Annotated in this window: 54 protein-coding genes and 1 tRNA gene (1 of these 55 running past the window's edge); 41 read left to right on the top strand and 14 right to left on the bottom strand. The window is 31.2% G+C overall.

Annotated features, from left to right (window positions below):
- On the bottom strand, window positions 1-157 hold the 5' end (the start) of the coding sequence (locus CKA54_RS03005) for a 5-formyltetrahydrofolate cyclo-ligase (RefSeq protein ID WP_120759875.1). Its footprint begins 464 nt before the window's first position; only the first 157 of its 621 coding nucleotides appear in the window; its start codon is at window positions 155-157; its stop codon lies beyond the left edge, outside the window.
- 67 nt (window positions 158-224) lie between these two features.
- On the opposite strand from CKA54_RS03005, the gene CKA54_RS03000 reads away from it, so the two are divergent.
- The 11 genes from CKA54_RS03000 to CKA54_RS02950 all read left to right on the top strand — a co-directional run bounded on the left by CKA54_RS03000 (window position 225) and on the right by CKA54_RS02950 (window position 10,739).
- Window positions 225-770 carry a TlpA disulfide reductase family protein gene (locus CKA54_RS03000; protein WP_120759873.1) on the top strand — a complete coding sequence of 182 codons (546 nt, stop codon included), beginning with the start codon at window positions 225-227 and terminating at the stop codon, window positions 768-770.
- On the top strand, window positions 770-1,636 hold the full coding sequence (ftsY, locus tag CKA54_RS02995) for a signal recognition particle-docking protein FtsY (protein ID WP_120759871.1): 867 nt from the start codon (window positions 770-772) through the stop codon (window positions 1,634-1,636). Before CKA54_RS03000 ends, ftsY begins: the two co-directional genes overlap by 1 nt.
- On the top strand, window positions 1,633-2,028 hold the full coding sequence (locus CKA54_RS02990) for a motility associated factor glycosyltransferase family protein (RefSeq protein ID WP_120759869.1): 396 nt from the start codon (window positions 1,633-1,635) through the stop codon (window positions 2,026-2,028). The genes ftsY and CKA54_RS02990 overlap by 4 nt, the downstream gene beginning before the upstream one ends.
- Before the next feature lie 22 nt (window positions 2,029-2,050).
- Window positions 2,051-2,965, top strand: a complete 915-nt coding sequence (locus CKA54_RS02985; protein ID WP_120759867.1) for a motility associated factor glycosyltransferase family protein — start codon at window positions 2,051-2,053, stop codon at window positions 2,963-2,965.
- Between the two features lie 116 nt (window positions 2,966-3,081).
- Window positions 3,082-3,393, top strand: a complete 312-nt coding sequence (locus CKA54_RS02980) for a motility associated factor glycosyltransferase family protein (protein ID WP_120759865.1) — start codon at window positions 3,082-3,084, stop codon at window positions 3,391-3,393.
- 161 nt (window positions 3,394-3,554) lie between these two features.
- On the top strand, window positions 3,555-4,895 hold the full coding sequence (radA, locus tag CKA54_RS02975; protein ID WP_120759864.1) for a DNA repair protein RadA: 1,341 nt from the start codon (window positions 3,555-3,557) through the stop codon (window positions 4,893-4,895).
- Entirely contained in the window at window positions 4,886-6,394 is a 1,509-nt protein-coding gene (locus CKA54_RS02970) for an NAD(P)/FAD-dependent oxidoreductase (RefSeq protein ID WP_120759862.1), read from the top strand. The genes radA and CKA54_RS02970 overlap by 10 nt, the downstream gene beginning before the upstream one ends.
- A gap of 62 nt (window positions 6,395-6,456) precedes the next feature.
- The gene (locus CKA54_RS02965; protein ID WP_120759860.1) at window positions 6,457-7,137 is read left to right on the top strand and encodes a F0F1 ATP synthase subunit A; all 681 of its coding nucleotides are present in this window, start codon (window positions 6,457-6,459) and stop codon (window positions 7,135-7,137) included.
- 119 nt (window positions 7,138-7,256) lie between these two features.
- Window positions 7,257-8,675, top strand: coding sequence for an Asp-tRNA(Asn)/Glu-tRNA(Gln) amidotransferase subunit GatB (gene gatB / locus CKA54_RS02960; protein ID WP_120759859.1), 1,419 nt, complete (start codon window positions 7,257-7,259; stop codon window positions 8,673-8,675).
- A gap of 1 nt (window position 8,676) precedes the next feature.
- Window positions 8,677-9,579: an NAD(P)H-dependent glycerol-3-phosphate dehydrogenase gene (locus CKA54_RS02955; protein ID WP_120759999.1), complete on the top strand. Its 903-nt coding sequence runs from the start codon at window positions 8,677-8,679 to the stop codon at window positions 9,577-9,579.
- Window positions 9,576-10,739 (top strand): metal-dependent hydrolase, encoded by a 1,164-nt coding sequence (locus tag CKA54_RS02950; RefSeq protein ID WP_120759857.1) that lies wholly within the window; start codon window positions 9,576-9,578, stop codon window positions 10,737-10,739. The genes CKA54_RS02955 and CKA54_RS02950 overlap by 4 nt, the downstream gene beginning before the upstream one ends.
- 11 nt (window positions 10,740-10,750) lie before the next feature.
- Here CKA54_RS02950 and CKA54_RS02945 read toward each other — a convergent pair whose 3' ends face one another.
- From CKA54_RS02945 to CKA54_RS02930, 4 genes are all read right to left on the bottom strand, one after another.
- Window positions 10,751-11,950, bottom strand: coding sequence for a PAS domain-containing methyl-accepting chemotaxis protein (locus CKA54_RS02945; protein WP_253254849.1), 1,200 nt, complete (start codon window positions 11,948-11,950; stop codon window positions 10,751-10,753).
- Between the two features lie 171 nt (window positions 11,951-12,121).
- A complete protein-coding gene (locus tag CKA54_RS02940) occupies window positions 12,122-12,556 on the bottom strand; it encodes a hypothetical protein (protein WP_120759853.1) in 435 nt (144 codons plus the stop codon).
- Window positions 12,557-12,583: 27 nt separating this feature from the next.
- Window positions 12,584-12,669 (bottom strand) — tRNA-Leu (locus CKA54_RS02935).
- Window positions 12,670-12,697: 28 nt separating this feature from the next.
- Window positions 12,698-13,021: a F0F1 ATP synthase subunit C gene (locus CKA54_RS02930; RefSeq protein WP_012661906.1), complete on the bottom strand. Its 324-nt coding sequence runs from the start codon at window positions 13,019-13,021 to the stop codon at window positions 12,698-12,700.
- Window positions 13,022-13,216: 195 nt separating this feature from the next.
- On the opposite strand from CKA54_RS02930, the gene CKA54_RS02925 reads away from it, so the two are divergent.
- The 5 genes from CKA54_RS02925 to pckA are packed head-to-tail and all read left to right on the top strand — an operon-like array spanning window position 13,217 to window position 20,686.
- Entirely contained in the window at window positions 13,217-14,569 is a 1,353-nt protein-coding gene (locus CKA54_RS02925; protein WP_120759851.1) for a sodium-dependent transporter, read from the top strand.
- 9 nt (window positions 14,570-14,578) lie between these two features.
- Window positions 14,579-15,916: a sodium-dependent transporter gene (locus CKA54_RS02920; RefSeq protein WP_120759849.1), complete on the top strand. Its 1,338-nt coding sequence runs from the start codon at window positions 14,579-14,581 to the stop codon at window positions 15,914-15,916.
- 9 nt (window positions 15,917-15,925) lie between these two features.
- Window positions 15,926-17,260 (top strand): sodium-dependent transporter, encoded by a 1,335-nt coding sequence (locus tag CKA54_RS02915; protein WP_120759847.1) that lies wholly within the window; start codon window positions 15,926-15,928, stop codon window positions 17,258-17,260.
- Window positions 17,261-17,317: 57 nt separating this feature from the next.
- Entirely contained in the window at window positions 17,318-19,102 is a 1,785-nt protein-coding gene (locus CKA54_RS02910; RefSeq protein WP_120759846.1) for a biotin/lipoyl-containing protein, read from the top strand.
- A 9-nt stretch (window positions 19,103-19,111) separates the two neighbouring features.
- Complete coding sequence (pckA, locus tag CKA54_RS02905) at window positions 19,112-20,686, top strand: phosphoenolpyruvate carboxykinase (ATP) (protein WP_120759844.1); 1,575 nt, start codon at window positions 19,112-19,114, stop codon at window positions 20,684-20,686.
- Between the two features lie 17 nt (window positions 20,687-20,703).
- On the opposite strand, the gene CKA54_RS02900 is transcribed toward pckA, so the two are convergent.
- Complete coding sequence (locus tag CKA54_RS02900) at window positions 20,704-21,069, bottom strand: histidine triad nucleotide-binding protein (RefSeq protein ID WP_120759842.1); 366 nt, start codon at window positions 21,067-21,069, stop codon at window positions 20,704-20,706.
- A gap of 93 nt (window positions 21,070-21,162) precedes the next feature.
- Between CKA54_RS02900 and pheS the strand changes: the two genes are divergently transcribed.
- From pheS to efp, 8 genes are read left to right on the top strand one after another with little or no spacing between them, the layout of a single operon-like run.
- Window positions 21,163-22,146, top strand: coding sequence for a phenylalanine--tRNA ligase subunit alpha (gene pheS, locus CKA54_RS02895; protein ID WP_120759997.1), 984 nt, complete (start codon window positions 21,163-21,165; stop codon window positions 22,144-22,146).
- Window positions 22,143-24,473: a phenylalanine--tRNA ligase subunit beta gene (gene pheT / locus CKA54_RS02890; RefSeq protein ID WP_120759840.1), complete on the top strand. Its 2,331-nt coding sequence runs from the start codon at window positions 22,143-22,145 to the stop codon at window positions 24,471-24,473. Before pheS ends, pheT begins: the two co-directional genes overlap by 4 nt.
- Complete coding sequence (gene aroA, locus CKA54_RS02885; protein WP_120759838.1) at window positions 24,470-25,756, top strand: 3-phosphoshikimate 1-carboxyvinyltransferase; 1,287 nt, start codon at window positions 24,470-24,472, stop codon at window positions 25,754-25,756. The genes pheT and aroA overlap by 4 nt, the downstream gene beginning before the upstream one ends.
- A complete protein-coding gene (locus CKA54_RS02880; protein ID WP_120759836.1) occupies window positions 25,746-26,582 on the top strand; it encodes a 4-hydroxy-3-methylbut-2-enyl diphosphate reductase in 837 nt (278 codons plus the stop codon). The genes aroA and CKA54_RS02880 overlap by 11 nt, the downstream gene beginning before the upstream one ends.
- A gap of 55 nt (window positions 26,583-26,637) precedes the next feature.
- Complete coding sequence (locus CKA54_RS02875) at window positions 26,638-28,305, top strand: 30S ribosomal protein S1 (RefSeq protein ID WP_120759835.1); 1,668 nt, start codon at window positions 26,638-26,640, stop codon at window positions 28,303-28,305.
- Window positions 28,306-28,311: 6 nt separating this feature from the next.
- Window positions 28,312-28,791, top strand: coding sequence for a hypothetical protein (locus CKA54_RS02870; RefSeq protein ID WP_120759833.1), 480 nt, complete (start codon window positions 28,312-28,314; stop codon window positions 28,789-28,791).
- A complete protein-coding gene (serA, locus tag CKA54_RS02865) occupies window positions 28,788-30,368 on the top strand; it encodes a phosphoglycerate dehydrogenase (protein WP_120759831.1) in 1,581 nt (526 codons plus the stop codon). Before CKA54_RS02870 ends, serA begins: the two co-directional genes overlap by 4 nt.
- Window positions 30,369-30,428: 60 nt before the next feature.
- Window positions 30,429-30,998 carry an elongation factor P gene (gene efp, locus CKA54_RS02860; RefSeq protein WP_120759829.1) on the top strand — a complete coding sequence of 190 codons (570 nt, stop codon included), beginning with the start codon at window positions 30,429-30,431 and terminating at the stop codon, window positions 30,996-30,998.
- Window positions 30,999-31,019: 21 nt separating this feature from the next.
- Here efp and uvrB read toward each other — a convergent pair whose 3' ends face one another.
- Window positions 31,020-32,993 (bottom strand): excinuclease ABC subunit UvrB, encoded by a 1,974-nt coding sequence (gene uvrB, locus CKA54_RS02855; protein ID WP_120759827.1) that lies wholly within the window; start codon window positions 32,991-32,993, stop codon window positions 31,020-31,022.
- Window positions 32,994-33,148: 155 nt separating this feature from the next.
- Here uvrB and CKA54_RS02850 point away from each other — a divergent pair, with 155 nt between their 5' ends.
- Genes CKA54_RS02850 through ispG form a run of 5 tightly spaced genes read left to right on the top strand, consistent with a single transcriptional unit; the run spans window position 33,149 to window position 37,047 of the window.
- Window positions 33,149-33,382, top strand: a complete 234-nt coding sequence (locus tag CKA54_RS02850; protein WP_012661890.1) for a hypothetical protein — start codon at window positions 33,149-33,151, stop codon at window positions 33,380-33,382.
- Window positions 33,369-33,608: a hypothetical protein gene (locus tag CKA54_RS02845; protein WP_012661889.1), complete on the top strand. Its 240-nt coding sequence runs from the start codon at window positions 33,369-33,371 to the stop codon at window positions 33,606-33,608. Before CKA54_RS02850 ends, CKA54_RS02845 begins: the two co-directional genes overlap by 14 nt.
- A complete protein-coding gene (locus CKA54_RS02840; RefSeq protein WP_120759825.1) occupies window positions 33,609-34,079 on the top strand; it encodes a type II secretion system protein in 471 nt (156 codons plus the stop codon).
- Window positions 34,076-35,920, top strand: coding sequence for a primosomal protein N' (locus CKA54_RS02835; RefSeq protein WP_120759823.1), 1,845 nt, complete (start codon window positions 34,076-34,078; stop codon window positions 35,918-35,920). Before CKA54_RS02840 ends, CKA54_RS02835 begins: the two co-directional genes overlap by 4 nt.
- 56 nt (window positions 35,921-35,976) lie before the next feature.
- Window positions 35,977-37,047, top strand: coding sequence for a flavodoxin-dependent (E)-4-hydroxy-3-methylbut-2-enyl-diphosphate synthase (ispG, locus tag CKA54_RS02830; RefSeq protein ID WP_120759821.1), 1,071 nt, complete (start codon window positions 35,977-35,979; stop codon window positions 37,045-37,047).
- Here the strand turns inward: ispG and CKA54_RS02825 are convergent.
- The 5 genes from CKA54_RS02825 to CKA54_RS02805 form a co-directional block, all read right to left on the bottom strand.
- A complete protein-coding gene (locus CKA54_RS02825; RefSeq protein ID WP_120759819.1) occupies window positions 37,044-38,408 on the bottom strand; it encodes a nicotinate phosphoribosyltransferase in 1,365 nt (454 codons plus the stop codon). The genes ispG and CKA54_RS02825 overlap by 4 nt on opposite strands.
- 20 nt (window positions 38,409-38,428) lie before the next feature.
- On the bottom strand, window positions 38,429-39,535 hold the full coding sequence (gene ftsZ / locus CKA54_RS02820) for a cell division protein FtsZ (protein ID WP_120759818.1): 1,107 nt from the start codon (window positions 39,533-39,535) through the stop codon (window positions 38,429-38,431).
- Window positions 39,536-39,546: 11 nt separating this feature from the next.
- The gene (gene ftsA, locus CKA54_RS02815) at window positions 39,547-40,923 is read right to left on the bottom strand and encodes a cell division protein FtsA (RefSeq protein WP_120759816.1); all 1,377 of its coding nucleotides are present in this window, start codon (window positions 40,921-40,923) and stop codon (window positions 39,547-39,549) included.
- Window positions 40,920-42,398 (bottom strand): peptidylprolyl isomerase, encoded by a 1,479-nt coding sequence (locus CKA54_RS02810; protein ID WP_120759814.1) that lies wholly within the window; start codon window positions 42,396-42,398, stop codon window positions 40,920-40,922. Before CKA54_RS02810 ends, ftsA begins: the two co-directional genes overlap by 4 nt.
- Before the next feature lie 80 nt (window positions 42,399-42,478).
- On the bottom strand, window positions 42,479-43,057 hold the full coding sequence (locus CKA54_RS02805) for a class II aldolase and adducin N-terminal domain-containing protein (protein WP_120759812.1): 579 nt from the start codon (window positions 43,055-43,057) through the stop codon (window positions 42,479-42,481).
- Between the two features lie 60 nt (window positions 43,058-43,117).
- Here CKA54_RS02805 and rsmH point away from each other — a divergent pair, with 60 nt between their 5' ends.
- Together rsmH and CKA54_RS07740 are read left to right on the top strand one after the other, a co-directional pair.
- Window positions 43,118-44,035 carry a 16S rRNA (cytosine(1402)-N(4))-methyltransferase RsmH gene (gene rsmH, locus CKA54_RS02800; protein WP_120759810.1) on the top strand — a complete coding sequence of 306 codons (918 nt, stop codon included), beginning with the start codon at window positions 43,118-43,120 and terminating at the stop codon, window positions 44,033-44,035.
- A 3-nt stretch (window positions 44,036-44,038) separates the two neighbouring features.
- The gene (locus CKA54_RS07740) at window positions 44,039-44,971 is read left to right on the top strand and encodes a hypothetical protein (RefSeq protein ID WP_253254848.1); all 933 of its coding nucleotides are present in this window, start codon (window positions 44,039-44,041) and stop codon (window positions 44,969-44,971) included.
- Here the strand turns inward: CKA54_RS07740 and CKA54_RS02785 are convergent.
- Complete coding sequence (locus CKA54_RS02785; protein ID WP_120759808.1) at window positions 44,968-45,459, bottom strand: hypothetical protein; 492 nt, start codon at window positions 45,457-45,459, stop codon at window positions 44,968-44,970. The genes CKA54_RS07740 and CKA54_RS02785 overlap by 4 nt on opposite strands.
- Window positions 45,460-45,582: 123 nt before the next feature.
- Between CKA54_RS02785 and CKA54_RS02780 the strand changes: the two genes are divergently transcribed.
- The 10 genes from CKA54_RS02780 to CKA54_RS02735 all read left to right on the top strand — a co-directional run bounded on the left by CKA54_RS02780 (window position 45,583) and on the right by CKA54_RS02735 (window position 55,881).
- Window positions 45,583-46,560, top strand: a complete 978-nt coding sequence (locus tag CKA54_RS02780) for a glycosyl transferase family 90 (RefSeq protein ID WP_120759807.1) — start codon at window positions 45,583-45,585, stop codon at window positions 46,558-46,560.
- Window positions 46,561-46,571: 11 nt separating this feature from the next.
- Window positions 46,572-47,432: a D-amino acid aminotransferase gene (locus CKA54_RS02775; protein ID WP_120759805.1), complete on the top strand. Its 861-nt coding sequence runs from the start codon at window positions 46,572-46,574 to the stop codon at window positions 47,430-47,432.
- Between the two features lie 399 nt (window positions 47,433-47,831).
- Window positions 47,832-49,883, top strand: a complete 2,052-nt coding sequence (locus tag CKA54_RS02770; protein ID WP_120759803.1) for an FTR1 family protein — start codon at window positions 47,832-47,834, stop codon at window positions 49,881-49,883.
- The gene (locus CKA54_RS02765) at window positions 49,880-50,401 is read left to right on the top strand and encodes a ferrirhodotorulic acid transporter, periplasmic binding protein (RefSeq protein WP_039664358.1); all 522 of its coding nucleotides are present in this window, start codon (window positions 49,880-49,882) and stop codon (window positions 50,399-50,401) included. Before CKA54_RS02770 ends, CKA54_RS02765 begins: the two co-directional genes overlap by 4 nt.
- 76 nt (window positions 50,402-50,477) lie before the next feature.
- Window positions 50,478-51,899, top strand: coding sequence for a Fe-S-containing protein (locus CKA54_RS02760; protein ID WP_120759801.1), 1,422 nt, complete (start codon window positions 50,478-50,480; stop codon window positions 51,897-51,899).
- On the top strand, window positions 51,889-53,181 hold the full coding sequence (locus tag CKA54_RS02755; RefSeq protein WP_120759800.1) for an ABC transporter permease: 1,293 nt from the start codon (window positions 51,889-51,891) through the stop codon (window positions 53,179-53,181). Before CKA54_RS02760 ends, CKA54_RS02755 begins: the two co-directional genes overlap by 11 nt.
- On the top strand, window positions 53,171-54,286 hold the full coding sequence (locus CKA54_RS02750) for an ABC transporter permease (RefSeq protein ID WP_120759798.1): 1,116 nt from the start codon (window positions 53,171-53,173) through the stop codon (window positions 54,284-54,286). Before CKA54_RS02755 ends, CKA54_RS02750 begins: the two co-directional genes overlap by 11 nt.
- Window positions 54,286-54,942 carry an ABC transporter ATP-binding protein gene (locus CKA54_RS02745; RefSeq protein ID WP_120759796.1) on the top strand — a complete coding sequence of 219 codons (657 nt, stop codon included), beginning with the start codon at window positions 54,286-54,288 and terminating at the stop codon, window positions 54,940-54,942. The genes CKA54_RS02750 and CKA54_RS02745 overlap by 1 nt, the downstream gene beginning before the upstream one ends.
- Complete coding sequence (locus CKA54_RS02740; protein ID WP_120759794.1) at window positions 54,932-55,423, top strand: TlpA disulfide reductase family protein; 492 nt, start codon at window positions 54,932-54,934, stop codon at window positions 55,421-55,423. The genes CKA54_RS02745 and CKA54_RS02740 overlap by 11 nt, the downstream gene beginning before the upstream one ends.
- Window positions 55,414-55,881 (top strand): TlpA disulfide reductase family protein, encoded by a 468-nt coding sequence (locus CKA54_RS02735; RefSeq protein ID WP_172586662.1) that lies wholly within the window; start codon window positions 55,414-55,416, stop codon window positions 55,879-55,881. The genes CKA54_RS02740 and CKA54_RS02735 overlap by 10 nt, the downstream gene beginning before the upstream one ends.
- 230 nt (window positions 55,882-56,111) lie before the next feature.
- Here the strand turns inward: CKA54_RS02735 and CKA54_RS07655 are convergent.
- Window positions 56,112-57,671, bottom strand: a 1,560-nt coding sequence (locus tag CKA54_RS07655; RefSeq protein WP_172586661.1) for an autotransporter outer membrane beta-barrel domain-containing protein, incomplete at its 5' end; no start/stop codon positions are given.

The raw sequence follows: 57,671 nt of genomic DNA, 5'->3' as shown, positions 1-57,671 counted from the left end.
ATTTTAAAGGGATGTAAAGAAGTATATTTTTGCAGGTTTTATGCTTTTGTAGAATTTTTTTCACTTCTAAAAATACAGAAAAATCTCTTTTGTATTGGTATTTTAGTCTTAATTTCATTCTAGATTTTTGTTTTATCCTAAAATTATTTTTTATCAAGGCTATCCTTAAGTTTTTTAACTTTTTATGTTATACTTTTAAGCTTAAAAAATCATAAGGATAGGACTTGAAGATTAAAATTTTACTAGCAATTTTTGCTATGATTTTTTTTACATCATGCTCTAAAGAGAATGAAAACTCAAGTAGTGAAAACACTGAAATAGCAAGTTTGAATCAAAGCGAAAATACGGACTTTACTTTAAAATTTTTAGATGGTAGAAAAATGTATATTAAATACCACGAACAAGACTTTAAATTTGATGATACTGCCAAAGCTAAGTTGTTTTTGTTTTTTACAACATGGTGTGCACCTTGTAAGGCAGAAATTCCACATTTAAACAAGTTGCATCAAAAATACCAAGATCGCTTCGAAGTTATAGCGCTTTCTTTGGAAGAAAATAAAGAAAAAGAATTGTTAGAATTTATACAAGCAGAGAAAATGATTTTTCCTGTAGCCATAGGAGAGAGCAATTTTGCTTTTTCTAAGATACTAAGTGTTAGTGCTGTGCCAACAATGGTTTTGTTTAATGCAAAAGGCGAGAAGATTAAAGAGTATTTAGGGTTAATTCCTGAAGAAATGTTAGATATAGATATACAAAAAGCGATAATGTAATGTTGGGATTTTTAAAAAATGGTTTAAAAAAAACCTTAGAAAGTATTCATTTAGTTAAGGCCTCTAATAAGCTTGTTACTAAAGACTTGTTAGAAGAAATGCTTTTAGAAGCTGATGTGGCATATGAGATAGTTGAAGAAATTATTTACTACCTTCCTCCAAGCGATGAGGTTAAAAAAGCCGACTTAGAACGCGTTATGGGGACTTATTTTATCTATGATAAGCCAGAGCTTGCTAATGCTAAGCCTTTTGTGGATTTAATTTTAGGCGTAAATGGTGTAGGTAAAACTACAAGTATTGCCAAAATGGCACATTTGCATAAGGAAAATGGCGAAAAAGTTATATTAGGAGCTTGCGATACTTTTAGAGCAGGGGCAATCGAACAGCTGAAATTATGGGCGCAAAAGTTAGATATGGATATCATAGCTACTTCGCAAGGACATGATCCTTCAGCAGTTGCATATGATGCTATTTCTAAAGGCTTATCTAAAAATTATGATAGAGTTATTTTAGATACTGCAGGACGCTTGCAAAATCAAAAAAATCTTGCTAATGAACTTGAAAAAATTGTTCGAATTAGCGACAAAGCTATGCAAGGGGCGCCTCATAGAAAAATTCTTGTGCTTGATGGTACTCAAGGTGTAGCTGGAATTTTGCAAGCAAAAGCTTTTAATGATTTAGTTAAGCTTGATGGAGTGGTGATTACCAAGCTTGATGGAACGGCTAAAGGTGGGGCTTTGTTTAGTATAGCAAGAGAGCTTGAACTTCCTATTTTGTATGTAGGAGTAGGGGAGAAAATGCAAGATTTGTGTGAGTTTAGTGTTAAAGATTATTTGGACGCTATATTGGAGCCAATTTTTAAATGAACGTGTTATTGAAAAATTTGTCCGCATTAAATAATCCTTATTTGTTTAATAAATTAAAAGATGTAAAAATAAACAAATTTCAAAAAATAGAAAATGGGGGGGGGTGTATAGAGTTAAATTTTTTAAATATGCAAATCAATACTCCAATTTATCAAAATCCAAATTTACATTTGCAAGAAAAAATTTCTTTTTATAATGATAAATATCTTTTATATCCTATTTTATACTTTTATGGTTTTGGTAATGGAATTTTATATAAAAGTTTATTACAAAATCATCATTTAAAACATGTTGTTGTTTTTGAAGATGAACTTGAAATTTTATATTTAGCCTTTAAATTTATAGATTTTTCACAAGAATTAAAAGAACAAAGACTTATAATTTTAAAATAGTGATATTTCTGAGCTAGATTTAATGAATTTTTTTCAAACTCCCCCATTTTTTAATTTTTTAAGACTTTATGATTTGCATTTGCATAGTGAATATTATGAAATATACCATGAAAAGATATTAAATTTAAATGAAAAAATTATCAATATTATAAGAAATGTGATTTTTTATCAGGGTAATGATATAAAAGATGCTTTACAGGGTTTGGGGCAATATATTTATAACTTTTCAAATATGGTAGAAAATCCTCCTCTGAAAAATTTATGGCTTATGCGAAATAAAAAAGTAAAATCAGCTATTATAGTTTCTACTGGACCATCTTTGAGTAAGCAACTTCCACTGCTTAAGCAATATCAAGATAGGTTTAGTATTTTTTGCGTAGATAGCGCATATTCCATTTTGGCAAAAAATAATATCAAGCCTGATTATGTTTTAATGAGCGAAAGAACAGAAATAACTTCAAAATTAATAGAAAAAAATTACGAAAATATAGATAAAGATACTGTGTTTATTTTGTTGTCTTTAGTCCATCCTTTATCGATTGAATATTTAGAAAACACCAATAGGAAATTTTTGTTAATCCCATATCCTACTACATTTTTTGATAAATTAAATTTGCTTGATTTTGGAAAATCTCCATCAGGTGGAACTGTTGCTTACAATGCTTTACAGTTGGCGTGTGATTTTGGTCATAAAAATATCATTTTTATAGGACAAGATTTAGCATATGATAAAGAAGGAAATTCGCATCCAGAAGATTATGTTTACGGCGCGCGTTATGAAAGTAATGTAGAAAGAAAACTATGTGTAGCTTATAATGGAAAAGGTGAGGTTTACACCCACAGTATTTGGAATGTATTTAGACTTACTATACAAAATTATATAGCTCAAAAAAAGGTTTTAATTTTTATAATGCTACAGAAGGTGGTGCTAGAATAGAAGGAACTATAGAAAAACCATTTAAAGAATGCTGCGAAGAGTTTTTAGATGAAAATTTAACAAAGCCTTTTGAAAAACCATCGGCATTAGAAGAAAATATTCAAGATGATTTGCTATTGCAAAGTTATAAGATAATTAATGATAACTTAGAGTTTTGCAATCGATTTATTAAAGAATTTGAGTGCTATTTTGAAAATTTGATTCAAGCAGAAAGTAAAATTCAAAATTTAACAGCATTTAAAGATAAAAAAGAATTAATAATTAAAAGTATAAATGATTTAGATATTTATAAAACAAAGCTTGATGAATATTGTAAAACTTTTTTATATGAATTCGTTAGACCTTTTTTGCAGCAATTTGAGTTTAATTTGGCAAGAATTTATGTTTTAAATCCTAAAAACGAAGAAGAATGGCTTAGTAAAATATAACATGGATTAAAGATCATACGTTTTTATTTGAAGTTTTAATAGCAAATATTAAATTATTAAAAGTAGAGATTGAAAATAATATTAATCCTTTAAAAGAAGAGCTTACAAAAAGAAATTTAAAAGCTAATTAATATATAATTTTTTAAAAATTAGGTGATTAAATGGCTAAAAAACATATTTTATTTGAATGTCAAGCTTGTGGAAATCAACAGAGTAAATGGCTTGGAAAATGTCCTGAATGTGGGTCATGGGATAGTTTTGTTGAGTTAAAGCAAGAACAAATTAAAGTTTTAAAAGAACTAAACTCACTTTCAAATACTCCAAGTTCTGCTGTATGTATTAACGATGTTGTGGCAGAAAATTTTACGCGTATAAGTACTGATGATAATGAGCTTGATTTGGTTTTAGGCGGTGGGCTTGTTGTGGGCTCTTTGGTATTGATAGGAGGTTCCCCAGGAGTTGGAAAATCTACGCTTTTGCTAAAGATTGCTTCAAATCTAGCCAAAGGTGGCAAAAAAGTACTTTATGTAAGTGGTGAAGAGAGTAAGTCGCAAATTAAATTACGTGCAGATCGCTTGAATGCAAATTGTGAAAATTTATTTTTGCTCACAGAGCTTTGTTTGGAAGATATTTTGAGTGAGCTTTCTAAAAAAGACTATGAAATTTTGATTATTGATTCTATACAAACTTTATATTCTAACAAAATCACTTCAGCTGCGGGTAGCATTACCCAGGTGAGAGAGATTACTTTTGAGTTGATGCGTTATTCTAAGGCAAATAATATTAGTACTTTTATCATAGGGCATATTACCAAAGATGGGGCGATAGCAGGACCTAGAATTTTAGAACACATGGTAGATGTAGTGCTTTATTTTGAAGGTGATGCTAATAAAGAAATAAGAATTTTAAGAGGTTTTAAAAATCGTTTTGGGAATATTGCTGAAGTTGGTATTTTTGAAATGACCTCAAAGGGTTTAATTAGCGCCAAAGATATAGCTAATCGATTTTTTACTCGTGGCAAGGCAGTAAGTGGTAGTGCTTTAAGTGTGGTAATGGAGGGCAGTAGAGCTTTGGTGTTAGAAATTCAGGCCTTAGTTTGTGAAAGTGCTTACCCAAAACGTAGTGCAACAGGCTATGAAAAAAATCGTTTGGATATGCTTATAGCTTTGCTTGAGAGAAAGCTTGAAATTCCTTTAGGACATTATGATGTTTTTATTAATGTAAGTGGTGGGGTAAAAATCAGCGAAACTGCAGCTGATCTAGCGGTAGTTGCAGCGATTATTTCTAGTTTTAAAAACCGTCCTTTAAGTAAAGATAGTGTTTTTATAGGAGAGCTTAGCTTAAATGGCGAAATCAAAGAAGTATTTTCACTTGATGTGCGTTTAAAAGAAGCAAAAATGCAAAAATTTAAAAATGCCATAGTACCAGTTAAGCCTATGGAGGAACCAGGTTTAAAATGTTTTATAGCCAAAGAATTACGTGAGGTTTTAGAATGGATGTAAAATTTGATGTGATTGTTATAGGCTCAGGGCTTGGTGGTTTAAGTGCGGGTGCTTTTTTGGCTAAAAATGGCAAAAAAGTTTTGGTTTTAGAGCAGCATTCTTTAATCGGTGGTTGTGCTACTTGCTTTAAAAGAAAAGGTGCTTTGATAGATGCGGGATTACATGAAATGGATCTAGGTGAAGCTGCAACCGATATGAAGCATTTGGTTTTTGAGAAGCTTGGCATAAAGGATAAAATTGAAATTTTGTCTTTGCCAAATGCATGGAGTATCAAAAGTAAAAACTATAATCTAACCTTACCACATGGCATAGAAAAGGTAAAAGAGACTTTAAAACAAGAATTTCCACAAGAACACAAAGGTATTGATAAGTATTTTAAAGCTATAAAGATGCAAGCTTATGCCATTCGAAGATTTCCTTGGGATTTAAAGCTAAATGAGTTGTTATTATTTCCTTTTACAACTTCTTGGATATTTTTAAAAAACCAAATTTTAAATAAAAAAGTATATGATGTTTTAAATGCATATATTAAAAATGATAAGTTAAAAAAGATCCTGAATGCAAATTTGAGTTATTATCATCATGATAGTAAAGAATTTATCTTTTCTTATCATGCTATTGCGCAAAAGCACTATTATGATAGTGGGGTTTATATTAAAGGCGGTTCACAGGCTTTAAGTGATGCTTTAGCTGAAGTTATCAAAGAAAACCAAGGGCAGGTTTTAGCCAAGGCTGAAGTGGTAAAAATACTCACGCAAGATCATAAGGCATGCGGAGTAGAATATACTCATAAAAATGAAACTCACACGGTTTATGCGCAAAAAATTATTGCAAATTGCGATCCTTTGATTGTTTATAAAGATTTATTGAAAGATTTAAACTTAGATCATGAAATCAAAGCAATTGAATCTAAAAAACGCGCTAGCTCTTTGGTAAGCGCTTATTTTATTTATGATAAGAATATTTCTGAAATTTATAAAAACATGGATTATTGTAATTTTGTTTTTGATGAGGAATTTTTAAATAGCTCTTATGAAAATACCAATATCCTAGCACTTCACTTTAAGCAAAGACCAATGGCATTTATTAATTATTCTAAAATAGATAGTGGTTTATCAGAAAAATACTATATAGGTGTTGTGGCTTTTAGTTCAAATTATGATGAATGGGATCTTGATAAAGAAACTTATAAAAATAAAAAAGAAGAGGTGTTGAATTCTATTATTCAAAGATTAGATGAAATTTTTCCAAATTTAAGTTCGCATCTAATCCACAAAGAATTAGCTACTCCAAAAACTATACAAAGATATACTAAAGCTTATAAAGGCACGATTTATGGTTTTTCACAAGATCAAGAAGGTGCTAAAAATAGACTGCATTATAAAAGTAAAAGCATAGAAAATTTGTATTTTGCAAATTCTTTTATTTTTCCTGGAGGCGGTTTTACGGGTGCGATTTTGGGTGGATATTTTTGTGCGAATAAAATGAATTTTCATTAAAATATAAGCAATTTTTTTTTATAATATTAGCTTTGAAATAATTATTCTGCTAAGGATTTTTAATGAAGGATTTATTTTTATTTAGTTCTTTTATAGATTCTAGTCACACTTTTGCTTACTTTTTTCATTTGGCTATAGTAGTTGTGATTTCTTTGGTTTTAGCAAAACTTGCTACAAGATCTATGCAAATTGTTCCAAGAGGAAGTCAAAATTTAGCTGAAGCCTATATGGAAGGTATTTTAAGTATGGGTAGAGACACCATGGGTAGCGATGAAGCTGCAAGAAAGTATTTGCCATTAGTTGCAACCATAGGTTTTATCGTATTTTTTAGCAATATCATCGGGATTATACCAGGTTTTGAAGCTCCAAGTGCTAGTTTGAATTTTAGTGCTTCTTTGGCGATTATTGTATTTGTGTATTATCACTTTGAAGGAATTAGAGTGCAAGGATTTTTTAAATATTTTGCTCACTTTATGGGGCCTGTAAAAATTTTAGCACCTTTAATGTTTCCTATTGAGGTTGTTTCCCACTTTTCAAGAGTTATTTCATTATCATTCCGTTTGTTTGGTAATATCAAAGGAGATGATTTATTCTTAGCAGTTATTTTAGCTCTTGTACCTTGGGTTGCGCCATTGCCAGCTTACATGTTGCTTACTTTTATGGCATTTTTGCAATCATTTATTTTTATGATTTTAACTTACGTTTATCTTGCGGGCGCCACTGTAGTTGATGAACATCATTAATATATGAAAAAGCAAAATAATTTTGCTTTTTCATTTTTTGTATACTTCTTTTATTCTTTTTTAAACTCTTTTTGAAATAAAAAACGCTAAAATAAATAAAAAAATTAAGGAAAAATTTAATGTTTGAAGTTGTTATAGGACTTGAAGTTCATGCACAATTAAATACAAAAACAAAAATCTTTTGCTCATGTGCAACTTCTTTTGGAGAAAAATCAAATACAAATGTATGTCCGACATGTTTAGCTTTACCAGGTGCTTTGCCTGTGTTAAATCAAGAAGCAGTAAAAAAGGCTATTGCATTTGGCAAAGCAGTTAATGCAACAATCAACAAAAAAAGTATTTTTAATAGAAAAAATTATTTTTATCCCGACTTGCCAAAAGCTTATCAAATTTCACAATTTGACATACCTATAGTGGAAAATGGTGAGTTATTGATCAATGTAAATGGAGAAAATAAGCGCATAGGTATCACAAGAGCGCATTTAGAAGAAGATGCGGGAAAAAATATACACGAGAATAATTTTTCAAAAGTTGATTTAAATAGAGCGGGAACACCTTTGCTTGAAATTGTTAGTGAACCTGAACTTAGAAGTTCTGATGAGGCAGTGACTTACTTAAAAAAACTACATTCTATTATAAGATTTTTAGATATTTCAGATGCAAATATGCAAGAGGGTAGTTTTCGATGTGATGCAAATGTAAGTATTCGTCCAAAGGGAGATGATAAACTTTACACTAGAGTTGAAATTAAAAATTTAAATTCCTTCCGTTTTATCCAAAAAGCAATTGAATATGAAGTAAAACGCCAAAGTGAAGCGTGGGAGGATGGAAAATATGAACAAGAGGTTGTACAGGAAACAAGATTATTTGATACGGTTAATTTAGTAACTAGAAGCATGAGAGGTAAAGAAGATTCAGCAGAATATAGATATTTCCCTGATCCTGATCTTTTGCCAGTTATCTTAGAAGATGACATGCTAAATCAAGATATACCAGAACTTCCTGATGAAAAAAAAGCTAGATTTACAAGTGAATTAGGTATCAAAGAAAGTGATAGTGAAGTGATTGTATCTTCGTTGGAGCTTTGTAGATATTTTGAGTATTTAATTGATCAAAAATTAAATCCAAAATTATGTGTTACTTGGCTTACAACTGAACTAATGGGGCTTTTAAAAGGCGAATTGACTATAGAAAACTCGCCTATAAAACAAGAAAAATTAGCTATTTTGATCAAGCGTATAGAAGAGGGTGTAATCAGCGCTAAAGCGGGTAAAGATATCTTAGCTTATGTGTTTGAAAATACAGAAGTTGAAATCGATGAAGCTATTGACAAGCTTGGTTTAAAACAAGTGAGTGATGATGGTGCGATTGAAAAGATCATTGATGAAATTTTAGCAAGTAATGAAGATAAGGTCGCTGAGTATAAAAGTGGTAAAGATAAACTTTTTGGCTTCTTTGTTGGTCAGGCGATGAAAGCAGGTAAGGGTGCATTTAATCCTGCTAAAGTGAATGAAATCTTAAAAGCAAAACTTGGTTAAAATGAAAATAGCAGTTGTTGGCGCAGGAAAATGGGGAAGTGCTTTATATGATGCATTGAGTGTTAAAAATGAATGCGTGATTACTTCATTTCATGAGAAGAATCTTCCTTATTTTGTCAACACGCAAAAGGCCATGGAGAGTGAGTATTTGGTTTTTGCTTTATATGCACAAGGAATACACGAGTGGCTAAAAAATCATTTTCAGGATTTAGGTCAAAAAATTCTAGTTGCTTCTAAGGGTATTGACTGTAAAAGCTTGAAATTTATGGATGAGGTTTTTTCTGAATTTGTGGGTAGCGATAGGCTTTGTTTTTTAAGTGGCCCATCATTTGCGAGTGAAGTTTTAGAAAAAAAACCTTGTGCTTTAGTGCTTAGTGGTAAAAATCAAGAGCTTTGTAATCAGTTTGCAAGCTTTTTTCCAGCTTATATTAAAACCTATACAAGTTTTGATGTCAAAGGTGCTGAAATTTGTGGAGCTTATAAAAATGTTTTAGCAATTGCAAGCGGAGTTTGTGATGGCTTAAATTTGGGCAATAACGCAAGAGCTTCTTTGGTGTCAAGAGGTTTGGTAGAAATGCACCGTTTTGGACAGTTTTTTAATGCTAAAGAAGAAACATTTTTAGGGCTTAGTGGTGCAGGAGATTTGTTTTTAACTGCTTCAAGTAATTTATCAAGAAATTACAGAGTAGGGTTTAATTTAGCTAAAAACAAAACAATTGATTTGATTTTAAAAGAACTTGGTGAGGTAGCTGAAGGAGTACAAACTGCTTATGCAATTCATTCTTTAGCTAAGCAACACCAAATTTATACTCCAATTGTCAATGAGGTGGTTTTAATGCTAGAAGGTAAAAATGCTTGGGAGTCTTTAAAAGACCTAATGGCATCTAAGGAGGAAGCACAATGATTATCAAAAATGCAAAAATATACGGCGAACAAGAATTGGATCTTAAAATAGAAAATGGCAAAATCACTCAAATTGAACAAAATTTGAATGGCGATGAGCAAATGATCGATGCTGAAGGTAAAACACTTTTGCCTTCTTTGATTGATTTAAATGTTGCCTTGCTTGATAATGAATTTAGTATTACAAAACTATATGAATTAGAAAAAGCATGTTTAAAAGGCGGAGTTGGGACTATTGTTTTAAAAGATAGTATGGAAGCAAATCTTCAAGGATATGCACTTTATTTTGACAAATTGCAATCACTCGATGTAAATATCTTACCTAGTGTTAATGTGTTAGATAAAGAAGCTAAAATGAAAAATATTGCTACCTTGGTTGATATGGGCGCAAAGGCTTTGGAGGTTTCAAGTACATTAGGAGCAAATTTTTTAAGACAAAGCATGCAGTATGCGCATATGAAAGAAGTGCCGGTTTTTTTAAAATGCTTTGACGAAAATTTTGATGATCATGGTGTAATGAATGATAGCCAAATGAGTTTTGAGCTTGGATTAATAGGGATTAGTGATATAGCCGAAACAAGTGAAGTTGCAAAAATGAAAGAATTGGTAGATTTTTATCAAAATAATGCTTGTTTTAGTGCATTAGGTGTTGTGAAATCTTTTGAGCTTTTGAAAGATCATCAAAGTGAAATTTCCATTCATCATTTAGCTAAAGATGAAAACGCATGCGAGTGTTTTAATACCCAAGCAAAAATTTTACCACCTTTAAGATCGAAAAATGAACTTTCATGTCTTATAAAAATGCTTCAAGATGGAAAAATTACCTTTTTAACTTCATTGCATACTCCTAGAACTAAAAAAGATTTGGCGTTTGATGAAGCAGATTTTGGAGTGGACGCTATAGCTGTATATATGAGTTTGTGTTATAGTTATTTGGTAAGGACAAATATTTTATCATGGAAAGAGCTTTGTGATCTAGCAAGCTATCATCAAGCACGATTTTTAGGTTTAAATAAAGGTAAGATAGCAGTAGGATATGATGCAGATTTAGTTATATTTGATGAAAGTGTTTCCTTTAAGGGTGAAGGTTTGTATCAAAATGATATTTTGCAAGGTAGAGTAGAAAAAAGTTTTATCGGCGGAAAAGTTTTTAGCGTTTAAGCTAAAAACTTTTATTTATTTTGCATAGCTTGGGCTACTTGAGCAGAGCTATTTCTAATTTTTTCCATGCATTCTCTAGCTTCTTTAGCTAAATCTACGCTTTGATTTACTCCGCTTAATCCATCTTTAATGCTTTGTACTACTTCAGCGGTTACATTTCTGATTGAATTAATTGTAGTGGTGATTTCACTAACTGAATGTCCAGTTCTTTCAGCTAGATTTCTAACTTCATCTGCAACCACAGCAAAGCCCCTGCCATGTTCTCCTGCTCTAGCAGCTTCTATAGCAGCATTTAATGCAAGCAAATTGGTTTGATCTGCAATATCACTAATAGTTTGAATGATATTTTTAATTTCTTCTGATTGCTCATTTAAAGATGAAACCAAATTGCTGCTATTATTCATCATGTCAGCAATATTTTGAATATTTTGAACAGTGTTTTCTATTACACTATCACCTTCTTGAGTTAGGTTATCATTTTGATCAGCAAGTTCACTGATAAGTTTGAGTTTTTCTTCATCTCTTACTACTTGCTCGGTGATATCTGTTGCAAATTTGATGACTTTATAGATTTCCCCATCATCGTTTTTGATAGGATTATAACTTGCTTCTAGGTGGATAAGTTTATTATTTTTACCATAGCGTATAAATTTTCCAGACTGGAATTTTCCACTTCTTAGTTCTTCCCAGAAGATGGTATATTCTTTTGAATTTCTAAATTTTTCTTCACAGAACATACTATGGTGTTTTCCTTTGATTTCACTTAGTGAATAACCCATGGTTTGAGTAAAATTGTCATTTGCGTTTAAAATTTCACCATAAGGATTAAATTCAATAATAGCCATAGAGCGGTTAGCAGCATCAATGGTATTTTTTAAATCTAACATTTCATAATGTCTTTGTGTGATATCGTTAGCAAATTTAATTACTTTGTAAACTTCGTTGTTTTGATTTAAAATAGGCAGATAGTTTGCTTCAAGGTAAATATCTTTACCGCCTTTTGCAATACGTCTAAAAAGACCATTTCTTGATTTTCCGTTTTTTAAATCTTTCCAAAAATCACTATAGCGTTGAGATTTTACAACTTCAGGTAAGCAAAACATACTATGATGTTTTCCTTTGATTTCATCTAAAGAGTAATTCATTGTCTTTAAAAAATTTTCATTTGCTTTGATGATGGTTCCATCTGTTTGGAATTCTATCATTGCCATTGTTTTGCTTATTGCATTAAGTATATCTTGAAAAGCTTGATTTGAATGCTCTAGTTGTGCAATTTGCTCATTAAATTTTTCTTGTTTGTAAACATAATTGCAAGTCCTTTCTTACATAGTATTATCTAATACCATTATATAACGTAATTTACAATAAATTATTGGTATATATTAGCTTTTTGTTAAATTAGAAAATTTATCTTGAAGTGTTATTCTTGTAGTTTCGTTGATTTGTTCAGCATTTTGAAGATATTTTTCATTGATGCTTTCTAGTTTTTTTAAAAAATCAAAAAGTGTTTCCTCCCATAAGATACTATCTTTTTTGCTTAAATTCATAGTCTGAATATGGTTAAGTTTTCTGCTCATATCACTTAGATTTTCCAAAAATTGATCTTTGGTATTCTCATCAATAAGTTGAAAATGATTGTGTAGTAAGTTATTTTTGATCTTTCTGATCTCTTCATTGATTTGATCACAAAATTCAGGATAAATATCGCTTTTAATGGGTTCAAGTAATTTTTTCTCATCAAGTTTTAGTGTGTAGTTTTTTATAGCAAAGAAAAGAACTAAAAAAGCTAATGCGCTGATTAAAAGATAAAAAGTCATTTTGTTTTGAATGTGTTCCTTAAAATATGGTGCGGTTAGCGAGATTTGAACTCGCACACGCTGAGCGCACCACCCCCTCAAGATGGCGTGTCTACCAGTTCCACCATAACCGCAAAAAGCCCAAATAGGGCTTTGAAAGTATTAAGCTGCTACCAACGCTTGGAATGGGTTAGCATAAAGAGCGATAAGCGCGATAACAAGTGCATAAATAACTTGAGCTTCGATCATCGCTAAAGCAATAAACATAGTTGTCATTAATTTTCCGCCAAGACCTGGGTTTCTAGCAGTACCTGCGATAGTTGCTGCTGCAGTGTTACCCATACCGATCGCTCCACCTAGTGCTGCAACACCAAGTCCTAGACCTGCTGCTAAGATAGAAAATGAAGCCAACCATTGGTTCATAGAACCTTCAGCTGCAAATGCAAAACCGCTTAAAGCTAACATTAAAAAAACGATTTTTTTCATGATTTTTCCTTAAAAATAATTTTAAATCCTTTCGGCTTGCGTATCCCTACTCGAGATTTTAAAAGCGTGATTATACTCCATTTTAGCTTTAAAATTATTGAAATTTATATTATTGTATCTATTTTAAAACAAATTAAAGTTTTTTTTGGCTACATTAAGCACTTTTATAGTTTTATAAAATTTAAGGTTATCTTTATGAATGAAAAATTTTCTAAAATAGGCTTTATTTTAGCTGTGGCAGGATCTGCTGTGGGATTAGGAAATGCTTGGAAATTTCCAACCTTAGTAGGACAAAATGGTGGTTCAGCATTTGTGCTTTTATATTTAGTTTTAACTTTGGCTGTTGGTTTTGTGATTTTTTTAGCAGAGCTAAGCATTGGTAAACTAAGTGAAAAAGACCCGGTTAATGCTTATTATACTCTAGCACCAAAACATAAAAGAGCGTGGTCGATAGTTGGTTTTTCTTTAATTGGTGCTATTTTGATTGTTTCTTTTTATAGTGTAATTATAGGTTGGATTGTTAAATATGCTTATTTTGGATTTTTTTCTTTGCCTAAAACTATAGAAGAAAGTGGAGCTGTTTTTGAAAACTTACTAAATCAAGATGTGGTATCGCAATTTGTATGTTTTACTTTTGTTTTTGCAGTGATTTTTTATGTAGTTTCAAAAGGTGTTAAGAGTGGTATAGAAAAACTGAATGTTTGGATGATGCCAAGTTTATTTATTTTGTTAATTTTAATGCTTGGTTATTCTTTTAGTATGGATGGTTTTTCTAAGGCAAGTGAATTTTTATTTGTGCCTGATTTTTCTAAACTTGGGGTTGGTGCTTTTTTAAGTGCTTTAGGGCTTGCTTGTTTTTCTTTATCTATAGGTGTGGGTTCGATTATAACTTATTCAGCAAGCTTACCTGATAAGACAAATTTTATTAGTAGCACGATTAATATTATTATCATTAATATCATCATTGGTTTAATGATGGGACTTATCGTATTTACTTTCATATTTGAATTTAATGGCAATCCATCACAGCAAGGCCCTGGTTTGATCTTTGTGTCCTTGATGAGTTTATTTTCTAATATTGATCCTATAAGTTTTTTACCTTTAGGAAATATTTTAGCCATAGCATTTTTTGTTGCATTGTTTTTTGCAGGTGTTACTTCGGCGGTTTCTATGATAGAGCCTTTGGCTTTTTATTTGATTAATTCTTATAATTTTACAAGAAAAAAAGCTTTGATTTTTATTGCTTTTGTTGTTTACATTTTGGGTAGTTTGTGTATATTATCGAATATTGAATGGAGTAAAGACTCATTAGAAATTTTTGGAAAAACTTTCTTTGATATCTTAGATTTTATCGCTTCTAATTTAATGATGCCTTTAGGTGGATTGTTTGGTGCTATATTTGTAGGATTTGTACTTAAAAAAGAAGTCTTACAAACACTGTTTTACCCATATATGAAAGGTATATTTTTTGAATGTTGGTATTTTTTTGTGAGATACATTTCTCCTTTAGCTGTGATTTTAATCATGGTAAAACAATTATTTTTTTAAGGTTAAAAGATGAATGAAAAATTTTCTAAAATAGGCTTTATTTTAGCCGTAGCAGGATCTGCTGTGGGGCTAGGAAATGCTTGGAAATTTCCAACTTTAGTTGGTAATAATGGTGGATCGGCTTTTGTTTTTGTGTATTTGCTTTTAACCTTATTAGTAGCTTTTGTGATTTTTTTAGCAGAGCTAAGCATTGGTAAACTAAGTGAAAAAGATCCGGTTAATGCTTATCATACTTTAGCGCCAAAGCATAAAAAGGCATGGTCTTATGCGGGTTTTTTTATGTTAGGTGCAATCATTTTAGTGTCTTTTTATAGCGTGGTGATAGGTTGGATAGCCAAGTATGCTTATCTTGGTTTTTTTGAACTTCCAAAAAATACTAGTGAAGCAGGTGTGGCTTTTGAAAACTTACTAAATCAAGATGTGGTATCGCAATTTGTATGTTTTACTTTTGTTTTTGCAGTGATTTTTTATGTAGTTTCAAAAGGTGTTAAGAGTGGTATAGAAAAACTGAATGTTTGGATGATGCCAAGTTTATTTATTTTGTTAATTTTAATGCTTGGTTACTCTTTTAGTATGGATGGTTTTTCTAAGGCAAGTGAATTTTTATTTGTGCCTGATTTTTCTAAATTAAGTGTTGATTCCATATTAGATGCGCTAGGTCTTGCATTTTTTAGCATGTCTTTAGGGGTATGTGTGATTTTAACTTATGCGGCAAGCTTGCCTGATAAGACAAATTTTATTAGTAGTGCTTTTAATATCATTATTATCAACACCATCATTGGTTTGATGATGGGGCTTATTGTGTTTACTTTTATTTTTGAATTTGGTGCTGATCCAACTCAACAGGGACCAGGGCTTATTTTCATATCATTAACTACGCTTTTTGCAAAGTTGGGATTTTTAGGAAATATTTTAGCCATAGCCTTTTTTATTGCGTTATTTTTTGCAGGAATCACCTCGGCTATTTCTATGATAGAGCCTTTCACTTTTTATCTAATAAACCGTTATCAAATTTCAAGAAAGAAAGCTTTGGTTTTTGTAGGTGTGATAGTGTATTTTCTTGGAAGTTTGTCTATACTTTCTTTTTATCATGTAAGTGCACCAAGTTTAAATTTCTTTGGAAAAAGTTTTTTTGATATTTTAGACTTTTTCATACAAAATTTACTCATGCCAATTTCTGCATTGATTACTGCATTTTTTGTGGGATTTGTGATTAAAAAAGAAGCTTTGCAAAAATTATTTCAGCCTTTTATGCGCGGTGTGTGTTTTGAAGTGTGGTATATCTTTTTAAGATATATTTCTCCTTTAGCAGTGATTTTAATCATGGCTAGACAGCTTTTATTCTAAGGCGTTAAAATGAATGATAAATTTTCTAAAATCGGCTTTATTTTAGCCGTAGCAGGTGGAGCTATAGGACTTGGAAATGCTTGGAAATTTCCAACCTTAGTAGGGCAAAATGGTGGTTTTGCATTTGTGCTTTTGTATTTGCTTTTAACAATTAGTGTGGGATTTTGCGTGTTTTTGGCTGAAATTGCCATGGGAAGATTAAGTCAAAGTGATCCTGTAAATGCCTATAAAAGCCTAGCAACCAAATACGCTCATAAGTGGAAATTCGCGGGATTTTTTATGCTTGGCGGAATTTTTGTACTTTCGTTTTATTTAGTGATCATGGGTTGGGTTTTAAAGTATATGGTTACTTCAGTTTATTATTTACCTAGTAATACTCAAGAAGCGAGTGCTTTGTTTGGTAATTTGATACAAAATAGCATCTTAGAAAGTAGTGTGTATTTTCTTATTGCGTTTTTTCTTACTTTATTTGTGGTTTCAAGAGGGGTAAAAAGTGGTATAGAAAAATTAAATATTTGGATTATGCCAAGTTTATTTATCATGCTTATTTTGATGCTAGTATATTGTTTTTTTCAAGATGGTTTTAAAGAAGCATTTGTGTATTTGTTTTATCCTGATTTTAGTAAATTAAGTTTAAATTCAGTATTGACAGCATTAGGACTTGCATTTTTTACCTTGTGTTTGGGTATAGGTTGCATTACAACTTATGCGGCGTCATTAAAAGATGATACTAATTTGATCACAAGTTCAATGGTGATTGTGCTTTTAAATATTCTCATTGGCTTGATGATGGGGCTTATTGTGTTTACTTTTATATTTAAATTTAATGCCAATCCAGCAGAAGGTGCGGGCTTAGTTTTTATTTCTCTAACAACACTGTTTTCCAATTTAGACAGTGTTTTGGGACATTTTTTGGCTTTTTATTTTTTCTTGGCTTTATTTTTTGCAGGAATTACCTCGGCTGTTTCCATGATAGAACCTTTTACTTTTTATCTTGTAAATGAGTATCAAATTTCAAGAAAGAAAGCCTTGATTTTTATAGGTTTGGTGGTTTTTGTTTTAGGAATGAGTTGTATTTTATCTTTTAGTGCAAGCTATGGAGCTAGTTTTAGCTTTTTTGGATTGAGCTTTTTTGATATTTTAGATAAGTTAACATCTAATTTTATGCTACCTTTGGGCGTGATTGCAAGTGCTATCTTTGTTGGCTTTTTTATGGATAAAGAAAAAATATATCACTTATTTTCTAAATTTATGAGTCGAAGGGTTTTTGAAGTGTGGTATTTCTTGTTAAGATTTATTGCTCCTTTATCAATTATTATCATTATGTTAAACCAAATTTTATAAATTTGTTTTTTAAGAAAGTAAAGTTATAATTGTATGGAGTAAAAAAAAGGAAATGTTATGGCTAAAAAATTAATCGATGTGATGGATACCACTTTTAGAGATGGTTTTCAATCTGTTTATGGCGCTAGAGTTTTAATGAATGACTTTTTTCCTGCTTTAGAAGCGGCCAAAGAAGCAGGAATTACGCATTTTGAATTTGGTGGTGGAGCTAGATTTCAGAGTTTATTTTTTTATTTAAATGAAAATGCTTTTGAAATGATGGATAAATTTAGAGCCATTGTTGGAAAAGATGCAAATTTACAAACTCTTGCAAGGGGTGTAAATACCGTAGCGCTAGATACAGGTAGCAAGGAAATTATTGACTTGCATGCAAAGATGTTTGCAAAACATGGCACAACTACTATAAGAAATTTTGATGCATTAAATGATGTAAATAATCTAAAATTTAGCGGAGAATGTATAGTTAAACATGGTTTAAAACATGAAATTACTATCACATTGATGGATCTTCCTCCTAAATGCAAAGGCGCACATGATGTACCTTTTTATGAGAAAATCTTAAAAGAAATTTTACAAGCTCAAATTCCTTTTGATAGTATATGTTTTAAAGATGCAAGTGGCACCTCTAATCCAAATAAAATTTATGAAGTTATAAAAATGGCTAGAAAAAACTTGCCTGAAAATACACATATAAGATTACATACTCACGAAACAGCAGGGGTAAGCGTGGCATGTTATTTAGCAGCCTTAGAAGCAGGTGCTGATGGGATAGATTTAGCAGCTGCGCCAGTGAGTGGTGGTACTTCTCAGCCAGATATCTTAACCATGCTACATGCATTAAAAGGTAGTAATTTTGATCTTGGTTTAGATGAGGAGAAAATTTTAAAATATGAAGATGTGTTAAAAGATTGCTTGAAAGATTATTTTTTACCACCAGAAGCAACAGCAGTTAATCCTTTAATACCTTTTTCTCCTATGCCAGGTGGAGCATTAACTGCCAATACTCAAATGATGAGAGATAATAATATCTTAGACAAATTCCCGCAAGTGATCAAGGCAATGCAAGAAGTAGTGGAAAAAGGTGGATATGGTACTTCGGTTACTCCTGTGTCGCAGTTTTATTTTCAGCAAGCTTTTAATAATGTTATGTTTGGTCCTTGGAAGAAAATCGCAGAAGGATATGGAAAAATGGTTTTAGGTTATTTTGGTAAAACTCCTGTTGCTCCAGATGCTGAAGTGATTAAACTTGCAAGCGAGCAGTTAAAATTAGAGCCTACAACAAAATTGGCTACAGATATCGCTGATGCTGATGAGAGTAAAAGCATAGCATATATTAAAAATATTTTAGAAAAAGAAAATTTAGAAACAAGCGAGGAAAATATTTTTATTGTTGCAGCTTGCAAAGAAAAGGGAATTGCCTTCTTAAAAGGTGAGGCGAAAGTAAATGTTAGAAAAAATAACAAACTAAAACCAAGTGTTATTAATGAAAATCAATTCACTGTTTCTGTTAATGGCAACAAATACCATGTTGAGGTAAGTCCAGGTTTTGATAGAGATGTAAATGTTAAAAGTGCTGTAAAAGTAAATACAGATAAGGCAGAAGTGAAAAAAACACAAGTAAATGACAATGCTAATGCAATCGTTGCAAGTATGAATGCAAATGTTTTTAAAATACTAGCAAAAGAAAATGATACTGTTAAGGTTGGTCAAGTAGTAGCAGTCCTTGAAGCAATGAAGATGGAAATTGAAATTACTGCAGGAAAAGATGGGGAGATCGCAGAAATTTTAGTAAATGCAGGTGAAAGTGTGAGCGAAGGTCAAGCTTTGATGACTTATAAATAAGGAGGCAAAATGAAAGGTTTAGAAAAATTAGGTTTAGAAAATATTGGGCAAATTTTTCATAACATCAGCTACGATGAGCTTTTAAAGCATGAAAAAAACAACCAAGAAGGTGTTTGTACTAAAAATGGCACCTTTAGTGTGGATACTGGAATTTTTACCGGAAGAAGTCCTAAGGATAAATATTTTGTAAAGCAAGACCCTTCACAAAAATATATTGCTTGGGGTAAGATTAATCAACCTATTAGCGAAGAGTTGTTTGAAAAGCTTTTAGCAAAAGCAAAAAAACAACTTAGCAACAGCGATATTTATATTCAAGATGTATTTTGCGGTGCTTCTTTGAAAAGCCGTAAAGCTGTGCGTTTTGTAACACAGATCGCTTGGCAAGCACATTTTGTAAAAAATATGTTTATTCGTCCAAAAGAAGAAGAACTTGCAGAATTTGAACCTGATTTTGTAGTATATAATGCATGCAAATGCGTGAATGAAGACTATGAAAAAGATGGTTTAAATTCAGAGGTTTTTGTGATATTTAATATAGAAAAAAATATCGCAGTAATTGGTGGAACTTGGTATGGTGGGGAAATGAAAAAAGGAATTTTTTCTATGATGAATTACTGGTTGCCACTAGAAAACAAGCTTCCTATGCATTGTAGTGCTAATGTTGGCGAAAAAGGTGATGTAGCGCTTTTCTTTGGACTTAGTGGTACAGGCAAAACTACACTTTCAACTGATCCAAAAAGAAAACTAATCGGAGATGATGAGCATGGTTGGGATGATGAGGGTGTGTTTAATTTTGAAGGAGGTTGTTATGCAAAATGTATTAACCTTGATCCTCAAAGTGAGCCAGAAATTTATGGAGCAATCAAACAAAATGCACTTTTGGAAAATGTAGTTTTAAGAGATGATTTAAGTGTTGATTTTAATGATGGATCAAAGACTGAAAATACTAGAGTTTCTTATCCGATAGAGCACATTTTAAATCATGAACCAAGCCTTAGCGCAGGACATCCAAACAATATCATTTTTCTTTCAGCTGATGCTTTTGGTGTTTTACCTCCAGTTAGTAAATTAAGCAAAGAACAAGCGATGTATTATTTCTTAAGCGGTTATACTGCCAAAGTTGCAGGAACTGAAAGAGGTATCACTGAACCAGTTGCGACTTTTTCAGCTTGTTTTGGCGAGGTATTTTTGCCATTACACCCAACTGTTTATGCAAAACTTTTAGGTGAAAAAATCAGCAAGTATAATGTTAATGTTTATTTAGTAAATACTGGTTGGAGCGGTGGAGCTTATGGCGTAGGTAAGAGAATGAGTATTAAAGCAACAAGAGCTTGTATTAATGCGATTTTAGATGGTAGTATTCAACAATGTGAATTTGAAAATTATGATTTATTTAATCTTGCAGTTCCAAAAGAATTAGCAGGTGTAGAAAGCAAGCTACTTAATCCTGTTAATACTTGGGAAGATAAAAAAGCTTATGAAGAGACAAAATTAAAGCTTGCAAAAATGTTTATAGAAAATTTCAAACGCTATGAAGATGTCAAAGAAGGAGCAGAGTTTAAGCTAGCTGGTCCTATGATCTAAAAAGAGTTTGACTCTTTTTAGAATAAAGATTCAGGGTTGATTTGAGCTTCTTTGTTTTTTGGAAGTTCAAATCCACCTAGCATGTGAAAATGCAAATGGAATACTTCTTGCCCGCTATTTTTACCACAATTAGTGATTAATCTATATCCGCTTTTGTCTAGTCCTAAGAGGGTAGCTAATTCTTGGATAAATTGTGTCATTTCTCCCATTAATTCAGGTCTTAATGCTTGAAAATTTTCAAAATGCTCCTTTGGAATGATTAAAATATGAATAGGCGCTTTGGGGTTGATATCATGAAAAGCCAAAAACTTTTCACTTTCTAAAACTTTATTGGCAGGAATTTTTCCTTCTACGATAAGTTCAAATACGGTTTTTTCTCTCATTTAACGATCCTTTTTTTATCATTTTTGCTAATTTTAAATAATTTTACATTAGAATGTTTAAAAAAAATTTAGTTGGAGCTAAAATTGCAAGATATGATAAGTAAAATTGCTTCTGCAAATACTTTAGCAGAACTTGAAAATATAAAAGTAAGTGTTTTAGGTAAAAAAGGTATCTTGACTTTGGAATTTGCAAAGTTAAAGGATTTGCAAGGTGAAGAAAAGAAAGAATTTGCTAATGGCTTAAATAAGGCAAGAGATGAATTTAACGAAGCTTACCAAGTAAAATTAAAAGAATTAGAAGAAAAAGCTTTAAATGAAAAAATGAAACAAGATGTACAGGATTTTAGTTTTTTTGATGAGACTTCAAATGCAGGTGCTTTACACCCAATCATGCAAACCATGGATAAAATCATAGAATATTTTACGGCTTTAAATTTCAGCATAGAAAAAGGGCCTTTGATTGAAGATGATTTTCATAATTTTGAAGCATTGAATTTACCTCAAAATCACCCTGCAAGAGATATGCAAGATACTTTTTATTTTGAAAACAAAACTTTGCTTAGATCGCAAACTTCTCCAGTGCAAATTAGAACAATGCTAGCACAACAACCACCTATTAGAATGATAGCACCAGGAGCGGTTTTTAGAAGAGATTTTGATATCACTCATACACCAATGTTTCATCAGGTTGAAGGACTTGTTGTAGAAGAGGGAGATAAAGTTAATTTTGCAAATTTAAAAGATATGCTTGAGCATTTTTTAAAACATATGTTTGGCGATGTAAAGGTGCGTTTTAGACCGAGCTTTTTTCCTTTTACAGAACCATCTGCTGAAGTAGATATTTCTTGTGTGTTTTGCAAGGGTTGTGGATGTAGAGTTTGTAAACACACAGGGTGGCTTGAAGTCCTAGGATGCGGTGTAGTAGATCCTAATGTTTATAAATTTGTAGGTTATAAAAATGTAAGCGGTTATGCTTTTGGTTTAGGGGTAGAGCGATTTGCTATGCTTTTACATAAAATTCCTGATTTGCGTTCTATGTTTGAAGGTGATTTAAGATTATTGGAGCAATTTAGATGATTATTAGTAGAAATTGGTTAAGTGAATGGATTGATTTAAGTGAGATATCAACACAAACTATAATAAATACTTTAAATTCTATAGGATTAGAAGTTGATAGCTTTAAAAGTGTGAAAGCTCCTGAAAAAGTTGTAGTGGGTAAGGTTTTAGAAAAAGTTAAACATGAAAATTCCGATAAATTAAATATCTGTAAAGTGGATGTTGGAAGTGAAGTTTTGCAAATTGTTTGCGGGGCTAAGAATGTTGATAAAGATCAGTTTGTTGCTGTATCTTTGGTAGGTGCGGTACTTCCTAGTGGACTCGAAATCAAACCTGCAAAACTTAGAGGAGTTGAATCAATGGGTATGATTTGCTCTTCTAGCGAACTTGGTTTTGGTAAAAGCAATGATGGTATTATGGTTTTAGATGAAAGCATGGGAGAGTTAGTTTTAGGAAAAGCTTTAAATACCTATGAACTTTTCAATGATGAAATAATTGAAATAGAACTTACGCCAAATCGCGGAGATTGCTTGAGTTTGTATGGTGTTGCTAGGGATCTAAGTGCGGCATTAGATCTAAATTTAAAAGAATTAAGTCCTTTGAAAGAAGGCGAAAATAGCGTAGGCATAGGAAGAATACTTAGTGTTAAAAACCAAAGCGATGTGGAAGGTTTTTTCGCATATAGAGCATTAGAAATCAAGGAAGAATTTAAACTAAACATTACAATAGGAATTCGTCTTGCATTGATCGAGGCTTATAAAAACAACCATATTGAAAATCTTTTAGCATATGCAACACATGCAAGCGGTGTGGTTTTTTGTGCTTATGATTTTCATAAGCTTTGTCAAGATTGTCATGTTGATGAGAAAATTACACTAGAAGTAAAAACTCAAGAGCATGGTGAATACGGAATTTATTATAAAGATGAGCTGATTGCTTTAGCAGGGATAGAACAAGAAGATAAGTATAAAATTAATAATGAGAGTAAAATTATCATCATAGAAGCAAGTTACACTCAACCTCAAATCATAGCCAATGCAGTAGCTTTTCATAAAAAGAAAAACGATACCATATACCGCACTTCAAGAGGCAGCGAACCTAAGCTTTCATTGGGAATGGAGTATTTATTTAATGAATGCTTGAAGATTAATGCTATGAGTGTTTTTTCAGGAAGTCAGCAAATCTTTAAAGAGTGCGAAGCAAAGGTTATTGGTATTTTTGGTACAGAGATTGATAAGATCATCGGTATGCCTATAGACAAAAATATTTTAGTTAAAATTCTTAAAAAATTAGGCTTTGAAATTAGTGTGATTAATGATGAGCAATTTAATATCAAAATTCCACTTCATCGCAGTGATATCGTGAATATTGCGGATATTAGTGAAGAAGTGGTAAGGATTATTGGTATTGATAATATTCCTTCAAGAGCTTTAGAATTTAGAGAAAAAAATCGTTTAAATCAAGTGTATTTTGACTATCAAGAAATAAAAAATTTAAGATTAAAAGCTAGCCATAATGGTTATTTTGAAAGTATTCATTATGTTTTAGATAATGAAGAAGAATTGGCACGCTTAGGGTTTAAATGTATAAAAAATAAACTAATCAACCCAATTACTAATGAATTAAATACACTAAGAAGTACTTTGATTAATCATCTTTTAAATGCTGCAAGTTTTAATTTGAGAAATTCTAAAAAGAAAATTAAGCTTTTTGAATGTGGTAGTGTTTTTGATGAGTTTTCAAATGAGCATACTAAATTTGCGATGATTTTTAGTGGTTACAAAGAAGAAGCTAAAATAGCAAACAAAGCCAAACCTGTTTTGGTGGATTTTTATACTTTTTTAGCTGAATTAAAAAGTATTATCGGCGAATATAGTTTGCAAAAATCAGAATATGCATTTTTAAGCCCATATGAGCAAGCAAATGTTTATAAAAATGGCAAACGCATAGGTTTTGTGGGTAGAGTGCATTTAAGCGTAGAAAATGAAAGAGATCTGGCAAAAACTTATATATGCGAACTTGATTTAGAAAGTTTAAAGCAAGACTTTAAGATTGCCAAAGCTTACTCCAAATTTCCATCTATGAGTAGAGATTTAAGCGTGGTTATTCCTAAAGGTTTTGAATATGAAAAAATCAAACAAACCATTGTTAAATTAAATATCGAAAGATTAGAAAGTTTTAGAGTGGTGGATTTGTATACAGATGAAAATTTAGGTGAGTTTTATAGTTTAACCATTAATTTGGTGTTTAGAGATTTTGAAAAAACCTTAGAAGATAATATTGTTCTTGAGTATATTGACAAAATTATCAAAGCTCTAGATGATGAGCATGGTTTAAAACTTCGATGAAAATAAACTCCATTTCTTCTTTTGAAGCAAAGCTTGAAGATATAGCTTCTGATAAGTCTATATCTCATCGCCTTGCTATCTTTTCTTTGCTTACACAAGGAACTTGTAAAATCAAAAACTACTTAAAAGCGCAAGATACTTTGCATACTTTGGCGATTATTCAAGCTTTGGGTGCTGAAGTTAGCATGGATGAGGAATTTGTTTACATTAGGGCGCCACAGTATATAAAGTCTCCAAATTGTATTTTAGATTGTGGAAATTCAGGTACAGCTATGAGACTTTTGATTGGTATTTTAAGTGCCATAGAGGACGAATTTTTTATTTTAAGTGGAGATGAGTATCTAAACGCAAGACCAATGAAAAGAGTAAGTGAGCCTTTAAAACACATAGGAGCTAAAATTTTTGGAAGAGATGAAGCAAATTTAGCACCTATTGCGATTCAAGGAGCAAAGTTAGAAGGATTTAACTTTACTAGCAATATTGCTTCAGCTCAGGTAAAATCGGCTTTAATTTTAGCGGCTTTATTTGCAAAAAAAGAAAGCTATTTTAAAGAAATTGAACTTTCAAGAAATCACAGTGAAATTATATTAAATAAAATGGGCGCATGTATTGAGTATTTAAATCAAGAAAAAACTTCTATAAAAATACAACCATTAAAAACAAAACTCAAAGCATTCGAAATATGTGTGCCAAATGATCCATCATCGGCATTTTATTTTGCACTAGCAGCTTGTATTTTACCTCATTCAAGGGTTGTTTTGAAAAATGTTTTATTGAATAAAACGCGCATTGAAGCTTTTAAAATTTTAGAAAAAATGGGTGCAAAAATCACATACTATCTTGATAATGATGAGTTTGAAAGTATCGGAGAAATTTGTGTTGAAAGTGCACCTTTAAAAGCAGTAAGTGTAAATGAAAATATTGCGTGGTTGATTGATGAAATTCCAGCTTTAGCTATAGCTTTTGCTTGTGCTAGTGGTAAAAGTGTTATAAAAAATGCTAAAGAATTGCGCGTAAAAGAAAGCGATAGAATTAAATCAATTGTATTAAATTTACAAAAATGTGGCATAAATGCCAAAGAATTTGAAGATGGTTTTGAGGTAGAAGGCGGGGAAGCCAAATGTGCTAAGATCAAAAGCTATGGAGATCATAGAATCGCAATGAGTTTTTTGATTTTGGGATTAAAATGCAACATGGAAGTAGATGATTGTGAGTGTATTAAAACCTCTTTTCCAAATTTTATTGAAATTTTAAAACAAATAGGAGCTAAAGTTGGAGATTGAATTAGCAAAAAGTTATGGTTTTTGTTTTGGTGTAAAACGAGCGATAAAAAAAGCAGAACAGATTAAAGATGCAGCTACTATAGGACCCTTGATTCATAATAATGAAGAAATCACAAGATTATGGAAAAATTATAATGTTAAAACATTGAATGATATTAATGAATTAAGTGCTGAAAAAAAGGCGATCATTAGAACTCATGGTATTACAAAGCAAGATTTAGAAAAGTTAAAGCAAAAAGATATAGAAATTTTTGATGCAACATGTCCTTTTGTAACTAAGCCGCAAAAAATTTGTGAGCAAATGAGCAATGAAGGCTATGAAGTGGTGATTTTTGGCGATGAAAATCATCCTGAAGTAAAAGGCGTTAGAAGTTATGTAAGTACAAAAGCTTATGTGGTACTTGATGAGAAAGAATTGCTTGATGTAAAACTACCTTCAAAAGTTGCTGTGGTATCTCAAACAACAAAGAAGATAGAAAAATTTATGGAGATTGTAAATTTTTTAATGCTTAGGGTTAAAGAGGTGCGTGTTTTTAATACCATATGTGATGCAACTTTTAAAAATCAAGAGGCGATTAATGAGCTTGCAAAAAAAAGCGATGTGATGATAATAGTTGGAGGTAAAAATTCAGCTAACACCAAACAACTTTTTTTAATAGCTAAAAATTACTGCGAAGATAGTTACTTGATAGAAAACGAAAAAGAAATCCAAGAAGAGTGGTTTAGTGGTAAGAAAAAGTGTGGCATTAGCGCAGGGGCTTCTACACCTGAGTGGGTGATTAATTTGGTTTTAGAAAAAATCAAAGAATACGCCAAAATTAACTAAGTTTAAAGAAAACAATACTATAATGAAGAATCAAAATTTAAAACAAAGGACCACGATGAGCGAGGTGAACAAAAAAGTTCAAAACAGACTAGAGGATATTATCATAGAAGAAGATTTTGAGCAAATGCTTGAAGAATCTTTTAAGTCTGATGAGGAGGCAACTACACAAGGCATAATCGTTGCTATCAAAGGTGATGAGGTATTTATAAATGTAGGGCAAAAATCAGAAGGTATTTTGGCAACAGAAGAAATTCAAAATGAAAATGGCGAACTTATTTTTAAAGAAGGTGATACATTAGAAGTTGCTATAGTGGGTTCTCGCGGTGGCAGATCTTTACTTTCTCATAAAAAAGCTTTGAGAAAACAAAAAGTGAAAGAATTTATCGAAAATTATCAAGATGATGAAAGAACATTTGATGTAAAAATCATCGGTAAAAACAGAGGCGGTTTTGTAGCTGTAGATGATAGTGGTGTGGAGTTTTTCTTGCCAAAATCACAAAGTAGCTTTAAAGATTCAAACAATATTATCAATAAAACATTTAAAGTTAAAATCATAAAAATAGACAAAGAGGCACAAAGCATAGTTGTTTCTAGAAAAAAAATAGTTGATGAAGAAAGAAAAAAACGCAAAGAAATCATCTCAAATGTATTAAATCAAGATGAGGTTATTGAAGGTGTAGTGAAAAAGATTACCACTTATGGTATGTTTGTTGATGTAGGTGGTGTTGATGGTTTGGTGCATTATAGTGAAATTTCTTATAAAGGACCGGTAAATCCTAGCTCATTGTATAACGAAGGCGATAAAGTGCCTGTAAAAGTAATCAAATACGATAAAGACAAAAAGCATTTATCATTATCAATTAAACTTGCTATGCCTGATCCTTGGGATGAAATCAAAGATGGTTTAGAGGTTGGTGATACTATCAAGGTTACGGTTTCAAATATTGAGCCTTATGGTGCTTTTGTAGATTTAGGAAATGATATTGAAGGATTTTTACACATCAGTGAAATTTCTTGGGATAAAAATGCTAAAAATCCAAAAGACTACATCAGCGAAGGACAAGAACTTGATGTAGAGGTAATTGAAATCAACGCAAAAGAAAGAAGATTAAGAGTTTCTTTGAAAAATTTACTTACAAAACCTTTTGATGAATTTTTGAAAACACATAAAGTAGGTGATGTGGTAAAAGGCTGCGTTACATCAGTGACTAATTTTGGTGCTTTTGTAAAAATCGCAAACTTAGAAGGTTTATTGCACAATGAAGATGCTTCATGGAATAGAAATGATAAGTGCAAGGATATTTATAAAGTTGGCGATAATATTGAAGTAAAAATCATCAAACTTGATAAAGAAAATCAAAAAATTTCTCTAAGTGTTAAAGAGTTGCAAAAAAGTCCTGCGCAAGTTTATGCACAAAAACATCAAGTAAATGATATTATCTCTGGTAAAATTAGAGATATTAAAGATTTTGGAGTTTTTGTTGAGCTAGAAGAAGGCGTGGATGCGCTTATTCATAAAGAAGACTTAGGGAATGTTGATTTTTCAACTTTAAAAGTTGGAGATGCAATAGAGGCTTTGATTGTTTTTATTGATGAAAAGAAAAATAGAATTCGCTTAAGTGTTAAAAGTCTTGCAAGAATGAAAGAAAGAGAAGCACTGAATGAAATCAATGATAACGACAAAGTAACTTTAGGTGATATTATTAAAGATCAACTTTCATAATAAAAAATGAAAAAATATACCCTATATGGTATTTTAGGCTTTTTAAGCCTAACTTTGGTTATTGCTTTTATTTTTATGGTGAGATATGTAAGCATTGGGAGCTTGCCTATCTCACAAAATGTTAAATACTCTTTTGATGAAATAAAAAAAGAATTGCCACAAACTTGGCAAGATAAACTTTCAAATCTTAAAATCAATGATTTTTCCCCCGCAGCAAATGAATTTTATATGAGTTTTAATATGGACGATTCTATAGTAAAACCAAAGCAAAAATTTTATATGCTCGATGTGAATAAAAATGATGTATATTCGATGTTTTGTTTAAAGCAAACTTTGCATTCTTTTTTTATTAAATACACTTTAACTCAAAGTAAAGATGAAGTAGCAATTTACCTTGATACTAACAATGAAAAAGTTTTAAATGCTCTGATTGAAAAATTAAAAATTTACAATATAAATGCAAAATTAAAGGAGGTTTGGTTATGAAAAAGATTATTGTGTGTGATGCGATACTAGATAAAGGTGTGGAGCTTTTAAGAAAAGCAGAAGATGTAGAGTTAATTGAAGCAGCACATTTGCCTAAAGATGAGCTTTTGACAAAATTAAGCGATGTGGATGTGGCTATCACTAGAAGTTCTACAGATGTGGATTTGAAATTTATTGATGCGTGTAATAATTTAAAAGCATTAGTTAGAGCAGGCGTTGGGGTTGATAATGTAGATATTGATGAGTGTTCTAAAAAAGGAATCATTGTAATGAATGTCCCAACTGCAAATACCATAGCAGCGGTAGAGCTGACTATGAATCACTTACTCTGCTCTGCTAGATCTTTTGTAAATGCTCATAATTTTTTGAAAATAGAAAGAAAATGGGAAAGAGAAAAGTGGTATGGCGTAGAGCTTATGAATAAAACCTTAGGAGTGATAGGTTTTGGTAATATAGGCTCAAGAGTTGCTGTACGTGCAAAAGCTTTTGGTATGAAAGTTATTGCATATGATCCTTATGTAGTAGCATCTAAAATGACTGATTTGGGTATTGAGTGTGTAAATTCTTTAGATGTGATTTTAACCCAAAGTGATTTTATTACAATCCATACACCAAAAACAAAAGAAACTACAGATATGATCTCTTATGATGAGATTAATAAAACGAAAGATGGAGTTCGATTAATTAACTGTGCTAGAGGTGGTCTTTATAATGAAGAGGCATTGTGCGAAGGATTAAAAAGTGGTAAAATCGCTTGGCTTGGTATTGATGTGTTTGATAAAGAGCCCGCAACAAACCATCCATTTTTAGATTTTGAGAATGTTTCAGTTACTTCCCATCTTGGAGCAAATACTTTAGAAAGTCAAGAAAATATTGCTATTCAAGCATGTGAGCAAGCCTTAAATGCTGCAAGGGGAATTTCTTACCCTAATGCCTTAAATTTACCAATCAAAACAGAAGATTTGCCAAAATTTGTCGCACCTTACATAGAACTTATTTCGAAAATGGGTTTTTTGGCCGCTCAGCTTGATAAAACTCCTATTAAAGCTATTAAACTTGAAAGTGAAGGGCAAATTAGTGAATACAATGAATCCTTATTAACTTTTGCAACAGTGAGTGTTTTAAGAGGAATTTTAGGAGAAAATATCAACTATATTAATGCGCATTTTGTAGCTAAAGATAAAGAAGTGGAACTTTCTTCTCATATTTTACCAAGTAGTGGATATAGTAATAAAATTACCATAAAAGTGCTTACAGATAATTCGACTTTATCGATCTCGGGAACGATTTTTGGAGAGAATGAGCAAAGAATTGTAGAGTTAAATGGCTTTGATATAGACTTTAAGCCTAAAGGAAAAATGATCATCTTAAATAATAATGATATTCCAGGTGTTATTGCCAATGTGAGTGGAATTTTGGCTAAAAATAATGTAAATATAGCCGACTTTAGACTTGGTAGAAATGGCTTTGGAAAAGCTTTATCAGTTATTTTACTTGATACGAAAATTTCAAAAGCATTATTAGAGGAATTAAGAGCGGTTGATGCTTGTATTTTTGCAGAATATGCAGAAATTTAAGGCTTTTTATAAGGCTTAATTGTTACAATTTGTTTTTAATTTTAAAATTAAGGAAAATACATGGCTTCTTATGGAATGGGAGATTTAAAAAAAGGTTTAAAAATAGAAATTGACGGTATTCCTTTTAAAATCGTTGAATATCAACATGTAAAACCAGGAAAAGGTCCTGCTTTTGTTCGTATTAAAATTAAATCTTTTATTGATGGTAAAGTTTTAGAAAAAACTTTTCATGCAGGGGATAAATGTGAATCTCCAAATTTAGAAGAAAAGCAAATGCAATATCTTTACGATGATGGTGAAAATTGTCAATTCATGGATACACAAACTTATGAGCAAGTAGCAATTAGCGATGAGGATGTGGGTGAAGCTAAAAAATGGATGCTCGATGGAACCATGGTCGATGTTTTATTTCACAATGGAAAAGCAATTGGTGTTGAAGTACCTCAAGTAATGGAACTTAAAATCGTTGAGACAGCACCAAATTTTAAAGGCGATACCCAAGGTTCAAATAAAAAACCAGCTACTTTAGAAACAGGTGCAGTAGTTCAAATTCCTTTCCACGTATTAGAAGGTGAAGTGATTCGTGTTGACACTGTGCGCGGAGAGTATATAGAAAGAGCAAATAAATAATAATCCCTTGAATGCAAGGGATTATAAAGTTCTTAGTTTATTAATCTCATCTCTAAACATTGCAGCTTTTTCAAATTTAAGATTTTTTGCTGCTTCAAGCATTTGTTTTCTTAATTCTTTTACTATTTTTGCGCGTTCTTTAGCTGGCATTTTTTCAAGTTCTTTGCCTTTACGATAAATTTCTCCTTGTTCAAGCTCTTGTTTTAAACTTTCTTCTATGTTTCTTTTGACCGAAGTAGGGGTGATATTGTGTTTTTGATTATAAGCTTCTTGTAAAGCTCTTCTTTCGTTAGTAGTATCGATAGCTTCTTGCATGGATTTTGTGATTTTTTTGGCAAAAAGTAACACTTTTCCATTGACATTTCTAGCTGCACGCCCCATTGTTTGAATGAGTGCAGTTGTGCTTCTTAAAAAACCTTCCTTGTCCGCATCCATAATTGCAATAAGAGACACTTCAGGTAAGTCAAGTCCTTCTCTTAAAAGATTGATTCCGATTAAAATATCAAAAGCACCACTTCTTAAGCCGCGAATGATTTCATTACGTTCAATCGCATCTATTTCTGAATGCATGTATTTTACTTTTAAGCCAAGTTCTAGGTAGTATTTGCTAAGTTCTTCAGCCATTTTTTTAGTTAAAACAGTGATTAAAACTCTTTCTCCGCGTTCTATAACTTTTTTAGCCTCATCATATAAAATTTCTACTTGATTTTCACTATCTTTGATTTCTATTTTAGGATCTAAAAGTCCTGTTGGACGCATGATTTGGTAAAAAATATTTTCTTTGCTTAATTCAAGTTCTAAAGGTGCAGGTGTAGCTGAAACAAATAAAAATTTACAGTTTTTATTGATAAATTCATCAAACATCAAAGGTCTATTGTCTAAAGCACTTGGCAGACGAAAACCATAATCAACTAGGGTTTGCTTCCTGCTTCTATCTCCAGCAAACATTCCACGAAATTGTGGCAAGGATACGTGAGATTCATCAATGATAACTAAGAAGTCTTGATTTTTGATTGCAAAATAGTCAAATAAGGTATAAGGAGTATCGCCACTTTTTAAACCTGTTAAATGTAGTGCGTAGTTTTCTACTCCTTTGCACATTCCTGTACTTTGAAGCATTTCAAGATCAAATTCTACTCTTTGCTTTAGTCTTTGTGCTTCTACAAGTTTGTTTTCATTTTCAAAATAAGCAAGCCGTTTGTTAAGTTCAGTTTTGATCCCCTCGATAGCTTCTTTAAGTCTTGTTTCACCTACGCTAAATTGGCTAGTAGGGTAGAGTATGAATTTTTTTAAATCTTTACCTTTTTTGTTTTCTAAAACATTATAATGATACATTGCCTCAAGCTCATCGCCAAAAAATTCAAGTCTAACGGCTTCATCTTCATAATAAGCTGGATATATATCTACAATGTCACCATTAACCCTAAAATCAGCTCTGTCAAAGAAATTATCATTGCGTTTATATCCCATGTCTACAAGTTTTTTTAAAAGTTCTTTTTGGTTTATTTGCATATTTAATTCTAAAATTAAAACCATACCTACATATTCGCTTGGATTTCCTAAACCATAGTTTGCTGAAACACTAGCTATGCAAATAACATCATCATAACTCAAAAGTGAAGCACTTGCGCTTAACCTTAATCTTTCTAAGTCTTCATTAGTGGAGCTATCTTTTTCTATAAAAACATCAGTTCTTGGTATATAAGCTTCAGGCTGATAATAATCATAATAACTTATAAAATACTCTACATGATTGTTTGCAAAAAAACCTTTAAATTCGCTATAAAGTTGCGCACACAAGCTTTTATTGTGCGACATGATGAGTGTGGGCATATTTAAATTTTTGATGATGTTTGCCATGGTGAAGGTTTTTCCACTACCTGTAACGCCTAGTAAGGTTTGGTATTTATTACCTGCTTTTATACTTTTTACCAAACCGTCAATGGCTTGTTTTTGATCAGGACTTGGACTAAAGTCGCTAGTAAGTTCAAACATAAATTTTCCTAACTTGTATTTTTGTGAATTTTACACAAAATTTTTTGTAAAAATTTAAATTTTCAAATAAAAAGCTATGCAAAATTAAATTTTTTTTTGTTACAATTATATATTTAAAATACTCTAAAAATATAAATCAAAAAAGGCAAAAAAATATGTACGATGAAAGAATAATTAACACAATGACAGATAAAGTAAACGAGCTTTTGGCAAAATACAATGAAGTATGCGAAATCAATGAAAATTTAAGAAATGAATTGGTAAGTGTAAAAGCACAAAATGAAGCCAAAAACAACCAAATTGCACGTTTAGAGGAAGAACTTAAAAATAAAAATATTGAAAGTGAAGATGTGATCAAGAAAATAGAGGCTGTTCTTGGCAAACAATAATCAAAGAAAAGTTACAATCAATGTCTATGCAAAAGACTTTGTTGTAACTTGTAGTAATGAATTTGCAAATCATCTTGAAGATGAGATCGCTTTGATTTCAGGAGGCACGGGCAAGATAGAACTTGCAAATTTCATTAATGCTTTTGTAAAACTTAGTTATGAAAACTATATTCTAAAAAAAGAACTCAATAAACTTATAAACACTATCGATGAAGAAATAAAATAAATGCGCTTGCAAAAAGCTTTTACTCTTATAGAGCTTGTTTTTTGCATTATGATTATCGCCATTCTTAGTATGGTTGCTTATCCGTATTTTTCTTTTGGTAAAAATGATGCTAAAGTTATTCAAGTAAAAAGTGAAGTAGAGCTTATAAATGCTTCTTTGTCTTTACTTAGACATCAGTTTTTGTTTAAAGAAAGTAAAGATTTCCCAGTGGTTTTAGATGATGCTTTAATTAATAGTGAAAATCAAAAATTATTTGTTTGTTCTAATGCTCAAAATTATAAAAACACAAAACAATGCACTTATAATGTTTTAGAAAGGCCTATTGTTTCAAGTAAAAAATCATGGATGAAAACAGCAAACATTCGATATCGATTTTTTATAAATAGTCAAATTTATATAGATTTTGCTTATAATAGTGATAAAATTTTTTTAGAGTGTGTGAGTTCAAATTGTAAGGATTATGGGTTTTGAATTTTTATCAACTTGCTATTAAAGGGTATTATTTAGATGCTTTAACCTATGAAAGCGAAGAAGAATTTGAAATTTTAGATGAGGTGGTGGTAGATCTTGCTAAAAAGAAAAATCTTAAAGCGATTGTTTTGCAAAAATGTCCAAAACCTGATTTTAAAACCCAGTCCATAAAGGAAAAAACAGGCTATAAGCTTACGCCATATCAGTATGAACTTGCTCAATTTATTGCGTATTATTATGCTAGTAAAATTGCCTTTGTTTTGGGAATGTTTGAAGGAATTAACGTTTACAAACATGATAAAATTCAAATAGAAAAAATACCGATTTTAAGTCAAAATCAACAAGAAGCTTTGGAATTTATTAAAGCAAGACAAACAAGTTTGTTGTTTGGAGATACAGGCTCGGGTAAAACAGAAATTTATATAAGTTTGATAAAAGAATGCTTAGAGCAAGGAAAGCAAGTTTTGCTTTTAATGCCAGAAATCGCCCTAACTCCGCAAATGCAAAAAAGACTTAAAGTGTACTTTAAAGAGCATTTTTTCTTATGGCATTCAAAAGTCACTAAGAAAAAAAAACAAACATATTTGCAAGATTTAGCTTCTTCTAAGGCTTTGTTGGTGGCAGGAGCAAGATCGGCTCTGTTTTTGCCTTTTAAAAATTTAGGCTTAGTGATTATAGATGAAGAACATGATAATTCCTATAAAGCTTCTAATAATCCAAGAATTAATGCAAGGGATTTAGCCTTGTTTATAGCGAAAAAAATGGATATAAAAATACTTTTGGGTTCAGCTACTCCAAGTGTTGTAAGTTTTTACAAGCATGATTGTTTTCGACTTAAGGGAACTTTTTTTGAAAGTAAGAAAGAGTTCTTATATGATGAGAGTGAATTAAGTGTTTCTTCTAAACTTCTTTTAGAATTAAAAGTGAGCTTAAGAGGGAAAAAACAAGCTGTGGTGTTTTTGCCCACAAGGGCTAACTTTAGACAAATTTTATGCAAAGAATGTGCTAATACAATTCAATGTCCTTTTTGTTCTATTGCTTTGAGTTTGCATAAAAGTAAAAATGCATTAAAGTGCCACTACTGTAATTTTACCAAAGAAATTGATCAAACTTGCCCAACGTGCAATGGAGCTATGCTTGAAGCTAAAAAAATGGGCACAGCAGAGCTTTGTGAACTTCTGGAAAAAGAGTTGGCTGAATTAAATCCTAGTATTAAAAGATTTGATAGTGATGAGATCAGTAGCGTTAAAAAGCTTGATATGATTTTAAAGGATTTTAATCAAGGCAAAATTGATATCTTAGTGGGTACTTCTATGCTTGCTAAAGGACATGATTATCATAATGTAGATTTAAGTGTAATTTTGGGGTTAGATGAGTATTTATTTAGACCTAATTTTAAAGCTTTAGAAGAAACTTTAGCACTTGCAATGCAGGTTGCAGGTAGGGCAGGTAGAAAAGGTAAAGGAAGAGTTTTGTTGCAAACTAAAAACAAAGCTTTTTTTGAAAAATATATACAAGATTATGATTGTTTTTTAAGTGATGAATTAAGTGCTAGAAACGGACTTTATCCTCCATTTAAAAGGCTTTTGAGATTAATCATTGAAGATGAGGATAAAAATAAAGCATTAAGTTTATGTGAGTTTATGGCTAAAAAAGCTCAAGAGTTAGAATTTGTTCAGTTGGTAGGGTATGGATCTTGTGCAATTGAAATGCTTCATAAAAAGTGGCGTTTTTATGTTTTATTGCGTGCTGATACTCATCAAGAACTTGTGAAATTTGAGCATTTTGCTTTAAATTTTAAAAATATCACTTGTGATATTGATCCAGTAGATTTTAGTTGATTTTAATTTCTACAAAGACAAAAAAGTATACAATATGTGTAAAAAAGTGAGAAAAAATGGAATATCAAAGATACAAAACAAGACAAATTAAAGTAGGAGATGTTTTAATAGGTGGAGATGCACCTATTTCGGTGCAATCTATGCTTTTTACTAAAACAAGAGATATTGAAGGTTGTTTAAAACAGCTTAATAGGCTTTATTTTGCGGGTGCAAATATCGTGCGTTTGGCATGCTTGGATATGGCAGATGCAAGAGCTTTAAAAGAAATCAAAGCAAAAAGCCCATTGCCTTTAATCGTAGATATACATTTTAATCATAAACTAGCGGTTTTTTGTGCTGAATTTATCGATGGAGTTAGAATTAACCCGGGAAATATTGGTTCAAAAGAAAATATCAAAGAAGTAGTACAGGCTTGCAAACAAAGACAAATTCCTATTAGAATAGGGGTAAACCACGGTTCAATAGAAAAGCAATTTAGTGATAAATATGGCTATAATGTACAAGCAATGATAGAAAGTGCTTTGTATAATATAAAATTGCTAGAAGATTTGGATTTTTTTGATATTAAAATTTCTATGAAAACTTCAGATGTGCAAAATACCATAAAAGCATATGAAGCCTTAAGACCGCTTTGTGATTATCCGTTTCATTTGGGTGTTACTGAGGCGGGAACTAAATTCCATAGTACAGTAAAAAGTTCGATCGCTTTGGGAAATTTACTTTTAAAAGGCATAGGCGACACAATGAGAGTTTCTATGACTGGAGAGCTTGAAGAAGAAATTAAAGTCGCACGAGCGATCTTGCAAGATAGTGGAGTGCAAAAGAGTGGGGTAAATATCATCTCATGTCCAACTTGCGGGAGAATTCAAAGTGATTTGATTAAGGCAATCAAGATTGTAGAAGAGAAAACTAAGCACATTAAAGAACCACTGAATATAAGTGTTATGGGTTGTGTGGTAAATGCTTTAGGCGAGGCTAAGGGTGCTGATGTGGCAATCGCTTTTGGTAAAAATCAAGGCTTAGTTATAAGACATGGTGAAGTTGTTGCCAAGCTTAAAGAAGATGAGCTTGTGGAAAGGTTTTTACTCGAAGTGGAAGATGAAGTAAAATTAAGAGAGAAAAATTAATTTTTCTTTAGATAATTTTTTTGTAAATTTTGTAAAGTTTTAGAGATTTTTACTTTATATACGCTTGGATTTTGAAGTTTTTTAAATTTAAGATCCAAGTTTTGAATGCTTATTTGATGTGCTTCTTGTATAGATTTTAAATTAGGACTTTCATAAACTAACTTTCCGTTTTTGAAAATTATTTCATGCAAACTTACATAAGTAAGGCCCTGGTAATGTTTAATGTTTTCATCGTGTGCATACAAAACATCAAAAGAGGCTTTGTTATTTTTATAGTATCTTATAAGTTTTTTAAAATGAGGCAAGGTTGTTTTGCTTGAGCTAGCGCTAATTTTAATTTTAGGGATGATTTGACCATCTTTTTCAATTGCAACGAGTTTATAAACTGCACCAAAAATAGGCGAACTTGCCGAAGTGATCAGTTTTTCTCCTATACCAAATGCATCAATTGGAGCTTTATTTTTTAGCAATTTTTCAATAATGAATTCATCTAAAGCACTACTCGCTATGATTTTGCATTTTTTTAAACCTGCATGATCTAGTTTTTTTCTAAGGTATTGAGAGATTTTAAGCACATCTCCTGAATCAATGCGTATGGAATAATTTTGCATGGTATTTTCAGCATTTAATTCACTAAAAATTAAAATGGCATTTTCAATACCTTTTTGATAGTCATAAGTATCAATCAAAAGACTAATATTGTCTTTATAGGTTTGGCAATATGCCCTAAAAGCACTCAGCTCATCATCAAACATCTGCACCCATGCATGAGACATGGTCCCACTGATAGGAATGTTGAATTTTTTTCCAGCTAAAGTACAAGCACTTGCATGAAAACCACCTATAAAAGCAGCTCTAGCACCATTTAAAGCTGCGCTTTCTCCATGAGCCCTGCGAGATCCAAATTCTAAAAGTAGTTTGTTATTTGCCACTTGAGAGATTCTACTTGCTTTTGTTGCAATAAGACACTGGTGGTTTAATGTTAAAAGTATATATGTTTCTAATAATAAAGCTTCTATTATAGGTGCTTTAATGATCATTAAAGGTGTATTGGCAAATACGCATTCACCTTCTTTTACGCTTAATATATCTCCACTAAAGCATAATGTAGAAAGATAATTTAAAAATTCATCATCAAATTTTTGAGTATTTTTTAAAAAAGCTAAGTCGTCTTTGGAGAAGGAAAAATGTTTGATGTGTTTTATGATTTGTTCTAGTCCACAAAATACAGCATAAGAGGCATTATCGGGAGCTTTTCGAAAGAAAACTTCAAAATATACAATTTGCTTATGCTTATTTTGTTTAAAATAAGCATAAGCCATACTTAATTCGTAAAAATCACATAATAATGAAGAATTCATAAAAGGATTTTTACTAAAAATTAATCCATTTGGCGACGTAAGAAAGCAGGTACATCTAGTTGTGAAATAACTTCCTCATCAAAACCACCGCTAGCTTTACGTAAGTTCATATAACTATTTTTTTTACTTTCTTCTTGTTCTTTAGCACTTTCTAATTCTGCCTTGTCTTCAAAACCGGTTGCAATGATAGTTACTTCAACACGATCACCCATGGTTTCATCGGTGGTTGCGCCAAAGATTACTTTTGCGTTTTCATCTGCTATATCACTAATGCTTTGGGTAGCTTGTGAAATTTCAATCAATGAGCATTCAGGGCCAATTTTATAGTGGATAATGACGCCTTTAACACCTTTCATAGTCATACCATCTAGTAAAGGAGATTCTATAGCGCTTGATAAAGCATCCATGATAGCATTTTCACCTTCACCATGGCCTACACCCATTAAAGCTAAACCTCTGTGGCTCATAACTGTTCTAACATCGGCAAAGTCAACGTTAATATCGCCATCTTCTAAAAGGATAGATACCATACCTCTAACAGCTCTAGCTAAAATATCATCAACTAGTTTGAAAGCTTCTTTTATACCTGCTTTTTTTGGAAGTATGCTAAGAAGTTTTTCATTTTGGATTACAATGATAGAATCACTTTCTTTTTTTAATTCAGCCAAGCCAGCTTCAGCTAATTTTTTTCTTTGTTTTCCTTCAAAAGCAAAAGGCATAGTTACAACTGAAACGGTTAATGCACCTACTTCTTTTGCAGCTTGTGCTACAACAGGTGCAGCACCTGTACCAGTTCCACCACCAAGTCCTGCTGAAATAAAAACAATATCGCTTTGACTTAAAGCCGCTTTTACTTCTTCAAAACTTTCTCTAGCGCTTTCTGCTCCAATTTCTGGTTGCATTCCTGCACCTAGACCTTTTGTTTTCTTTTCGCCTAGTTGAATTCTAGTTTTTGCTAAAGATTTTGCTATAGCTTGTGCATCGGTGTTTGCTGAGATAAGATCAAGATCATGTAGACCCATATTTACCATATGGTCTATCATGTTGCCGCCACCGCCACCGCAGCCGATTACTTTTATCTTTGCGCCTTTTGCGTGTTGCATTTCTTCTACTAGATATTCGCTCATTGTATCTCCTATTAGAACTGGTTTATTAATTTATTCCAAAATTTATGCATGAAACCTGATTTTTTATCTTTTTTGGTTTCAACTTTGACTAATTCTGTTTTTTCATCTTCAAATTCTTTTTGATCTTGAAAAATTTCTTCAAAGTCTCTTTCTTCTTCATGATCATCTATGGTGAGATTTTGTTTAATCTGCTTGTTGATAAATTCAGGTTCTCCTTTATATCTTAGTTTTTCATTAGAATCTAACTCATAAGGAGTAAAATGTCCACCACCATACAAACAAAGACCTATAGCACAACTGTTTTCAGCATCTTCAAAAATTTCTTTGAAGCCATCCATAGTATCTTTTTTTGCGGTCGCTATTCTAACAGCTTTATTATCAAAATAAGCTGAAGCAAGCTTGTCAAGTCCTGCAAATTTTGTCATACCACCTGTTAATACTATGCCAGCACCAGCTAAATTGGCACATGCATTATCGCTTAGCATTTTTGCTAAAATAATGATAGTTTCTTCAATTCTTGCGTAAATAACATTAGATATAACTTCAACAGAAACTTCATTTTTTCTTTTTTCATCGCCCATGTACGGAATTTGTATGATGGAATTTTCATTTTGTGCTAATGAAGCATAATCTAGTTTTAATTTTTCTGCTTCTTTTGGTGGGGTATGCAAGGCGATTGATAAGTCGTTGGTGATATTTACTGATCCAATCTGTAAGCATTCATTGTAGCGTATTGAATTGCCTGCGTGAATTACCATATCGCAAACTGCTCCACCCATGTCAATTAAAATAGCACCTAATTCTTTTTCACTATCATCAAAACACGCAATCGATGATGCATAACCTGAAAGGACGATATTGTCAACTCTAAGATCTGCAAGCTCAACAGCTTTTTTTAGGTTTTTTATATGTACTTCCTGAGAGATTACAATATGGGTAGAAACTTCAAGGCGATTTCCGCTCATACCTAAAGGATCTTCAACATGTTCAAGATCATTTACTTTGAAATTATAAGGCAATACATGAATGATCTCATACCCACTAGGTATATTTGCCGTGTGTTTTGCTGTGCTTACAGCTCTGTGAATTTCTTTGATCCCTATTTCATGATTGGGTATATTAACTACACCGATGCTGTCAACACTCTTAGCATATGCTCCTGAAATAGATACGATTACTTTATCATAATGCACACCTGACATCATTTGTGCATCAGCCACAGCTTCTTCTATGGATTTTGAAGCAAGTTCTATATTGGTAATAGCACCTTTTTTTATACCGTTAGATTTTGATTTTCCAAAACCAATAATCTTAAGGCCTTCTTCGCTTTTTTGTGCTAGTATTGCACAAGTTTGTATCGATCCTAAGTCAATTCCTAAAATATTCAATTTATATTTCCTTTATAATAGCGTTGAATTGGATATAATTCTATAAGTTTTTTTAATAATTCTTCCTTAAGCAAGGCTTGTTTTGTTTGTCTTGCACTTTGCTCTATGATAAAGCGATAGATTTCCTCTTTGTTTTTGTTTTCTAAGCTTTGTTTGGTTATCTCATAAACTATTGCTTTATTGTCAAATAAAACATAGGATTTTGCTTTATTTGAATCAAACACATGCATTAAAAATTCGCTAAATTCTGTATCATTCATCATATTGCCAACTTTAGCACCCTTGCTTGAATCGCGACTATAAGTGCCTATGTCTATGCCTTTGAAATTTTCTAAGGCTAATTTAGCTTTTTCTTCTAGTAAAGCTTTGGTTTTTTCTTTGATGTAAAGTTTAGTTACTTCATCTTTTGCCTGCTCAAAGGTCATAGTTTGAATAGGATTGATTTTGATAAGTTTTGCAATCATATAGCCATTTTCAAATTGAAATGGTTTGATAAAATCATTCTCTTTACTTTTTTCTATATTTTCTAAAGGATAGTAAACATCTACATCACTAATGGTAATATTTTTATCAAAACTGAGTTCATTTTTTCTCAAAGCTACATAGCTTTCATTGGCTTTTAATTTTAGCTTAGAAAGCTTTAGATCTTTAATCACCTGTGCTTTACTTTGATCATAGCTTAAGATTTTTCCCGCAAAGTCTTTGTAATTGTTTTTGTTTTCTTCGTAATATGCTTGAATTTCTTTATCATCTACTGTTATTAAGTCAGGTTTTAAAAAATAAGTTGCAAGTTCATAACTTTTTTGTGTTTTGTAAAGTTCTTTATTTTTCTCCCATGTTTGCTTTAATTCTTTTTCATCTATAGCGATATTTTTTTGATCAAGTGTTATAGCTTGAATTTTTAAGCTATCTTGCATTAAAAAGCTTGCGGCAAACATTTCAAGTTCATTGTTTTTGATCTGTAAATTTAAAATCGCATTGATTTTTTTAAGTAGTAACTCATCGTGGATAATTTTCTCATAAGCCTTTGGCGTGTAGTTATTACTTGATAATAGACTATAATAAAGATTTTTGTCAAAAGCACCTGAGGCATTGTGAAAGATTTTTTGATGTGCTAGATCATAAGCAATTTCTTCATCACTTACGCTTAAACCTAGAGTTTTTGCATAAGAAAGCAAGAGTTTTTCTTGTATTAGCTCGTTGATAGCTTGAGTGTCTAAACCATCTTTTTTTGCTTGTTCTTGTGTATAGTTTCCATTATTTAGTTGAGAATAATAATTAAACAATTGAGAATATTTAAGATTAAACTCATCATAGCTTATCTTTTCATCGCCTACTTTTGCCACAGAGTTTGATCTATCGGTGTTAAAATCATAACTTCCCCAACCAACAAAGCCTGCTCCAACAAAAGCAATAACACTAATCCAAATTGTAACAACTAAATATTTTTTATGATGCTGCATCCAAGTGAGCATTTTTACCCCAATCCATTTAATAAATTAAATCACAAATTATAGAAAATTTGTGATTAATAAAAAATTAATTTTATAAATTTTTATGATAAATTTGTTTCAGCAAGGTGGATAATTTTGCAAGAATTTTCTATCACATCTACAATTTTACCAAGTTCATAGCTCGTTCTTCCATAGGCAAATATCCCATAACCCTTTATCACAACAAAATTTTGTTTTTGTTCAAGCATATATCGATAAATTTCAGTTTGAGATCTATCTTCCCAGTCTTCATAATTTTTAGGGTTGTAAACTCGAATTTCTTCTAAAAAGATTTCACCAAAATAATCTTGCGGTGATATAAAATCGTGATTTAAACTCATTGATAAAGTATAAGCAGGACAAGCAAAGCAAACAAATTTAGCCTCAGGTATGTTTTCATAAATGCTTTTATGTATTTCGCAGTCACTACTTGCTTCACTCCAACTATAATCTTTTGCAAATTTTAAAACACTTAAATTTTTATCGCTAAGTTGGTTTAAAAAAGCATCGTTTTTATTGATGATGAAAGAGCTTTGTGAGAGTTTTGCAGAAACAGAGCCATGGCAAATCCCAAAAAAATTTTTCTTAAACATTGATGAGGAAAGTGCTTGAATTTGTGTAATGATATTTTCTTTATTCATTAAAAACCTTGTTTTAAACTTAGCTAAGGTATTATACTAAAAAATTTTAAAAGGTTTATTTTGCAAAGTCCACATATTCCCGTTTTATTACAAGAAGTTTTAGATATTTTTAGTGATTTTGAAAGTGGAGATTTTCTAGACTGCACTTTAGGTTATGCAGGGCATTCTAGAGCGTTATTGCAAGCACATAAGAATTTAAAGCTTTATGCTTGCGACAAAGATATGGAGGCTTTAAGTTTTTCTCAAGAGTTTTTAAAAGATTTTCAAGATAGGGTTTGTTTTAAACATATGGGTTTTAGAGAAGTTTTAAATTCAATACCTACACATAATCTAAGAGGAATTTTAGCAGATATTGGCGTTTCTTCTTTGCAGCTTGATAAAAACGACCGTGGCTTTTCTCTTCAATCTGATTTTTTAGATATGCGAATGGATCAAAATAGAGCTTTAAGTGCCAAGGAAGTGGTAAATTCTTATAGTAAGGAAGAGTTAGAGCGTATTTTTAAAGATTATGGTGATTTGGCACCCGTTGCATCAATGCTTGCTCAAAAAATCATTCAAGCAAGAAGTCAAAAAGAAATTGCAAGTGCAAAAGAGCTGAGCCAGATCATAGGAAAAGCTAAGCTAAAAGGGCGTAATGTTACTTTAGCTTTACTTGTTTTTCAAGCTTTACGTATAGAGGTAAATGATGAGCTAGGAGAGCTAAGAACTTTACTTGAAAACATTGAAAAGGCAAAATTGAAAAATTGTAAGCTTGCCATTATAAGTTTTCACTCTCTAGAAGATAGATTGGTAAAAAATACATTCAAAAGATGGGAGAAAGACTGTATTTGTGATGAAAAAGCCATAAGATGTGAATGTGGTAAAGGGCATAGTCTTGGGAAAATTTTAAGCAAAAAAGCCATAAGTGCGTCTAAAGAAGAAATAAGCTATAATAGTAGGTCAAGTTGTGCAAAAATGAGAATTTTTTATTTTAGGTAGACAATGATTGATGAGGATTTTTTAAAAGAAAAACAAAACATACGTGAAAAAATGCTAAAGTATTCAAGGGCTATTAAAGAAGGTAGACCTTATGAAGAATACGAGCAAAATTTTAATGAAAGCGATCGTATACTTAAAAACCGAATTCATCGTAAAAAACGCCCTAAATTTACGGATTTTGATGAGGAATATATAGAAAAACCTAAAAAACAATCTAGTATTTATTTGAAAGAAGATTTGATCAATGTAAAATTAGAAGAAAGAAAACCTTTTAAAATACAACTTAATTTTTTTAAAAAACAAAAAGAAAAATTTGATAAAAAAAATGAAAAAACTCCCAAAACAGTAAAAAATCCTAAAACCACTCAAGAGACCAAGAAGGTAGAAAAAAGCCAAAAAGAACAAACGAAAAAAAAAGAATCCATACAAATATCTCAAATTATTGCCAAAGGCAACACTTATGTTAGTTTAAAATTTCAAGATTTAAAAGAAAAAAGAAAAGAAAAAAATAAACTCAAACAAGAAGCAAAAGAGCAAAAAAAAATAGAATATGAAAGAATCAAAAAAGCACAAGAAGAATTAAGAGAAAAAGAAAGACTTGCCAAAGAAGAGCAAAGAATTTTAGAGGAAAAAGTAAGACTTGAGGAAAATCAAGAATACAACCAAGAAGACAAATACGAGCTTTTAGATAGTATAGTTAGCGAAGAAAACAAAAATTTAACCCCTAAAAATTTACTCTATGTTGGATTAATGATAGCTTTTGCCTTGCTTGTGTTTTTTCCGCAAATTTATATTAGAAATCAAATTTATTATATTAGTAGAGATATCGCTGACTTAAGATCACAAGAGCTTGTTTTAGATGAGGAAAATAAAGAACTCCAAAGACAGCTTGAAGCGCTTTATTTCCAAAATCAGGTTTTGGATTTTCTTGATTAGTTTTGCGTTTGAATGATTTTTTCTAAAACGTATTGTTCGAGTTGATTTTTTGGAATTTCTTCCTTGATGGCTTGATTGTAAATATTTTCCGCTATTTTGGAGTATTTTTCATATGCAAAATACGGAAAATGCAAAGCCCATGCTTTTTTTAATAATCTTTTGCTGATGATTTTTCTTGTATAAATTTTAAAAATATCATAACCTATAAAAATACATGCAGTCACTAAAACAGCACTTAAAATACTAATATGAAAATCAATAATAGTTAAAAAATAATGTGTAATGATCAACATAGGTACTAAAATCGCAATACAAAAAAGAGTATAAATAAGGTAAGAATTAAAAACCCTAAATTTAAAATTTAACTTTGCTGGATCGACCATCATACCTTCATTTAATAAAGCATTAGCTTCAAGCAGGTCTTTTAGATTGACTGGTTGGTTTGAAACTTTAAAAATAAATTTTAAAATAAATTCTTGAATTTTCATTGTTTTACCTATTTTTGATATTTTTGTGATTTTAACATTTTTGTTTTTAAATAAACTAAATTTTAAGTCTTGTAAATGAAATCTTGTGTTAAAATTTATCTTATTTTGTAATGAAAGAGTAAAATGGCAGATTCTAGATTGATGATGAATGTTAAGGGTATTGCTAAAAGTTTTATACCTAGAAGAATTTATCAAAATCAGCTTAGCAATATTTTCAATGAAATATTAAAATCAAAACATTTAGATCATATTATCAGCCGTGTGAATTATTATAATTTACAAAATGATTTTTTTGATATAAAAAGTTTAGATTGCTATGAAAAAATAGGCAAATTACCTTTTAAAAAAACTTCTTATGCTTATGATGCTTATGCGATTAGTAAGTATTATGATGATGATTTATTATGGATTAAAGGTTTTGGTGATATTAGTTATAACCTTAAATACCCAAGCATAGCTAAATCAAGACCTATTAAAGAAGGTTGTAATAATATCATCTTAAAATTAGATAAAAATAGACATTTTGATTTTATACAAGATCAGTATGTTTTTGAAGATAAAAAAGATCTTCTTTTTTTCAGAGGTGCGATCTATCAACCACATCGTATTCGTTTTTTTGAAAAGTACTTCAATCACAATCGTTGTGATATTGCTCACGTTGGGGATAGAAAAATTCATGCAGAAAAGTGGATAAAAAATTTAAACTTTAAAATCAGCAGGTCTTATCAAACCCAATTTAAATTTTTACTTTCTTTGGAGGGTAATGATGTAGCTAGTAATCTAAAATGGGCCATGAAGACTAATTCCTTGGTCTTAGCACCAAAAATGCGCTATGAAACATGGTTTATGGAAGGTAGATTGGTTCCAAATGAACATTTTGCCTTAATTGATGATGATTATGAAAATGTAGAGGCTTTGATGGATTATTATCTAAGTTATCCAAATCAAGCAAAAGAAATCATACAAAATGCCCATGCTTACATAGAGCAATTTTTAGATGAGAAATTAGAATTTTATATAGGCATTTTGGTTTTGGCGAAATATTTTTATTACTCAAATCAAATCACTTTGCCACAGGCTATTGTGGATTTATTTGACTAAAAGGAGAACTGATGCAAGAAAAAGAGATTGTTTTTTTAAATGGCGAGTTTTTAAAGGCTAATGAAGCCAAGGTCAGCATTTTTGATCGGGGTTTTATCTTTGGAGATGGAATTTATGAGGTGGTTCCTGTAGTAAATGCAAAAATAGCAGATAAGGAAGAATTTTGGGAGCGTTTTGAACGTAGTTTGGCGCAAATTGATCTTAAAATACCTTATACAAAAGAAGAATTTGAAGCCATTTTAACACAACTAATAACAAGCAATTTGCTTCAAGAAGGTGGAGTTTATATGCAAGTTACTAGAGGGGTTGGTAGTAGAAATTTTGCACTTTTAAAAGGTTTAGAGCCTACTATCATGGCTTTTGCTTTTGAAAGTAAAGTGCTAGATCATGAATTAGCTAAAAATGGAGTAAATATTATCTCTACGGTTGATTTAAGATGGAAAAGAAGAGATATTAAGTCTATATCTTTATTAGCACAGTGTCTTGCAAAAGAAGAAGCGGTAAAAGCCAAAGCTTTTGAAGCATTTATGGTGGAAAATTCTTTCGTTACTGAAGCTTCGAGTAGTTCAGCTTTTATTATTAAAAATGATACTTTGATCACCAAGCCTTTTTCAAATGAAATCTTACCAGGGATTCGTCGTAAAAATATTTTAAAATTTGCAAAAGAATTGGGTCTTAAAATAGAACAAAGAGCTTTTAATATGAAAGAAGTATATGAAGCAGATGAAGTGTTTATCTCTGCGGCTACTTTTTTGATTTTAGGTGTTGTGAAAGCAGATAGCAAAGTCATAAAAGATGGTAAAGTCGGATTTTATACTCAAAAATTAAGGGAAAAATATATTGAAAAAATTCAAAATGAAGTAATGTTATAAAATTTACATCAGTTCTTTTTTTGTTAGACTGGCTTATTTTAGATAGTATTTTATTTCAAAATAAGCCCTAAGCAGTTTTGCACACACAAACTCATCTAAACTCCCATAAGAAATTTCTAAAATCATTTTTGAAAATAAAAATAATAAAAACTAAGGTATAAAAGTTGTTTTTATGATAAAAATAAATAAAAAATAAATAAATAAGATTAAAATAATAATTTTTTATTTTATTTTGTACATAAAAACATTTTTTTGCAGTAAATTTAATCTTTTCTCTAGGAAATAAATAATGATAATGTTTATCTAAAATTAAGAAAGGGGGTACTATACTTCTAACTATGATTTTAAAAATGAATATCAATTCGGAGTAAAATAGTGTTTAAAAAAATAAGTATATTGATGATTTTTTTATTTTGTTCTATTGTATATGCTAGAGAAATTGACTATCAAAAAGAAGCTCAGGCGATTAAGCAAATTTTAGATGAAAGTGTGCTTTTATACAAAGAAAATAAAAATTTAGAAGCAAAAAAGAAAGCTGAAGATGCTTACTTTCAGCATTTTGAAACTATGGAGGGTTCTATAGGACGTAATGTTGGAAGAAAAGTTATTGTAATGGAGCGTAAATTTGTCAACTTAAGAAAAATGTATAAAGATAAAGAAGATTTTTCTAAGATTGAAGCATTAATTAGTAGTTTGTATTTTGACTTAGATGAAGTTGTGCCTATTTTAGAGAAGGGTTTTCAACTTAAAGCTGAAGCAAGCGATGTAAATTATGACAAAAAAGCGGCTGAGGATTCATCTTTAAAAGCAGAAAAAGCACGCCAAGCGCAAGCAGAAGCGATGTTTGCTGCATTGCTTGGAGAGAAGGTTGAAGGTCAAGCTACACAAAGTTCGCAAGCAAGTAGTACAAATTCTCAAGAACAAAATGCTAATGATGATACTTTATTAGCATTGCAAGAAGCTTCTGCTATGGATGCAAGATTGCAATTTTTGATGGATTCGATGATTTCTAAATTAGATCAGGCTGCATTAGCTTTTATCAACAAAGATAATCAAAAAGCTAAAGACTTGATCCAATCTGCTTTGTTTGATGATTATAGAAATTCTAAAGTTGAGGTTTTAGTTGCAAGATACACCAAAGCAGGTATTGATAAAAAAATTCAAACCAAACTTCGAACGATCATTAGACAAATCAATGCTAATACCTTAAACGAAAAAACCATAAGAGATGAAATTTCAACTATATCAGATTTACTTTATGAAGCCTTTTTGGATCTTCCTAAAGAAGAATTAGCTTTACTTCAAGTAAAAGGTTTTGATGATAGTAGTGTTAGTACGAAAAATTATACCAAAGTGCATGATGATATCAAAATAGCACTCAATAATATCTTGCAAAATTATGAAGGATTTAGCTTAAATAGCATAGATGCTTTACAAAATGTGTATTTGGATATTTTTGAAGCAAGTGGTATGGAAAGCAAAATTGGTGCGATCGATAGCGCTTTAAAATTAAAAATAGAAAGTTATTTTTCAAAAGGCGTTGCTTTGATTAAAGCGAGTGCTTCTAAGGAAGAATTAAAACAAAATTTTGATGAATTAAGTGCGTTGATAGAAGGATCATTAGATAAAATTCAAGAATCATCGCCTATGTCGTTGTTTATATGGGCTTTGGGTATTATCTTAAGAGAAGGCTTGGAAGCTTTAATTATCATCGTGGCCATTGTTTCTTATCTAGTTCAAAGTGGCAATAAAAAGCGTTTAAGTATAGTGTATTCAGCACTTTGGAGCGGAGTGTTTTTAAGTTTTGTGACAGCATTTTTTATATCATGGATTTTCAAAGAACAAGCTGGACAAAGTAGAGAATTACTAGAAGGTATCACCATGCTTGTTGCAGTGGCGTTGCTTTTTTATGTTGGTTTTTGGCTTTTATCAAATGCACAAAATAAAAAATGGGCAAACTATGTTAAAACCCAAGCAGTGGAAGCCATCTCGAATAATTCAGCAAAAACACTATGGTTTAGTGTGTTTTTAGCTGTATACAGAGAAGGTGCTGAAACTATTCTTTTTTATCAAGCATTGTTGTTTGATGCAAAAACAAGCATAGATTATAGTTTTATATTTATAGGTTTAGGTAGCGGTTTAGTTATACTTGTCATACTTTATTATTTATTAAAAGCTGGTGCGTTAAAAATACCAGTAAAACAATTTTTCTATATTACTTCATATATTATATTTTATATGGTTTTTGTCTTTACGGGCAAAGGCATCGGTGAACTTATAGAGGCTAAGGTTATCACCCCAAGCTTACTTCCTTTTGATTTTGAAGGAATTTTATGGCTTGGAATTTATCCTTACTATGAGAGCATCATACCACAGTTTATGGTTTTAATCTTACTCGTTATGGGTATTTTTATAACAAAGCAAATTTCAAATAAAAAGGGGAAAATATGAAAAAAACTTTATTAAGTTTAGGTGCAGCAGCGAGCATTTTAGCTAGCTCGGTTTTTGCAGCAGAGGTGCCAATTGGTGATCCATATGAGTTAAATGGCATGGAGATTGCAGCGGTTTATTTACAACCAATCGAAATGGAACCAAGAGGAATTGATCTTGCAGCAAGTTTGGCAGATATCCACCTTGAAGCAGACATCCATGCATTAAAAGGCAATAAAAACGGTTTTCCGGAAGGATTTTGGATCCCTTATTTATCTGTTGCATACAAACTTACTAACCTTGACAATGGTAAAGTAAAAACAGGAACACTTATGCCTATGGTAGCAGATGATGGCCCTCACTATGGTGCTAACATTAAAATGGATACAGGTATAGGAAATTATGAGTTGGTATTTTTGATTGAAAATCCAGAAAAACAAGGTTTTGGACGCCATGTTGATAAAGAAACAGGTGTTGGTAAATGGTTTGAGCCATTTTCAGTTAAATATAACTTCAAATACACAGGTAAACCAAAGTGATTTTTCCCTAGCTTTTGCTAGGGTTTATTTATGAAATTATTGATTTTATAAATAAATTCTATCAAAAGAAGAGCCTATGTCGATTTATTTTGTACATTTTTTTGGAGTTTTCTTCTCCTATGCACTTTTGAGTGCTTTATTTTTTTACAATCTAAAAAATTCTTTTGTGTTTAAACTCGCTTTTGTGGGTTTTGTTTTTTCTTATTTTGCTTTTTTTATTAGTTCTAAGACACTTCAATACGATCTATTGTTTTTTTTCAATAACATCTTGTTTGTTTTCGTATTTTTAGTGTTACTTGTTTTAGTTTATATGCAAAATAACATCATAAAAGAAAAAATTCAAAGCGTATTGGTGTTTTTACTATCCTTTGCTTTTGGTGTGAAGTATTTGCATGTTTCGGTGGATTTTCCTATATTAAGCACTAATTTTTTAGATTCTTTAGCGATTAGTTCTTTTGGATTTATTTTGCTTGCTTTTGTGATATGTCTTGGAGTTTACCTTTATATAAGATGGCTAAGAGAATTTAAATTTAAATTTTTAAATATACTTTTATGTGTTATTGTGATTTTTTATCTAAATGAAGCTTTGGTGCAAATTGTATTACATCTTATGAGAGAAGGTGCGATAGAAACCGAAAGCTTGTACTTAAGCTATGTAGCAAAAAGCGTGTATTATGTTAAATTTTATCCTTATGTGTGGTTTTTCTTTTTAGGATGGAGTATTATTTTAGCACTTAAACAAAGAGTAAGTGAGAATGTTAAAAGAAAAGATTTTGATATAGAATTTAGAAAAAATCATGCTAAAAATTCAACCATTACTAACTTTAGTGCAAGTGTTTTTAGTGCCATGGTTTTAAGCCTTTGTATTTGTCTTTTTTATGACTTGCATGCTTCCAAGCCAATCACCATAGATGAGCCAACCTATGTAGAACCAGATGAAAATGATGAATTTGTTTTTGATGTAGCGATCTTAAGGGACAACAACTTGCACCGTTTTGCTTATATTAGCGATGAGGGGAAAGTGGTAAGATTTTTCTTGATTAATAAAAGAGAGGACAAAGATTCTCCGGTAGCGGTTTTTGACGCTTGCAGTATATGTGGTGATATGGGTTATGTTAAAAGAGGTGGAGAGTTAATTTGTATTTCGTGTAATGTGAGAATTTTCCTGCCAAGTGTGGGCAAAGCAGGCGGATGTAATCCTATCCCAATGAAATATAAATTTGAAAATGGTAAAGTCATCATACCTTTTTCAGAAATTTTAGATGGTGTAAATTTCTTTACTCAAGTGGTAGAAAAGAAAGTTTATGATCCTATCGATCATACAGAACTTATCAACCTTAAAGCACCAAGGTCTTATGTATATAAAGGAAGAACATATTTCTTTGCGAATGAAAAAAACTACGAAGAATTTAAAAACGATCCTTTAAAATACATTGATACCAATAAAACCTCAAAATATAGAATTCATAATTTATTAGGAAACAACTATGCAAGTTAAGATCGTAAAAAATTCCATTTTTCAAAATAAAATTCAAAAATCCTTGGCCTTGCTAACGATTTTTTTAGCTACTTTGCTTATGGCTACAATGTTAAATCTTACTTTAGGTATAGGCAATGAGATTACAAAAGAACTAAGAAGTTATGGATCAAACATCTTGGTTTTACCTAAAGGTGCGAGTTTGAGCGTGGAAGTAGGTAATAAAATCTACGAACCTTTAAAAAATCAAAATTTTTTAGAAGAAAACAAGCTTCATACTATTAAAGAAATTTTTTGGAGAAACAATATCAACGCCTTTGCACCATTTTTAGATACACAGGTAAAAATTCAAACTCCAAGCGCAAGTTATGAAAATATAGCCTTAGTAGGGACGTATTTTGATAAAGCCATAAAAGTCCAAGATGACGATGATTTTTATGCAGGGATTAAAGAGCTTTATAAATATAGCAAGATAGAAGGAAACTACCCAAAAGATGATAGCTTGGATGAAGTAATGCTGGGAAAAGACTTGGCACAAAAATATCATTTAAAAATTAATGATGAAATTCAAGTCATACAAAATGACCAAAATTTTAAAGTAAAAATTGTCGGTATAGTGGACTTAACTCAGGCTTTTTCGAATAAGCTTATCACTTCTTTGCTTTTGGCACAAAAACTTTCCAAAAAAGAAGGTTTGTTTGCTAAAGCAGAAGTTTCAGCGCTAACTATACCTGAAAATGATTTAGCACAAAAAGCAAGACGTGATGTAGATAGTCTTGATCAACTTGAATATGATCAGTGGTATTGTACTGCTTATGTAAGTTCAATCGCTTATCAAATTGCAGAAGATTTCAAAGGCGCTAGCACAAAAGTTGTAAGTGCGATTTCGGATGCAGAAAGCTTAATAGTATCAAAAATTCAATCTCTAATGGCTGTGGTTAGTATTATATGTCTAGTTGTGGCTTCTATAGCTATTTCTTCTTTAATGAGTGCGGATATTTTTAGAAGAAGAAGCGAAATAGGGCTTTTAAAAGCTTTGGGTGCAAGTACTTTACAAATTTATATGATTTTTGCATTAGAAGGGGTTGTAGTGGCTTTGGTTGGAGCTGTTTTGGGTTTTGCTTTTGGTATAGCTATGTCAGAGATTATCGCTTTGAGTATATTTGATCATACTATTGCGCTTTCTTGGATCATCTTGCCGATTTGTTTATTTTTTGCAGTGCTTATAGTATTTTTAGGGTGCTTGTTCTCGATTAAGGGCATTTCTAAACTTTCTACTTCAGAGGTTTTATATGGGAAGTAATTTTTTTATACAAGAGGTTTTTAAATCTCTTATTTTTTCTTACAAAAGAGTTTGTGTTATTTTTATAGCAGTGTTTATGGGTGCCATGGTAAGTGCTTCGTTTTTTAATATTTATTTTGATATCGATACTAAATTATCTAAAGAATTAAAAGCCTATGGTGCGAATTTTATTATCACACCCAAAGATGATGAGTTTTTAAGTGTGCAAGATTTTAATCAAGTTAAAGAAAATTTAAAAGCAAAAGCTTTAACCCCATTTTTATATGGTTTTTACAATCTTGAAAGCTCTAGTGCGGTAGTAGTTGGAGTTGATTTTGCCAATTTAAAGCTTACCAAGCCTTTTATGGAGGTTTTGCAGGGTAGCTTTTCTTTAAGTGATTTTAGCGAAGATAGTGCTTTTGTGGGAGCAGATTTAGCAAAGCAACTTGAACTTAAAATAGGACAAGAATTGCAAATTTACAATCCAAGCATTTCTAAAATAGCCAAAGTTAAAATCAAAGCTATTTTAAGAAGTAACGATGAGCAAGATGGTGTTTTGATCATCTCTTTGAAAAAAGCCCAAGAGTTAGCTGATAAAGAAGTAGTTAATTATGCTCAGGCTATTTTACTAGGTGATTATGAAAGTTTAGATCAAAAAGCAAAAGAACTTAGCAAGGGCAATATAGAAGCAAAAGTGATTGCTTCGGTGTCTATTAGCGAGGGTGTTATTTTGGAAAAGATTAAAGCTTTGATGGCTTTGATTAGCTTAACGATTTTACTCATTAGTTCTTTGAGTGTAAACACCACTCTTAGTGCGGTAATTTTTTCAAGAAAAAAAGAAATAGCTTTGCACCTTGCACTAGGAGCTAAACATAAAGAGATTATCAAGCTTTTTGGGGCCGAGGTGTTTATTTTGAGTTTAAGTGCAAGTTTACTTGGTGCTTTTTGTGGGTATTTTTTAGCTAATATTTTTGGGTATTTGATTTTTAATGCAAGTATAGATTTTAGACTGCTTTCGGTGTTTTTTGCAGTACTTGTTTCTTTGATATTTGCATTTTTTGCGAGTTTTTTACCGTTAAAAAAAGCTTTAAAAATCAATGTTTGTGAAAATTTAAAGGGTGAGTGATGAAAAATATTATAAAAATTTCAAATTTAAATCGTAATTTCAATGAAGTTAAAGCTTTGCAAGATATCAACTTAGAAGTAAAGCAAGGCGAGTGGCTAGCTATCATGGGTCCATCAGGTTCTGGTAAATCTACGCTTTTGAATATACTTTCTTTGATGGATGCTCAAAGTAGTGGGGAGTATTTTTTAGATGATAAAGAAGTCGGAAATTTAAGCGAAGAAGAAAAAAGTGTAATTAGAAGAGAGAAGATAGGTTTGATTTTTCAACAGTTTCATTTAATACCTTATTTAAATGCCTTAGAAAATGTCATGCTAGCACAATTTTACCATTCAAGTATAGAGCAAAAAGACGCCATAATGGCGCTAGAAAAAGTAGGTCTTTCTCATAGACTTACGCATTTGCCTAGTCAGTTAAGTGGCGGGGAGCAGCAAAGACTATGTATAGCAAGAGCTTTAGTGAATGATCCTGAAATTCTACTCGCAGATGAACCTACGGGAAATTTAGATGAAGCAAATGAAAAAAATATCTTAGATCTTTTTTGCAAATTAAAGCAAGATGGTAAAACTATAGTTTTAATCACTCATAATCCCGACTTAGCAACCTTTGCTGATAGAACGATCATTTTAAGCCATGGGGTAATGAAAAGTGAAAATTAAAATTTTAATCTTAGCTTGTTTATGCAGTATATTTTTAAGTGCTTGTTTTGAAAACAATAATAAAAATGGTGGTAAAATAGGTCTAAAAGCACCAGAAATCGCAGCTAAAAATTTAGCTGGAGAAAAAGTTAAATTAGCTGATTTTGATAATCTTATTGTTTTAACTTTTGTGGAGCAAGGTTGTGCATCTTGTCTGAAAGATTTACCACTTTTGGAAAAATTAGCCAATGAGTATCCTAAAAAAATGACTATTTTAGCACTAGATTCTATAGACAAGGGTAAAGATTTTGAAGAATTTGCTACAAAATATGAATATAAAAATATCACATTTTTGCAAGATGATTTAGATATATCATGGCAAAGATTTAGCGTTTTTGCCGTGCCAACAACTTTTGTCATTAAAGATGGTGTTGTGCAAGATAAAATCATAGGAGAAAAGCCATGGTCGCAGTTAAAAGCTTCTATTGCTTCTTGGCTTTAATAAGCGTTTTTTTTCTTAGCGCATGTTCAAATAACGAATTTCAAACTTTAAATTCAAAACAAAATTATATTTTTGACTATGATGGTTTTGAAAAAACCTTAAAAATTCAAAATTCTAACCATGCTTATGCTTTATTTTTTTTCACGCAAGATTGTGGTGCATGCAATGCGCAAATTCCTATGCTTAATGAGCTTTATAAAGAAAAAAAATTTCCTATTTTGGCGGTTTTAAGTGGAGTTAGGTCTAAAACACAAGCACAAAATGTTATTGAGTTAAAAAAACTTGACTTGCCTCTTGTTTATGAAGCAAAAGCTAGTTCGTTTTTGTCTAAAGCAGTGGGTGGGATCTATGGTGTACCTGTGATAGTTTTTTTTGATGAAAAAGGCAATATGAATGAAAAATTCATCGGACTTACCCCTAAAAGTGTTTTAGAAAATAAGATCAAAATTTTAAACTAACCCCACCCAACTCCCCAGAGTTTGCTAATAAGCATTAAGCTTTTTAGCTTAATGTTATTAGAGAGTTTGCCTAATAAGGAGTTTGGTATTTATATACCATTACACACTTGTATTCTTGATTAACGTGCTTTTGTTTGTTGTTGTTTGTTTGTTGTCTATAATTATTTCAAGCAAACTCTGGGCAATTGAGTTTAGTTTCACACTAACTATCATAGTTAGTGTGAAAAAACTTACCACCATAAACCTAGTTTTAAAAACATCGTATGTGAACTAGTATCATCAAAGGTAAATGCACCTGCATAATTGAGTGATAAGTCAGCATTATGTGCTATAGCATAAGAAAGACCTAATTGTCCAAACCCATAATACTTTGAAGTTTCTACTTTTGCACTAAGATGATTAGTGCCTAGTTTTAAATTTCCTTTTGCATCATTGTATAAGTTTACAATAGCTCCCATAGTAAGATTGGTTCTTAATTTATCACTCCATGGTTTATACCATTTTAAAGCAGCACTTGCATCAATAAAATTAAACTGTTCTGCTAGGTAGTGTTCTTTTGTTCCACCTAAGTGATAAAGAGAAAAGTTTTTATTACTCATACCATAATAACTAAGACCAAGCTCAGGAGAAATTCTTGCAATATCTAAAGTATTATAATAATTTGCACCTAGTTTAATTTCTGCTCCATAACCATATACCTTAGTATCACTTTCTACACTAACAGGTAAGCTTTGATAGCTTTTTTCTATATCACTTTGAGTATAATCTAAGATTGTTCTAGCACTAAGATAGTATTGATTAATCCCATCTCTTGCTAATACTCCATAATAAGTTAAACCACCATAGTATGTTTTATCATCAAATCTTAGTCTTTGTCTAGCTTGTTCTTTTTTACTATCTTCATATCCTAGATAAAAACCTATCACACCATAGTCTTTAGGTAGTTCTCTTTGAGAACCTCCTATTAAACCACTAGTATTAACCTTTAAATGACCTGTTGTTTTTCCTATCTTGATATTAGAGTGATTATAATAAGGCAATAAGAAAGTATGGTTTTTTGCATGTGGGTTTTTATTAGGAATGAAGATGTCTTCTAATTCTGCTAATAAGTCTGCATCATTACCATAAGCTTCACCTTGTTTAGATAATTGCATATTTAATGCTTGAGAGAATTCTGTTTGGAAGTTTTGAGAGGTGATGTCTCTTAACATATTAGAGATATTAATCGCTCTTAATCTTGAAGCATATACCATAGACTTTGCTAGGGTTTTACCACTAAGTTCTTTAGTATCTACTACGGCTGCATATTGACCCTTACCTACATTCACAAAGTTATAAATTCCACTAATGCTATGGATATTGCTTGCATCTACACCTGCACCATTGTTAGTTTCATTTCCTTGGCTATTTCCGTTTTTATCTGCAAAGAAAGTATTACTATCATAGATTTGATTTAATACTAAATCTTTAGTATTAACATAAATATTATCTGCATAAATACCACCTAGATTATCTCCACCTATGATGATAGAATTTTCTAATCTTTGGTTATTATCTTTAGTATATTCTAAAGCATTAAAATACCAACCATCTATGCTAATTTTACCCTTATTATTGTTTTCTAATTGGTAGCCATTGTTATTTTTACCAATAAAGCCATTATTATATTCACTTGCTTTTTTAAAGCTTGGAGTAAAATTAGAACTAAGTGTAATAGTACCTGTATTTGTAATACCATTGTGTATGCTACCATGATTGATGATATTCATAGAGCCTTCGTTGTTAATGCC

Source organism: Campylobacter sp. P255 (genome assembly GCF_003627915.1).
Classification (GTDB): domain Bacteria; phylum Campylobacterota; class Campylobacteria; order Campylobacterales; family Campylobacteraceae; genus Campylobacter_D.
The sequence above is the reverse complement of the archived record's forward strand: the minus strand, read 5'-3'. Positions and strand labels throughout refer to the sequence as shown.

What these genes read in the sequence shown, in the direction of transcription:
- aroA (WP_120759838.1), top strand. Translation starts at nt 24,470, where the DNA reads ATGAAAATAAACTCCATTTCTTCTTTTGAAGCAAAGCTTGAAGATATA.
- CKA54_RS02965 (WP_120759860.1), top strand. Translation starts at nt 6,457, where the DNA reads ATGAAGGATTTATTTTTATTTAGTTCTTTTATAGATTCTAGTCACACT.
- CKA54_RS02930 (WP_012661906.1), bottom strand. Translation starts at nt 13,021, where the DNA reads ATGAAAAAAATCGTTTTTTTAATGTTAGCTTTAAGCGGTTTTGCATTT.
- CKA54_RS07740 (WP_253254848.1), top strand. Translation starts at nt 44,039, where the DNA reads ATGATTGATGAGGATTTTTTAAAAGAAAAACAAAACATACGTGAAAAA.
- uvrB (WP_120759827.1), bottom strand. Translation starts at nt 32,993, where the DNA reads ATGTTTGAACTTACTAGCGACTTTAGTCCAAGTCCTGATCAAAAACAA.
- radA (WP_120759864.1), top strand. Translation starts at nt 3,555, where the DNA reads ATGGCTAAAAAACATATTTTATTTGAATGTCAAGCTTGTGGAAATCAA.
- CKA54_RS02875 (WP_120759835.1), top strand. Translation starts at nt 26,638, where the DNA reads ATGAGCGAGGTGAACAAAAAAGTTCAAAACAGACTAGAGGATATTATC.
- CKA54_RS02990 (WP_120759869.1), top strand. Translation starts at nt 1,633, where the DNA reads ATGAACGTGTTATTGAAAAATTTGTCCGCATTAAATAATCCTTATTTG.
- pckA (WP_120759844.1), top strand. Translation starts at nt 19,112, where the DNA reads ATGAAAGGTTTAGAAAAATTAGGTTTAGAAAATATTGGGCAAATTTTT.
- CKA54_RS02785 (WP_120759808.1), bottom strand. Translation starts at nt 45,459, where the DNA reads ATGAAAATTCAAGAATTTATTTTAAAATTTATTTTTAAAGTTTCAAAC.
- CKA54_RS02955 (WP_120759999.1), top strand. Translation starts at nt 8,677, where the DNA reads ATGAAAATAGCAGTTGTTGGCGCAGGAAAATGGGGAAGTGCTTTATAT.
- pheT (WP_120759840.1), top strand. Translation starts at nt 22,143, where the DNA reads ATGATTATTAGTAGAAATTGGTTAAGTGAATGGATTGATTTAAGTGAG.
- CKA54_RS02780 (WP_120759807.1), top strand. Translation starts at nt 45,583, where the DNA reads ATGGCAGATTCTAGATTGATGATGAATGTTAAGGGTATTGCTAAAAGT.
- CKA54_RS02915 (WP_120759847.1), top strand. Translation starts at nt 15,926, where the DNA reads ATGAATGATAAATTTTCTAAAATCGGCTTTATTTTAGCCGTAGCAGGT.
- CKA54_RS02810 (WP_120759814.1), bottom strand. Translation starts at nt 42,398, where the DNA reads ATGCTCACTTGGATGCAGCATCATAAAAAATATTTAGTTGTTACAATT.
- CKA54_RS02750 (WP_120759798.1), top strand. Translation starts at nt 53,171, where the DNA reads ATGGGAAGTAATTTTTTTATACAAGAGGTTTTTAAATCTCTTATTTTT.
- CKA54_RS02910 (WP_120759846.1), top strand. Translation starts at nt 17,318, where the DNA reads ATGGCTAAAAAATTAATCGATGTGATGGATACCACTTTTAGAGATGGT.
- efp (WP_120759829.1), top strand. Translation starts at nt 30,429, where the DNA reads ATGGCTTCTTATGGAATGGGAGATTTAAAAAAAGGTTTAAAAATAGAA.
- serA (WP_120759831.1), top strand. Translation starts at nt 28,788, where the DNA reads ATGAAAAAGATTATTGTGTGTGATGCGATACTAGATAAAGGTGTGGAG.
- CKA54_RS02760 (WP_120759801.1), top strand. Translation starts at nt 50,478, where the DNA reads ATGTCGATTTATTTTGTACATTTTTTTGGAGTTTTCTTCTCCTATGCA.
- CKA54_RS02755 (WP_120759800.1), top strand. Translation starts at nt 51,889, where the DNA reads ATGCAAGTTAAGATCGTAAAAAATTCCATTTTTCAAAATAAAATTCAA.
- CKA54_RS02920 (WP_120759849.1), top strand. Translation starts at nt 14,579, where the DNA reads ATGAATGAAAAATTTTCTAAAATAGGCTTTATTTTAGCCGTAGCAGGA.
- pheS (WP_120759997.1), top strand. Translation starts at nt 21,163, where the DNA reads ATGATAAGTAAAATTGCTTCTGCAAATACTTTAGCAGAACTTGAAAAT.
- CKA54_RS02870 (WP_120759833.1), top strand. Translation starts at nt 28,312, where the DNA reads ATGAAAAAATATACCCTATATGGTATTTTAGGCTTTTTAAGCCTAACT.
- CKA54_RS02770 (WP_120759803.1), top strand. Translation starts at nt 47,832, where the DNA reads ATGATTTTTTTATTTTGTTCTATTGTATATGCTAGAGAAATTGACTAT.
- CKA54_RS02950 (WP_120759857.1), top strand. Translation starts at nt 9,576, where the DNA reads ATGATTATCAAAAATGCAAAAATATACGGCGAACAAGAATTGGATCTT.
- ispG (WP_120759821.1), top strand. Translation starts at nt 35,977, where the DNA reads ATGGAATATCAAAGATACAAAACAAGACAAATTAAAGTAGGAGATGTT.
- CKA54_RS02940 (WP_120759853.1), bottom strand. Translation starts at nt 12,556, where the DNA reads ATGACTTTTTATCTTTTAATCAGCGCATTAGCTTTTTTAGTTCTTTTC.
- ftsZ (WP_120759818.1), bottom strand. Translation starts at nt 39,535, where the DNA reads ATGAGCGAATATCTAGTAGAAGAAATGCAACACGCAAAAGGCGCAAAG.
- CKA54_RS02745 (WP_120759796.1), top strand. Translation starts at nt 54,286, where the DNA reads ATGAAAAATATTATAAAAATTTCAAATTTAAATCGTAATTTCAATGAA.
- CKA54_RS02970 (WP_120759862.1), top strand. Translation starts at nt 4,886, where the DNA reads ATGGATGTAAAATTTGATGTGATTGTTATAGGCTCAGGGCTTGGTGGT.
- CKA54_RS02945 (WP_253254849.1), bottom strand. Translation starts at nt 11,950, where the DNA reads ATGGCAATGATAGAATTCCAAACAGATGGAACCATCATCAAAGCAAAT.
- CKA54_RS02775 (WP_120759805.1), top strand. Translation starts at nt 46,572, where the DNA reads ATGCAAGAAAAAGAGATTGTTTTTTTAAATGGCGAGTTTTTAAAGGCT.
- CKA54_RS02850 (WP_012661890.1), top strand. Translation starts at nt 33,149, where the DNA reads ATGTACGATGAAAGAATAATTAACACAATGACAGATAAAGTAAACGAG.
- CKA54_RS02765 (WP_039664358.1), top strand. Translation starts at nt 49,880, where the DNA reads ATGAAAAAAACTTTATTAAGTTTAGGTGCAGCAGCGAGCATTTTAGCT.
- CKA54_RS02805 (WP_120759812.1), bottom strand. Translation starts at nt 43,057, where the DNA reads ATGAATAAAGAAAATATCATTACACAAATTCAAGCACTTTCCTCATCA.
- ftsY (WP_120759871.1), top strand. Translation starts at nt 770, where the DNA reads ATGTTGGGATTTTTAAAAAATGGTTTAAAAAAAACCTTAGAAAGTATT.
- gatB (WP_120759859.1), top strand. Translation starts at nt 7,257, where the DNA reads ATGTTTGAAGTTGTTATAGGACTTGAAGTTCATGCACAATTAAATACA.
- CKA54_RS02825 (WP_120759819.1), bottom strand. Translation starts at nt 38,408, where the DNA reads ATGAATTCTTCATTATTATGTGATTTTTACGAATTAAGTATGGCTTAT.
- CKA54_RS02925 (WP_120759851.1), top strand. Translation starts at nt 13,217, where the DNA reads ATGAATGAAAAATTTTCTAAAATAGGCTTTATTTTAGCTGTGGCAGGA.
- CKA54_RS02985 (WP_120759867.1), top strand. Translation starts at nt 2,051, where the DNA reads ATGAATTTTTTTCAAACTCCCCCATTTTTTAATTTTTTAAGACTTTAT.
- CKA54_RS02900 (WP_120759842.1), bottom strand. Translation starts at nt 21,069, where the DNA reads ATGAGAGAAAAAACCGTATTTGAACTTATCGTAGAAGGAAAAATTCCT.
- CKA54_RS02840 (WP_120759825.1), top strand. Translation starts at nt 33,609, where the DNA reads ATGCGCTTGCAAAAAGCTTTTACTCTTATAGAGCTTGTTTTTTGCATT.